This is a genomic window from Halomicrobium zhouii, from assembly GCF_900114435.1.
Taxonomy (GTDB): Archaea; Halobacteriota; Halobacteria; order Halobacteriales; family Haloarculaceae; genus Halomicrobium; species Halomicrobium zhouii.
Window position 1 is genome coordinate 1,020,176 of record NZ_FOZK01000002.1, and the last position, 53,788, is coordinate 1,073,963.

Below are 53,788 nucleotides of genomic sequence, written 5' to 3' on the forward strand. Positions count from 1 at the left end.
GCTGCGGTCTCGGCAATTGCTGTCGACGTGGCGTCGTCCCGATACTGCAGCGTCGCCCCTCGAACGCTGACGCCCGGGAGTTCGAACACGGTTTCGACCGTTTTCCCGGACTGGACCCAGCCGCCAGCGTCGAGTCTATCGCGCGGCACTGTCGGGAACGAGACCGACTCGCTCCCCGTCACGACCGGTCAGTGGTCGTCTTCGCGCCACTTGTGCTCGCACTCGGTACAGGTGAGAAACCGCGTCTCTGACTCGTCGGCCGACCGGATCTGTTTCATCTCCCAGAACGCCTGGTCGTTGTCGCACTGGGGACACTGCGCCGTCGTCGTCGGCCCCATGTCTTCGGCGTCGACCTCGGAGGTGTCGACGATCTCGCTCTCTTCTTGCCCCTGGGTCGTGACCATCGCGCTCTCGGACCCGGAGTCGCGGGCCTTCTCGTACCCACAGCTCCCGCAGACCCACGTGCCGTCTTCCGTCTTCATCATCGAGCCGCACTCGTCGCAGAATTCCATGTTGTCACTCGTATACGCCGCCGGTGTAATTTAAAGACAGGGATTCACCGCGACTGCTCGCGCCAGGACGAACACGCGTCCATGTCGTCGAGTTCGGCGCCGTGATACTCGCAGTATGGCTCCGGCTCGCCGTCGAGCGTGACGTACTCGAAGTGCCGGCAGTTCCCGCAGTACGAGTCGGGCTGGGTCTTCGGCGCCGTCGAGTCGCTCATCCGGTCAGTGGACCCGCCGGCCGTCGTCGACCGAGAGCCAGCGTCGGTCGTCGACTGGGTCCCCTGCGTCGTGCTCGTTCCAACTTCGTCGAGGCCGTCCGTCGCCGCCGAGCCACCGTCGCTGACTGCCGCCGACGGGCCGACGCCACCACCGGAGTGGCCCGACGAGCCGTTCGTCTGCGTCTCGACCGATCCGTCGGGCTCCGTGCCGAACAGGCCGATACCGCCGAGCCCGCCGGTCGACTGGGCCTCCTCGACGAGGCGGATAGTCCCCTCCTGGGTGACCTCCATCCGGGCCGTGCCGCCCGGGTCGTTCCGCGTCTTGAACGTCGCGAGCCCGACGAACAGGCACCAGAACGTCGTGACGACGCCGAAGAAGTAGACGGTCGTCGTCGCGAGCGCGAACAGCGGGGCCGACTCGACCCACTGGTACGGATAGACGTGCTGGAACAGCGCCACGCCGAGCAGCGCGACGCCGGTGCCGATGACCGCCGCGCCGCGTACCCGGCGCGATGCCGGGAGCAACGCGAACACGCCGAGCAGCACCGTCTGCAGTCCGATTCCGGCCAGGATGCCGCCGACTTCCCTGGCCCCGTACTCGCTCAGTGCCGCCGTCCCGATTCCCGTGGTGGCGACGCCGATGGCACCGACCAGCATCGCCGCGCCGGCGAGAAACAGCCCCGAGCCGAAGAGCTGCTGGCGCCGGCTGGCGACCCGGCCGACGCGTCCCTCGTAGACGTCGGTGAGGCTCGTCATGGGCGCGTCTTTCGGTTCGACACCCAAAACAATGCGTCAGACGACCGTCGGACGGGGAGGCGATCCAGTGGCGACGACGACTGGCCAGGGCTACGGTCGGCCAGTCATCGTGATAATCAGCTAATGGACCATCCAAGCGGGTGGGAATGAAAGGGCCGGGGCTTTCGAAGTGTTGTTGTTTCTTCCTCCGTTCGGAGCCAATTCCCCGTCACGTCGTACCGAAAGCACTAATCACGGCCGCTCGCAACCGCAGGGTATGAGCGAGGACGAGAGCGAGGACGAGGGACCGGCCGTCGAACTCGGTGACGGCGAACCGGTCGAGGGCGCGCCGCTGGCTCGCGTGAGCTCCCGGCTCACCTGGGGCATCAAACACAGCACCGTCGTCGAGCGCGAGGGCGAGACGCTCGTCCGGACGCCGGACGGCCCGCAGGAACTCGCGACGCTGCTGGAGGACGTCGACGTCCCCTACTTCCAGCACCGCCGCGAGTTCGAGAGCGCGGTGCGCGAGGTCATCGGCGACGGCCCGATTCCAACGGCGAACGAGTAGGACACGGAACCCGACCATCGACCGGCGACCGCCCCACCGACCAGCTTTTTCTCGCGCGGCACTGTATCGTCAGTCATGACGCTCCCGTTCGACCCGGAAGCCGTGCGGTCAGAGGACATCGGCGAGGAACGAGCGACGCTGGAGATGGACCACGAGGCCGCCGTCGAGCACGTCCGCGAGGTGTTCACGGACGCCGGCTTCGGCGTCCCCGTCGAGTTCTCGCCGTCTGACTTGCTAAACGAGAAGGTCGACGCGGACCGTGACCCGTACTACGTGCTCGGCGCGTGCAACCCGGCGATGGCGGACCGTGCGCTCGACGCCAGCGACAAACAGATCGGCGCGCTGTTCCCGTGCAACGTCGTCGTTTGGGAGGAAGAGCCGGGCGTCCAGACCGTCTACCACGTCAGTATCATGCGAATCGCCCGTCTGGTGGGGATGGCCCCCGACGACGAGGCGTGGGCGGACATCGTCGCAGAGACCGGCGAGATGGTCGACGAGGCCTTCGGCGCGCTATAGACAATCGTTCTGAAACAGGCGCGCTAGGCCAGCGCGTCCTCGATTGCGTCGAGGATCCGGGTCGCGACGTACACCGGGAGCGCGACGAGTCCGAACAGCACGATGACGAGTAACTCCATGGTAAACGGGAAGATGATAGCGGCCATACTCACCTGATCCCGATACCTGTTGGTAAAGATTACTCCAGTTCGTCGTCAGGTTTGGTCGTCGCCGTCCCGCGTTCTTCGCGGAGTTCCTCGACTTCCCGTTCGAGTTCCGCGATGCGTTCCTCGTCGCTGGTCGAGTCACCTCGCCACAGACGGAGAACACCCAGGGCAACGAGAACGACGACCACAGCCGGGGCCACGAGTACGATCAGTATGAGAAAAATGATCAGTATCTCTTGCGTGCCGGGTATTCCTACTTGGAGGGCGGTTTGGTACATTGGCGATGACTTCTCGGAATGACTCGGTAAATAGTTGCTTCTACAGACGGTTCCAGGCTGTCCCTGACTCGTTAGCGATCATCGCCGGACGCCCGGTCGCTCTTGGAGTCTGCCGCCCGTAGCTCCTCGACTTCGCGTTCGAGTTCCGCGATGCGTTCGTCAGTCTCCGAGTCGTTCCCGGTCAGGTACTTGATGACCAGCGCGATACCGACGACTGGTATCGCCAGCATCCCGAAGATCATGAGGATGATGAGGAGTTCCTGCGCGCCGGGGATTCCGAACTGGGCGATTGGAGGGTACACGGCTGCTAGTTCCCCATGGGGCCAAATAAAACGAGGTCCTCTCGTCGCTCACCTCAGTCTCGCGGCGACTCGGCCGACGACGCGTCTCCATCCAGTTCCGCAACCTCGTGTTCCAGCAGCGCGACGCGCTGGCGGAGTTCTCTCGTCCGGCGATCCACGATCCAGCCGATCAACTTGACGACGCCGCCGATGACGACGGCCCAGTAGAGGACGACGAAGACCAGCATGGCGACGTCGCCACCGGCGGGGAGACCAATCTGCATACCCTCGCCTGCCGCGGCACTCGTCAAAGCACTGTCGAATCAGAAGTCCGTGATCTGCGACTGCAACCCGGCGACCATGTCGGATTTGCGGCGGAGCGTGTTGAGCGACACCGGAAGCTGCTGGGCGACGGCGTTGACCGCGTCGCGGAACGTCTCGGCCTCGGCCGGCTGATCGGCGAGTCGGGGGTTGCTCGCGTCGCCGGCGTCCTGCTCGAAGGCGTTGCGGACCCCCTCGCGGACCTGCCAGACGCCGACGGGGGCCCAGTACTCGTCGGTCACCTCGCGGAGGACCAGACACTTCGCCTGCCGGTCGCGCTCCTGGAGGTGTTCGAGGACACCGAGTCGGGAGGCGTAGTATGCGCCGGCGGTCTCCTCGACGTAGCCGGTGCGGCCCTCGTACCCCTCGCTGGCGCTGGAGAGGTAGTAGGACTCGGCGACGGGGTTCCAGACGCTCTCGGGCGCCTTCATCTCGACGAGTTCGAACTCCCAGCGACCCGGCGTGAGGACGACCCAGTACCGGTTGCCCATGTACTCGTTGTACCAGACCTCGGTCGTGTCGATGGTGTCGCGGTTCAGGAGCCCGCCGCGGAGGTACTTGCCGACGGTGTCGTCGACGGCGGTGATGGACCAGCGCGTCGGGACGAGTTTGCGCTCGTGGTTCTGGCCCATCGCGCCCGCCGAGAGGATGGTGTTGACCTCGTAGACGTCGAAGCCGCGGTTGTACAGGTACGTCATCGCGCCCTCGGCGCGCCAGTCGTCGTCCTCCAGGGTCTTCTCGACGGAGCGGGGGACGTGGGGGTTCTCCGCGAGTTCGGCGCTGTTGGCCCGCGCCCGCGGACCGGTCGGCGTGGAGATATCGTCCAGACCGATGTCGAGGTTCGAGGCGTCGTCCAGGCCGACTTCGACGTCGACTGGTCGGTCGGCGATGGCCACTTCGCGCTGGGTGCCGACGAAGCCGTCCCAGACGTCGTCGACGTTGACCTTCGCCGAGCGCGTGGAGTTGAGCAGGCCGGTCCGGCGCTGGAGCACGTCGTCGATGCCCAGACCGCGCTGGTACCACTCGCCGCTCGTGGCGAAGTCGGCGGCGTCGGCGTCCGGCGCCATCGGGGAGAGCACGCCCGTGGAGATGTTCGGGTAGCCCGACCGGCCGACGAAAATCTCGGGCGCGGTCGAGCCGAACAGCGAGTCGCCCTGGACCGTCTCCTTGAACTGCTGTTCGACGTCGTCCAGGTAGTTGGTGATCTCGTAGGACTTCTCCTCGGCGAGGCGCCGTCGCTCGGCCGCTTCGTCCCGCTCGAACCCCGCGACGAACTCGTCGAGACGCATCTATCTCCCCTTGGACGCAGGGGGGTAAGAATCTGTCCCGGCGGGCTCGGAGTCTCACGCCGCAGCGGCGGTGGCGACTTTCCCGACACCCGATCCGCTGGCGCCGCACCTCTCGCTGAGGCTAACAGTTAGGGATGTCCAGTCCGTACGTTTACACCAGGCATGTCCCGCGTTCTCAAACTGGCGGCGGTTGTCGCCACGGTCGCCGCGCTCTGTACCATCTTCGCCCCGGCCCTCTGGCGCGTGAGCCACGGACAGGCACTGACCAACGTCCTGGTGGGCGAGTTCGCGACCCTCGCGATGGGATACACCGCGTACCGAATCGCCTACGGCAAGGACGCGTCCCGTTCGGTCGCGCTCGCCGCGGCCGTGTTCGGGGCGGTCCTCGCCGTCTCCCCCATCGTCTTCGGCCTCGTCCCCGTGTTCACGTCCGTCACCATGATCGGCGGCGGCCTCGTCGCCGTCGTGAGTCTCGTGGCGTTCGTGACGACGTTCACCGGCGACGACCGGTCTGTCCGCGGCGTCTCGCGTGGCCGGGACGCGAGCGAGGACCAGCCAAAAGCGGCGTGAACAGCTCGTCTCACGGCCCGCCAGCCTGCTCACGGGTCGTTCCTCCCCGTTCGCGGTTCGTTGGTACCTCGCTTCGCTCGGTACCAACCTGCTCGCGTGTCGCTCCCTTCGGTCGCTCCCGTTCGCGTATAGCTGGTGCCTCCCTGCGGTCGGCACCAGCCTGCTCACGGGTCGTTCCTCCCCGTTCGCGATTCGTTGGTACCTCGCTTCGCTCGGTACCAACCTAACTGTGAATCCCCATCGCTTCGATCTGTTCCTGGTACCGATTCCGGATCGTCACTTCCGTGACCTGGGCGACGTCGGCGACTTCGCGCTGGGTCTTCTTCTCGTTACAGAGCAGTGAGGCGGCGTAGATGGCCGCCGCGGCGTACCCAGTCGGTGATTTCCCGGAGAGCAGTCCCTGATCGGCCGTTGCCTGGATTATCTCCTTGGCCTTCGACTGGACCTCTTCGGTGAGGTCCAGTTCCGAACAGAACCGGGGGACGTACTGTTTGGGGTCCACCGGTTCCATCTCCAGGGAGAGTTCGTGTGAGACGTACCGATACGTCCGGCCGATCTCTTTGCGGTCGACGCGTGAGACGTCCGCGATCTCTTCGAGGCTTCGCGGGATCCCCTCCTGTCGGCAGGCGGCGTACAGACACGAGGTGGCGACGCCTTCGATCGACCGGCCGCGGATGAGGTCTTCCTTGAGCGCGCGCCGGTAGATGACGGAGGCCACTTCGCGGACCGAGCGCGGGACACCGAGCGCACTCGCCATCCGGTCGACTTCGGAGAGGGCGAACTGCAGGTTCCGCTCGCCCGCGTCCTTGGTCCGGATTCGCTCCTGCCACTTGCGCAGGCGATGCATCTGGCTGCGTTTCTTCGAGGAGATCGACCGACCGTAGGCGTCCTTGTCCTTCCAGTCGATGGTGGTCGTCAGCCCCTTGTCGTGCATCGTCTGCGTCGTCGGCGCTCCCACCCGCGACTTCTCCTGCCGCTCGGAGTGGTTGAACGCGCGCCACTCCGGCCCCGGGTCGACGTTGCCCTCTTCCACGACGAGCCCGCACCCCTCGCATATCACCTCTCCCCTGTCGGCGTCTTTGACCAGGTCCACGGACTCGCACTCCGGACACTGCTTGGCCCGTTCAGACTCGTCTCGTTCGTTCTCCTCCTGTAGCTGCCGCTCACGGTGACGGGTGGACCGTTTCATCGCAATTACACGTTAAGAGCAGTAGGATATTTAACACCTTGGGAAGGGCTACCGTCTCGGGCCGCAAGAAGCGGCCGGTGGCGACCGGTCGGCGACGATCACTGGCCGGATTCGCTGCCGGTGTCTTTGTGAAGAGGAACGCCTTTACTCTCAGGTCGGCCATCTTCAGGCGATGCCGACCATCGAGTGCGACGAGACCACCGCACGCGAACGGCTCGAAGCGGCGGGGGTCGACGTCGAACCGGGAAACACCGAATACGAACGCTGGCGAGCGATCCACGCCGGCGCGACAGCCGTGGCGTACGACGGGAAAGTCGTCGTCCAGGGCGGGTCCACCGCACAGCTCGAGGCGGTGCTCCGCGACGGCGGCGGGCGCGTCGAGGCGTACTTCGACGGGGCCTCGCGCGGCAACCCTGGCCCGGCGGCGGTGGGATGGGTACTCGTCACGAACGACGGCATCGTCGCCGAGGGCGGCGAGACCGTCGGCCGGATGACGAACAATCGCGCCGAGTTCGAGGCACTGATCACGGTGCTGGACGTCGCACGGGGCTACGGGTTCGACGAAATCGTCTTGCGAGGCGACTCGGAACTCGTGGTCAAACAGGTCCGCGGGGAGTGGAACGCCGACGACCCCGAACTGCGAGAGCGTCGCGTCACCGCCCACGAACTACTCCGCTCGTTCGACGACTGGTCCATCGAGCACGTCCCGCGCGAGGTCAACGACCGCGCGGACGAACTGGCGAACGAGGCGCTCGACGATGACTGAGCTTCCCGACGACGTCGTCGCGGAGGCCGAACGGCTGACGCGCCTCGCGCGACAGGCCGTCGATTCCGCCGAAAGCAATGCTTACCGTACGGAACGCGACGAACTGATCGGCGAGTACGACTACACGGTCCGGATCCGCGAAGACGACGACGCCGACGTCCTCGTCTGCTATCCCTCGGAGTGGATGGACGACGGGACCGTCCGGACGGACCGCATCGAGGACGTGGACCGCGGCGTCGAACGTCGACTCTCCGGCGCGGGCGACCCCGACGACTGGGAGGCGGTCGCGGAGACGAACGACGAACTCGTCGACGCGGTCGCGGCTGACCACGAGGACGTCCACGCTGCCAACGCCCGTGCGCTGGCCGACTTCGCGAGTAACCACTACGCGAAGCCGGTCACGGAGTTGACGCGGTCCGAACTCCGCGAATTTATCGAGGAGTACCTCCCGCGGAACGCCTGGCCGACGGACCGGCAGCTGGCGCGCGTGGAAGACTCTGTGGAGGTAGCGTTCGAAAAAACGGATGTCAGCTGTCCGCTGGAGTAAATTCTACTGCTGCTCGGCGTCGACGAGGTCGTGGAGCGCGTCCGCGCGCTCGTCGTCGGCCGCGAACTTCCCGAAGACCCACGCGAGCTGGTCGAGGACCGCTTCCTCGCCCTCCTCGGTGAGCGCGTACTGGTTCGTCCGCTTGTCGAGTTCGCTCTTCTCGACGAGGTCGAGTTCGACGAGGTCGTCGAGGTTCGGGTAGAGGCGCCCGTGGTTCACTTCGCTGTCGTAGTAGGTCTCGAGTTCTCGCTTGATAGCCAGACCGTACCGTGGCTCCTCGGAGAGGATGACCAGAATGTTCTGCTGGAAGGCCGTGAGTTCTCGTGCGATTCCCGGAGTGCCGTCGATGGCTTGTGCCTCTGACATGGTTAGCGAAATGTCAGCAAACTATTTAACGCTTGTTAACTCCAGTGAGCTGTCCCGAAAATCCACTTGACGGCGGGCCTATAGCCTCTATTCCCCAATCTTAGTTCAATTCAGAATAACAGTTGTTGTAATTGATTAGGAAACCAATAGCTGGCGGTACGAACCGATTACCCCGCGTCTCACGTGGTGATGAGAATGGATTACGAAAGTACTTTTTGGCCACCTCACGGACTGAGTCGTGATGACGAACCTGTGGCAAGACCTCGAAACCGGCCCGAACCCGCCCGAATCGATCTACGCCGTCGTCGAGTGCCTGAAGGGAGAGCGTAACAAGTACGAGTACGACAAGGACGTCCCCGGCGTCGTCCTCGACCGCGTGCTCCACTCGAACGTCCACTATCCCTCGGACTACGGCTTCATCCCGCAGTCGTACTACGACGACGAGGACCCCTTCGACGTGCTCGTCCTCGTCGAGGACCAGACGTTCCCCGGCTGCGTCATCGAGGCTCGCCCCATCGCGCTCATGAAGATGGACGACGACGGCGAGCAGGACGACAAGGTCATCGCGGTCCCCGAGGAGGACCCGCGCTACGACCACCTGCAGGACCTCGAGGACATTCCCCAGCAGCAACTCGACGAGATCGACGAGTTCTTCGCGACCTACAAGAACCTCGAGGAAGGCAAGGAAGTCGAGACCCAGGGCTGGGAGGACAAGGCTGCCGCGAAAGAGGCCATCGAACACGCGATGGATCTGTACGAACAGAACTTCGCGTAAGCTAACCGTCCGTTTCGCTTCTCCGAACGACGTCTCTCTATTTCGCGCCGTCGCCAGTGACGCCCGCCAGTGTCGTCGACGGCGAGGGGACCAATACCCGACGGTAATACCGGACGGCGCTGCCGATAAATTATGAGCATGGGTAATTACTTGTGGCGAGAGCGGCTAGGCGGAGACGTGATGGCAACGAAGCAACCGAGGGTCGCCGTGGACCACCCGACAGTCGTTCCGGAGAACTACGACGCCGCGGACGACGCCGACGAGGACACCGAAGGTGATGAGTCGGTGGCCGGTGAGCCCGTGACCGGTGAGTCGGTGGCCGGCCAGACGTCCCACCAGGAGTAGGTATTGCCGATACCGGCGACGTGCGTGAATTCGGGCCGCGAAAAGAAGTTTCTTGTTCCCGTCCGCTGAAAGGACGCGTATGGGCCTGTTCGACCGTCTCCGCGGCGACGAGGGACCCCGTGTTGCCTTCTTCGGCATCGACGGCGTCCCGTATAGCCTCGTCTCGGACCACCCCGACCAGTTCGAGAATCTCACTGCATTGGCCGAGGAAGGCAGCGCGGGGCCGATCGACAGCATCGTTCCCCCGGAATCCAGCGCCTGCTGGCCGTCGCTCACGACCGGCGTCAACCCCGGCGAAACCGGCGTCTACGGCTTCCAGGACCGGGAGGTCGGCTCCTACGACACCTACGTCCCGATGGGCCGGGACGTCCAGGCCACGCGCGTCTGGGACCGCGTCGCCGACGACGGGCGCGACGCCACCGTGCTGAACGTCCCCGTCACCTTCCCGCCCCAGCGCAACGTCCAGCGCATGGTGTCGGGCTTCCTCTCCCCGAGCGTCGGCGACGCCTCCTTCCCCGACGAACTCGGCGACTACCTCGACGGCATCGACTACCGCATCGACGTCAACGCCAAACTCGGCCACGACGAGGACAAGACCGACTTCATCGAGGACGCCCACGAGACCCTCGACAAGCGTTTCGAGGCGTTCAAACACTACGTCCAGGAGGACGACTGGGACCTCTTCTTCGGCGTCTTCATGACCACCGACCGGGTCAACCACTTCCTGTTCAAACACTACGAGGAGGACGGCAAGTACCAGGAGGAGTTCTTCGAGTTCTACCGCAAGGTCGACGACTACCTCGGCCAGCTGCGCGAGATGCTCCCCGAGGACGTCACCATGATGGTCGCCTCCGACCACGGCTTCACCAGCCTCGACCACGAGGTCCACTTCAACGAGTGGCTCCAGCAGGAGGGGTGGCTCTCCTACGAGGACGACGACCACGACAGCCTCGGCGACATCGCCGACGACACGCGCGCGTACTCGCTCATCCCTGGGCGCTTCTACATCAACCTCGAGGACCGCGAACCCCGCGGGTCGGTCCCCCAGGACGAGTACGAGGCCGTCCGCGACGAACTCCAGGCCGAACTCGAAGCCCTCGAAGGCCCGGACGGCGAGAAGGTCGCCGACCGCGTCGTCACGAAGGAGGAGGCCTTCCGCGGCGACCACGACGACATCGCCCCGGACCTCGTCGTCATCCCGAACCACGGCTACGACCTGAAAGCCGGGTTCAAGGGCAGCGACGAGGTGTTCGGCCTCGGTCCGCGCAACGGCATGCACAGCTTCGACAACGCCTCCCTGTTCGTCGACGACCCCGACGTCCGCGTGTCGGACGTCGACCTGTTCGACATCGCACCGACGATGCTGGACCTGATGGACGTCGACTACGAGCGGGGCGAGTTCGACGGTAGCAGTCTGGTCTGAGGGCGGTTCGCCCACCGGCTATTCTCAGTAGTCGCTCAGCACGTCAGTTCTACATTCCAGCAGCGCGTTCAGGTGGTCGGCGTCTTCCAGTATCGTCAGTTCCGCGTTCGGGAGCGCGTCTGCCAGCCGATGCGCACTGTCGAGGGGGACGTTCGCGTCGGCGTCGCCGTGCCAGATTCGAACCGGTGCGTCGACGTCGCCCGGCGAGACGTCCCACTCGCCGTGTAGCAACCGGCTCTCGGTGACGAGTCCCTCGCCGCGACCCGCGACCGCTGCGACGAAGTCGCGCCGTACCACTTCGGCGACCGGGCCAGGGACGTCGGCCCCGCCATTCGACGTGTACTGGGAGACGACGAGAGCGGGCGAGGTCCTGGCTGCGAGCCACGCCTGGGCGCGAACGGATCCCCGAAGGAGCCACGGTACCCTGTTCGCGAGGATCTCGAGAACGCGCACCGTCCGGGGGGTGCCCTCGACCAGCGACGGCGGGGGCGAGGCCGAGACGAGGTCCACGGCCTCGACTCGCTCGGGAGAGGTCGCCGCGAGTGCGAGCGCGTGTGGGCCACCGCCGGAGAAACCGACGACCTTCGCGGAGGCGACGCCGGCATCGTCGAGCACCGGGAGCACGAATCGTTCGGTATCCGCCAGCGTCCGGCCCGACCACCCGTCCGAGCGGCCGTAGCCCGGTCGATCGATGGCCAGGACGCGGACGTCGCTCTCGCGCGCGGCGGAGTGGAACAGTTCTCCGAGGACGCCGGATCCGGGGGTGCCGTGGAAGAAGACGACGGGCGCACCGCCTGGCGTTCCGTACTCGGCGTAAGCGATAGTCCGTCCCTCGTCGGTCCTGACGGTACTGCACTCGTCCTCGACTTCGACGACCCGACGCTGGTCGTCCGTTGCCGCCGTCTCGCTCATCGATCGGTAGTCGCGGGCCGAACCGCCTGGCAGTTCTCCCGGATGGATGCGGTTCTTTTTATAACATCGCCGGAAGAGACGATGGCATGGAGCGCGTCGCGTTCCGGGCGCGGTACCCCGACGACCTGCTACATCCGTTCCACCGTCGGCTCGCGGCGACGGACGACGTGTCACGCGCCGACCTCCTGGTCTGGGGACCGCTGTCGACCGTCTCCACGCTCACGTGGTTCGACGGACCGACCGAGGCCGTGGCAGCGGTGTTCGAGGCCGTCGACTCGGCGACCGGTACCGAACTCGTCCCCGGTGACGGCGGAACGTACGCGTTCGTCCACCAGACCGACTACGAGTTCCCGGACGTACTGCTGGATCTGGTGGCCGAATCGCCGGTGGTCTACGTGCCGCCGATAACGTTCTTCGACGACGGCCACGTCGCGTTCGAGGCCGTCGGCCAATCGGAGAACCTCGCTACGTTCCACGCCGAACTCGCCGGTCTCGCCGACGTGACCGTCGAACGGGTGGGGGAGTTCGACCGATGGGGATCGCCGGCGACGATCACAGAGCGCCAAACCGCGGCACTGGACGCAGCCGTCGCCGTCGGCTACTACGACGTTCCGCGGTCCGGTGGCGTCGGGGACGTGGCCGAGCGACTCGACTGTGCAACGAGCACTGCCGGTGAACTACTCAGAAAGGCGGAATCGAGCGTGATTCGCGAGTTCACAGAGAGTCGCTGACGGACCGACCCGAATCAGGAGACGTCAGCGACGGGCTTCCACCGGCCCCACATCTTACATCCGAGAGGCGTTCTTCGCGTCCTCTGCGTGGTCGAGCGCGAACTCCAGTTGTCGCCGGTGGACCTCCTCCAGCTCCTCGGCGTCGGCGTCCGCGAGCCGCGTCGTCACCGTGACGCCCGGAATCGACGTCTTCAGTTCGTTGTCCGCGCCGTCGAGGAACTCGCTGGGATCGAAGTCTGACTCCGACATAGCTGTCAAGAGGAGTCCGAGCCCGAAAACGGCTGGCCCGCGTGGCGTGAGGAGGTGCGGTTCTGCGGTACGTTACAAGCATACCGCGGCGCACCGCGCCGCGGTTTCACCGGATTCGAGCGAAGCGAGAATCCGGCCTTTTTTTCGCCGACGTTTTTTGTGGGGGGTTGAGCGCTCGCCGGAGGGGAGCGCGATTCCCCCCACGAAAAAAGGTCGTTGTGTTACATCAGGTCGTTCAGGTCGTCGTTCGTCATGCCTTCCATCGGGTCCCGGTCTTCGGCCATGCCCTCGCTTGCCTCACGGGCCCGATCCATGAACTCCTGGATTCGGGCCGAGCGTTCGACGCCACCGAGCAGGACGAGCGAGGCGATCTTCTCGCTGCCGATGGGGAAGTCCCCGCCCCGGACTTCGAGGCTGCCGGTCTCGTCTTCCATCCACTTGCGCGCGCGTTCGACGCCTTTGCGCGAGATGCGTTCGGGGTGGCCGGCGACGACGAGGAGGCCGGCGTCGGCCTCCGTCGCGTCCGGGAGGCTCATGCTGGTCATCAGCGCGTTGCGGGTGACGCTGGTGATGACGGAGATGTTCTCGCCGGCGTCCTCGCTGGCGGGGGCGGCGGCGTAGCCCACGGAGGCGATGCCGCCGTTCTTGAGCGTGTTGATGATCTCGGAGGAGTCGACGACGCTCTCGCCGACGCCCTCGACGGCCTCGCCGGCGGCGAACAGCAGGCCGACGCGCTGGGCGATGGCGTCGTTGATGCGGTCGAAGCCGGCTTCGAGGCTGTCGTCGGCGGCCTTCCAGGCGTCGTTGTCGATGAGGATCAGCGAGTCGGCCTCGCGGACGCACGTCTTCAGTGATCGGCCGGCGTTGGCCTGGTAGATGCCCCCCTCGTCGCGCCCGGGGAGGACGCCGAGCACGTAGACGGGGACGTCGTAGATGCGCTGGAGTTCGCGGGTGAGCATCGGTGCGCCACCGGAGCCGGTGCCGCCGCCGAGGCCGGCGACGACGACGACGGCCTCGGCCTGGGAGGTGATGCGCCCGTCGAGGTCGCCCATCACTTCGGTGGCGTTCTCCTGCATGATCTCGGCGCCGAGTTCGTTGTCGCCGCCGACGCCGTGGCCCTTGACCCGGTCCTGGCCGATGAGGGACGTGTCGATGTCGAGTTCACGGAGGTCCGCCTCGGCGGTGTTGACCGCGAGTGCGCCCTTCACTGCCTCGAATCCCATGTCGTAATCGAACTCCGCCAGGGCCTGGGTGACCTTCCCCCCGGCCTGTCCAACCCCTATCAGGACGACTTTCATACCACATGGCTCTACAGGGCGACTAATCAACGTTGCCCCGCTCCGGAGGTTCAAGTACCGGGACGGGACCAGACGGTCCATGTCCGACGACGAAGCGCTGCAGCGTCGATTGCGCGCGGTCGAGCGATCACTGACCGACGGCGACCACGACGTCGATTCCCTCCGAGCCGCAGGCGACCAGGCGAACCGGATCGACGAACTGGCGGCCCGACTCGACGAAGCGGAGGATAGAATCGCCGAACTCGAGGCCTCGACGCAGGCGCTTCGCGGCTACGTCGGCAACGTTCGCTCGGTCAACGAAGACGTCGAACAGCGCGCCGACGCTGCGCTGGCCGCCGTCGAGCGCCTCGAAGCGCGGTTCGACGACGCGGCGGAACCGGAGGCTGAATCTATCGAATTCCCCGATGTGCCCCGGTCGTCAGGTCCCCATCGAGACTCTCAACAGCTCCGTGCCAGTTCTCGGGACCGACGGCGAGCGGACGGCAGGACGGGGGCAAACGGCCCCGTCGGTAGCCACAGCGACGGTGGAAACGACGGCACCGACTCCGACGACGCCACCGATTCCGACGACGGCACCGACGGTGGCGACGGCCTGGTAGCGCGAATCCGGCGCACGCTCGGATGATACGGGTGGTACTGGCCGTCCTGCTCACGACCGCCCTGCTGGGCGCGAGCCTCCCGGCCATCGACGAGGCGCGGCTGGAACACACCGAAACGACGGTCGGGACGGAGCTACGCGGGCTCGAACGGGCGGCGACGGACCTGCTGGATACCGATGTTCCCACCGAGGACGGCGCCCGGCGCGTCGTCGAAATTCGGTTGCCTGCACGAAGCTGGAGCGACGCAGGCGTCGACGCTGTCACGATCGGCCAGTCCCGGACCAGTGGCGGTGGACGGCTCACCTGGACGGCAACGGGCGGCAGACAGCGAGTACGTCACCTTCCGGGGGTTCCGCTGCGGACGGGTGACGGTACGCCGCTGACGCTCGAAGGTACGGAGAGACACCGGCTCGTGCTCTCGCTGGACGGCAACCGGACCGCGCCCGTCGTCACGGTCCGGACCTTTACAAGCGATGACGGGACCAGCGGGGCACATGCGACGGTGGTTACCGACCGGCGACGAAGCGGCCGGCGAGTGCGCGTGTGAACCGACCGTGAGACGAGACCGGCTCGTCGTCGACGCCGGGAACTGCCCGGGACGGGGACGGCTGGTGTCTGAACCGAACTGCCGACGGACCGTCGTCGACGCGCTGCGGGACGTCGACGTCGACGCCGTCGTCACCCGTCACGACGGGCTCGAACGGGCGTACCTCGACGACGCGGCGGCCCTGCTTGTCGCCGCCGGTCGATTCGCCGATCGCGTCGCCTTCCACGACGACCGGCTGGCCGACCTGGCCACGTCGGACCCGCTGTCGGCGGCCCACGAGGCCACGGGACGGGCACCCCCGGTCGCCGACGTGGCGGCCGAATCCGGGCTGGCACTGGGCGCCCAGCGCGTCGACGGGTACGACGACGCCCTCAGGCCGTCCCTCGGCCTGAGTATCGGCCACGCACGCCTCCGGACCGCGCCGCCGCCGGACGCGAACTTCGAGGGCGTCAGGACCCTCTCGACGGACGCGAGAGTTCGACTGTACGAACGGCCCGGGAGCGACCTCGACGTCTATCACCTCGAACCAGTCGAACTGGACCTCGAGGAGACGGCCGTCGCGACGCTCGCCCGGGCACGGGAGTTCCTCGCGAGCGGGGCAGTCGGTGGCGAGCGGGCGCCACGACGAGCCGTCCGCCGCGTGGCGAACGAACGGGACCCGGTCGAACGACTCGGCGCGGTCCTCGAAAAGCACACGAGCGACCTCGGGGTCCTCGCAGACCTGTTCGCCGACGGGCGCGTCTCCGACGTCTTCGCGAACGCGCCCGTCACGGAGACGCCACTCACCGTCCGCGTCGACGGCGAACTCCGTCGGACGAACGTCCGGGTGACCCGGCGGGGCGCCGACGCGCTGGCCTCCCAGTTTCGCCTCCGGAGTGGTCGTGCGTTCTCGCGTGCGAACCCGACGCTCGACGCTACGGCGACGGTCGGGGACCGGCGCGTCCGCGTCGCCGCGACGACGGAGCCGGCCAGCGAGGGGCTCGCCTTCGCCTTTCGGGCGCACGACCGCGACGCGTGGACGCTCCAGCGACTCGTCGCCAACGAAACACTCCCACCGGCCGCTGCCGCGTTCCTCTCGCTGGCTGTCGAGCGGGCCGCCGCCACGCTCCTCGCCGGCACCCGCGGCGCCGGCAAGACGACGATGCTCGGCGCGCTCCTGTGGGAGCTCTCGCCGTCCGTTCGAACGCTCGTCGTCGAGGACACGCCGGAACTCCCGGTCGACGCGCTCCGGGAGGCGGGGCGCGACGTGCAGTCGTTGCGCGCAAACGGCGGCGACGGGCCGGGAATTACGCCAGCGGAGGCGTTGCGAACGGGACTTCGACTCGGCGAGGGTGCCCTCGTCGTCGGCGAGGTCCGGGGTGAAGAGGCTGCCGTGCTCTACGAGGCCATGCGCGTCGGCGCGAACGGGAGCGCCGTCCTCGGCACCATCCACGGCGACGGCGGCGAGCGCGTCAGAGAACGCGTCGTCTCCGACCTCGGCGTTCCGGAGTCGTCCTTCGCGACGACCGACCTCGTGGTAACGCTCGAACCGTACGACGACGGTGGCGACCGAGGCCGTCGCGTCGCCAGCATCGAGGCGGTCGTCGACGGCGACGCGGGCGTCCGGTTCGCGCCGCTGTTCGCACTGGAGGACGGCGAACTCCGACCGACTGGACGCATCGACAGGGGGAACAGTCGCCTCGTTCCGTTCCTGACCGAGTCCGGGGAGACGTACGCACAGTTCCTGGCGACGCTGGCCGAACGCGAGCGGTCACTTCGGGCGGAAGCGGGCGTCCCTGGCGAACCGACGTGGGCCGAACCGACGGACGCTGGGCCGTGTTGATCCGCGTCCTCGAATCGACCGCACGCCTCTGGCCAGGCCCGGTGAGCGTGGATGACGACCTCGACAGGGCGCTGGCGTTCGTCGGCGCCGACGTCGACGGTGACACGGTCCATCGCGCCGCGTACGCCGCAGCCGTCGCGCTCGCGGTGATCGGATTCGTCGTCACGACTGTCAGCCGGAGTACACCGATCGTCGCCGCGCCGTTCCTGGCGCTCGCGGCGGCCGTCGCAGTCGGTGGGCCGGTCCTACCGCTGGCGCTCGCGCGGGCGAAACGGACGCGTGCCCTGGGATCCGCTCCCTCGCTCGTCACTCGGGCGGCGCTGTCGATGGAACTGGCGCCGTCGCCCGAACGGGCGGCACAGTTCGCCGCGGCGACGAGCGAGGGGACGCTGGCCAGCAGTCTCGACGCCCACGTTCGGCGCTCGGCGGCCGGCCCCGAGACCGGATTCTCCGGGTTCGTCGCGGAGTGGAAGCCCTGGTTCCCGGAACTGGAGCGGGCGTGTACACTCGTCGAGAGCGCCGGGACCGTCCCCGCCGACCAGCGGTCCGCGACGCTCGAACTCGCCCGGGGCACAGTCCTGGACGCGACGCGGGATCGGATGGCCGACTTCGCGGGGTCGATCCGGGGCCCGGCGACGGCGGTCTACGCCTTCGGCGTCCTGCTGCCGCTGGCGCTCGTCTCCCTGCTTCCGGCGCTCCGAGCGGCCGGCCTCCCCGCACCACTCCGGATCGTCGCCCTCGTCTACGACCTCGTGCTTCCGCTCTGCCTGGTGGGGGCGAGTGCCTGGCTCCTCGCTCGCAGACCGGTGGCGTTTCCACCGACCACGGTCCAACGGTCTCATCCGGACGTCCCCGCCCGTCGCTGGCCGGGTCCGCTCGTCGGGTGCCTCGCAGCCATCCTCGCGTGGTGGACCGCGTCGCTGGTGTTTCCGCCGTGGGCGACACCGGTCGCCGTCACCGGTACAGGGGCCGGAGTCGCACTCGTCGTTCACTACCGGCCGATCGTCCAGGTACGCGAATCGGTCAGTGAAGTCGAAGACGGGCTGAGTGACGCACTGGTGTTGCTCGGTCGTCGCGTCGAACGCGGTGAGTCCGTCGAGTCGGCGGTGGCCGGCGTCGCCGACGACGTTCCGGGGTCGACGGGTGAACTTCTGGCAGCCGCGGCCCGTCGGCAGCGACTGCTCGGCGTCGGCGTGGAGGCGGCCTTTCTCGGGCCGAACGGCGCTCTCGAAGCGATTCCAAGTGACCGGGTGCGCAGTAGCGCGACCCTGCTCGCGCTGGCGGCAGCGGAGGGACCACCGGCTGGTGCGGCCGTCACCGCGATGGGCGAGCACCTCCAGGAACTCGCCGCCGTAGAGGCCGAGGCACGCCGCTCGGTCGAACAGGTGACGCGGACGCTCGCGAACACCGCCGCCGTCTTCGGTCCGCTCGTCGGGGGCGCGACGGTCGCACTCGCCGGGGCGATGGGGTCGGCCGGCCCGCTCGCCAGCGGAGGGACGGCCGATGGCCTCGGCCTGGTCGTCGGGGCGTACGTGCTCGTCCTCGCCGCGATTCTGACGGCGCTGTCGACCGGTCTCTCACGAGGTTTCGACCGCGCGCTCGTGGGCTACCGGGTGGGACTCGCGCTGCTGGCTGCCACGGCGACATACCTGGCCGCGTTCGTCGGCACCGGTCTCACCGTCTGAAGGTTTAAAACTGATGACGGGGCCAGGACGCCCATGTTCGACGTCCCGGTAGATTCGACGTACGTCTGGTTCGGCGTCGGTGCGGTCAGTCTCGCGGTGTTCGGCGTCGCGGTCGGACTGCCGAGCGCCGCGCCGCCGGACGCGAGGGCTGCGGCCAACGCTGTCGACGCCGTCGCCGTGGGCCCCTCTGGTGCCGTCGGGACGCACACGCTCCCGGCGGCCGACCGGTTCCGACTCGGACCGACGCAGATCGGACTCGAAAACGACGGCGGTCGCGCGCACGCGACGTTCGCCTATTCGGTGACGCCGGCCGTCGCAGACGATCGGCTGGAACGCGTGCTCGACGGGGACAGACCGCGTTCGACGTTCGACTCACCAGCGGCGTTCGCCGACGCGGCGTCAGCGGCCAGCGAAGGGAAGACCGACTGGCGACCGGCACCGGACCGATTGACCGTCCGACGCGTCACCTGGGGAAAGGGGAATGTCACGCTCGTCGGATAGGGGCCAGACGGAGCCCCTCGCGGCCCTCGTGGCGGTCGTCGCCGTCTGTCTTGGGCTGAGCCTCTACGTCGGCGTGCTCGACGCGGAGCTGGCCCCCTCGTCGGAGCGAAACGTCGCGGCGTCGGCCATCGAACGCGTCGAGGACGCGTTGGCCCCGTCCGCCGTTGCGCTTCCCGACCGGACCGACGATGCTCGGGCAAACGGGCCCGGCGGCTACCGGACGAACCTGACGCTGACCACGGAGGACCAGCGATGGCGTGCGGGCCCCCCAGCGCCCGCGAACGCGGACAGTGCGCGCAAACGACTCGGGGTCCGGGTCGGTCCATCGCGGGTCCGAACGGGGACGCTCCGAGTGAGGGTGTGGACATGAGAGCGATCAGTACGGTCGTCGACGCGACAGTCTTCCTCTTGCTCGTCGGCGGCGCTATCGCCACGTTAGTCGCCGGTACCGGAACGATGCAGGCGGAGAGCCACGAGCGTCTGGGGTCGGGGAACCCGGCCGCCGAAGACGCCAGGCTCCTGGCGACGACGACGGCGACGGTCGACTACTCGCTGGCGCCGGCGACGACAGCCGAAGCCGACGGGGTGACGTTCCACCGGACGGATGGGAGTGGCTTCCAACGGACTGCCCACGGCACGCTCGCGTCGTTGCTCGCGGACGCGGCCGTCGGAAACGTCGCCAGTGACGGCGAGCAACTCTCTCACGCCAGCGACGAGTTCGAGCGCCGACTCTCGTCGACGGTCCGGGACCGCCTCGGTCGGCGGGGCGTCCGGACCAGCGTCGAAGTGACCTGGGAACCGTACGACGACGCACACCTCGTCGGGACGACGCGCGTCGGTGACGAACCGCCACGAGACGTCGACGTACACGCCGCCACGCTGACGGTCGACAGTGGATTCCCGGCGAGTCGAGAACGGGCCGAGCGGGCGGCCGAGGAGGACGGATTCCGGGGCGTCGCGACGGTCGTCGCCGACGCCGTCGTCCGCGGGCTGTTCCCGCCGCGAGAGACCCAACTGGCGCTCCGGGGCTCGTATCCGGGCGACGCGCTGGCAGCCCAGCGGTATCGCCGGGCTGCGGCGCTATTCGGCGCCGAACCGCCGACGATCGAGGAGACGAACGTCTCCGTCTCGAACGACCGCCTTCGTGCGGCGCTGCAAGACCGACTCGTCGCGGATCTGGAGTCGCGATTCGGATCGCCCGGCGCGGCCGCGCGTGCGGTCGAGACCGATACCGTCGACGTCACCGTCAGGACGTGGTCGCCGTGAGCCGATCCGACCGCGGCCGGATCCCGTTCGCGCTCGTGGGCGTGCTGTTGCTGGTCACCAGTGCGACCATCGCCGCGACGAGCCAGCCACGCGCTCCGCCGGCCGAGCCGGCGGTCTCGAAGGCCCTCGACGGTGCAACCGCCGATACACAGACCGCACTCCGCGACGCAGTGAGGGAGGCGAGCGAGGACGCGGCCAGAGAACCGGTCGTCGAACGAGCGAACACCACCGCAGGTCGGGCGCTGAACGAGTCCGCGCCGTTCCGCGACGCGCTCCGGATCCGTGTCTATCTCGCCGCGCGCGAGCAGTTGCGGGACGTCGACCGGCGGCGCGGTGACGTTCGCGTCCGCGCGTCGGTATCGCCCGTGACGAACGTATCTGATCTCGAGACGGCGAAACACCGCGTCCACCTCGAACGCGCGGACGAGAACGGAACGACCCTGCGCGTGCGCGTCGAGAACGTCACCCTGACTGCGACCCGGAACGGGCGCGTGCTAACGGAGAAGCGCCTCTCGCCGACGTTCGTCGTCGGGACGCCCGTCCTGGGCATGCACGACCGGGTGAGTGCGTACCAGCGACAACTCGACGCCGGCGTGACGAAGCCAGGGCTCGACCAGCGCCTGACCGCACAGCTGTACGCGCTCACCTGGGCCCGGGGCTACGCCCAGTACGGCGGTGCGCCGATAGACAACGTCGTGACCAATCGCTACGTCGCGCTGGCGACGAACGCGGGCTTGCTCGACGTCCAGCGCGAGACGATCGGCACGAGCGACGGCGTGGGACGCCGGACGCTGGCGGTGGAGACGGGCAAGCTCGCGGGGAGCGAACTGCTCGGTGCGAGTGGGGCGGAGGCACCGCCGGTACAGGGGGTTCTCGATTCCCCCACGAAGCCGCCGCCGAACGACATTCAGGGGCTCGAACCGCCGGATGGAACCCGGCGGGACGACGAGATGCCCGTCGGCGTGAACGAGACGGCCGACGACGCGTTCCTCGACGTCGTCGCCCACGGAGACGTGAACGATTCACTCGCAACGGTCTACAGCGCGGACGTACGTCTCGTCAGCGACGTCGACCACGTCGGTGGCGACCGACCGGCAGCGCCGGAGTCTCCTGGGGCAAACTGGACGCTGGTCGACGAAGACCTGGCCGTCACCACCGACGTCGAGGCAGCTGACGTCCCGCCGCCAGCGTCGCCGGCGGGCTGGCACCGGCTCGAAAGCTACGGACGGGAGGTCGAGGTCGATCGGACGCGCGTTCGGACGTGGCGCCGCGGGAACGAGACGCGAACGACGGCGACTGAAGCCACCGAGACGCGGCGCGTCGCGGTCGCCGTGGTCGGCCGGCACGTGACGAGCGAGCGGGCGCCCGCCAACGGCGTCCCGACCGTACACGAGCGCGGCGAAGGACCGCTCGAGGGACCGAACATGGCCGACGTCCGGGACGAGGCCGTCGACAACCTGGTGAGGAGTCGGGGCGGCACGGACGCCGTCGTGGCCCGGGCCGCGACTGGGCCGCTCGACACGGATCCGGTTCGCGTCGAGGGGGACCGCCCGACCGCTCTCTACCGGTGGGTCTACCGGGACCTGATGGACCTCCGCGAGCGGGTTCGGGGCGTGGAGGTTCGCGTCGAACGCGGCACAGTTGGGTCCTTCGAGGTGAACCCGCCCGCGATGCTCGCCGACCGGATCCGCGACCAGCGGGTGGATCTCGTCGACGCGCCGGCCACCTACGACGGCGTCGCGACGAAGGCGCGAATCGCCGCCCGGGTGACCTACCTCGACCGCGTGCTGGAACGCCTCGACGAGCGGGCGGCCGAACGACGGAATCGCGGGAGTCGGCTCGGCGAGTCGCTGGAAGAGCGCGGTGGCGGGTCACTTTCGGAGCTCCAGAACGGGATGGACGTCCCGCGGGCGTCGTCGCCCGACCGGCGGCCCGAGTTCGACGGCCCGGCCGGCCCAGTTCGGATGCGGGTCGACAGTGCACCGTCGTACCTGACACGGGCAAAGATCGACCGCGAACGAGTCCCTGCGCTCGACGGGCCGGCCCACCCGCTGGTGACCCGAAACTTCAACGTCGTCACCGCGCCGTACGGCGACGTCGCGGACACGGTCGTCGGCGAGATGATCGGGTCAGGCGGGACCGTCCGCCTCGCGACGGCGGCCCGGACGCTCAGGGCGGCCAACGCGACCCTCGAACGGCGAGACGTGAGCGCGGTCCGGGAGCGACGCGACGCGCTTCGAACGGAGGTGTCGGACGGCAATCGGTACGTCCGACAGGGGATGCGCCTGACGCTGGCCGAACAGGGCGTCGGTGACGGCGATGCCGAACGACGCGAAATCGTCGCCGATGGGCTCGCCCGCTGGGATACGACGGCCGGCCGCGCCCTGGCGCTGTCGAACGGATCCGCCAGTCCCGCTGTCGCCGCCGCGGCCGCCGACCGGGAGTCACTGGACGAGACCAGGGAGGACCGTCTCCGGCTGGAACTGGAACGGCGGACCGAGACCGCTCTCCGGACGGACGCGGCGAAACCGGAGAGCGAGGCCGTCAACCGGAGCCGGACGGCGACCCGCGACGTCGCGACCGAACTCACGCGACGGATAGCGAAGAACGCCACCGAACGCGGCGTCCAGCGCGTCACGAACGAGTCCTTCGACAGGGTTCCGTCGGGGCTCCCGCTCGCACCGCCGATCACGGCCTGGTACGCGACGACCAACGTCTGGCACGTGACGGTCAGGGGGGAGTACGCCCGCTTTGGAATCCGGGCCGACCGCGGTAGACCCAGTGAGCCCGGGAGCGACATCACCTACGCTCGTGATGGAGGCACAGTCCGGCTGGACGTCGACGACGACGGTGATCCGGAGCGACTCGGTCGGGCCACGCGCGTCGACTTCGACGTCTCGACGACGATCGTGGTGGTCGTCCCGCCCGGGAAGAGCGGCGTCGGCGACCGGGACGGGAACGCCGACGAGCGATCCGACGGCTGGCCCGAGCCGGGGCCGGACTGAGATCCGGGAGGGCTGTCGGACGGTTTGCGGCGGAACAAACTGATTTGTACCCCCGACAGCTAGCGGCGAGCATGATACGAGGGGAGTTCCCGGACGCAGGCGAGCGGACGCCCGAAGAGCTACGGCGCGGGTACGAGGCCCTGCTCGCCGAGACGATAGAGAAGGTCGGCATCGAGACGGTCGCCGAGGAGACTGCGCTGGACAGCGAAACCGTCGAGTCGCTCGAGGCGGGGGACTCCCCCGAGGTCACACTCGAGGGGGCGGCGGCCGTGCTCGCGCTCGCCGAGGACCGGCCGCCGGCCGACGCCGTCGCGGCGGAGGCCCGTGACATCCTCCTCATGGGGATGACGACGGCGGTGCTCGACGTTGAGACGCTCGCCTCCGGGGTCGACGGCGCCCTCGAACCCAAGGAGATCCAGCAGAAGGTCGAGGGTCGGTTTCCGATGACGCTGGCGGAGTACGCCCTGCTTCACCAGTACATCGAGCAGCGGAAGGGCTGATCATGCGCGTCGCGATACTGGGCTGTGGCTACGTCGGGCTCGAACTGTGCCGCCAGCTCGCGGACCGAGGCCACGACGTCGTCGGCGTGCGACGTTCGGCGACGGGCGTCGAGGCCGTCGAGGACGCCGGTGGCGTGGGCGTCCAGGCCGACGTCACCGAACCTGACTCGCTGGAATCGGTGCCCGACGCCGACGCGCTCGTCTTCGCCGCGAGTTCGGGTGGCCGCGGGGCCGAGGCGGCCCGCGAAATCTACGTCGAGGGGCTGCGGACCACTATCGACCACTTCGGCGCGCGTGACGGCGCCCCGGACCGACTGGTGTACACGTCGAGTACGGGCGTCTACGGCGACCACGACGGCGACTGGGTCGACGAGGAGACGCCGCTCGATCCGACCACCGAGAAGACCCGCGTCCTCGCGGAGGCCGAACGGGTGGCACGAGAGGGGGCTGCGGAGTGGGGCATCGACGGAACTGTCGCCCGCTATGCCGGGCTCTACGGGCCCGACAGGTATCGCCTCGACCGGTATCTGGACGGGCCGGTTACGGAGGGGTACCTCAACATGGTCCACCGCGACGACGCCGCCGGGGCGGTCCGGTACCTGCTGACCGAGGACCTGGCGCGCGACGACGTCGTCCTCGTGGTGGACGACGAACCCGTCGAGAAGTGGGCCTTCGCCGACTGGCTGGCCGACGAGTGCGGCGTGGACCGTCCCCCGAAACGGACGAAGGCAGCGCGACTCGCGGACGGTGACCTCTCGGACGCGGCGCGCCGTCGCATCGAGACGAGCAAGCGGTGTTCGAACGAGCGACTCCGTGATCTGGGGTACGAGTACCGCTTCCCGACGTTTCGCGAGGGATACCGGGCGGCGATCGATGCCTACGTCGCTGGCGGATAACCGGATTCGACCGGGCGAACAGCTACGACGCGAACCAGTGTCGGTTCCGGCGCAGTCCCGTATCCATTCTGACCCGACGGACCTGAAACCGCACGAGGGGAAGTCGGTCGAGGGGAGATCGTTCCGTTCGACTGAGTGGGGAACCTTCATGGTCGTCGGGGTCAACTCTCTCGCGTATGTCGCCTAGGGCTGTGGGGTCCCTCCAGGACGTGATCGACGCACTCGCGCCGGTCATCCCCGAGTCACCGCTGGAAGTCGCGGCCATCTTCGTCGCGCTGGTACTCGTACTGGCGGGACTCCGCTGGCTCGTCGATTACCTGCGTTCGACGCCTGCCGAGCTCCTCCGCGAGACACTCGCCGGGCACGACCGGGTCTCCGTGCTGATGCATCCGAACCCGGATCCGGACGCGATGTCGTCGGCGCTGGCCGTCGGCGAACTCGCCGAGACCGTCGACACGGAGGCGACGCTCAACTATCCCGGCCAGATCCGTCATCAGGAGAACCGCGCGTTCGAGACCGTCCTCGACGTCGACTTCGAACAGATCGACAGCGCCGGCGAACTCGACGGCGACGCCGTCGTTCTGGTCGACCACAACGAGGCTCGCGGATTCCCCGGCGCCGAGGGTGTCGATCCGGTCGCCGTCATCGACCACCACCCTGGTGACGGCGAAGGCGCCGAGTTCACGGACGTCAGGGCCGACCACGGCGCCTGTGCCACCATCTTCGCCGAGTACTTCGAGACGCTCGGCTGGGAACCGGAGAAGCCCGGTGCCGACGAGAACGGCGACGACTCGGGCGAGGACGACGGGGACGGACTCCCCACCCAGCTGGCGACCGGGCTCCTCTACGGCATCCAGTCAGACACCAAACAGCTCACCAAGGGCTGTTCGCCCGCGGAGTTCCACGCCGCAGAGTACCTGTACGCGGGAATCGACGAGGACCGCCTCGACCGCATCGCCAACCCGCAGGTCGACGCCGAAGTGCTCGACGTGAAGGCCCGCGCCATCACCAGCCGGACGGTCCGCAACGCCTTCGCGGTCAGCGACGTCGGCGAGGTGTCGAACGTCGACGCCATCCCGCAGGCCGCCGACGAACTGATGAAACTCGAGGGCGTCACCGCCGTGGTCGTCCTCGGCGAGAAGGACGGGACGCTCCACCTCTCCGGGCGCTCCCGGGACGACCGCGTTCACATGGGGAAGGTCCTCGACAGCGTCGTCGACGACATCCCGATGGGGACCGCCGGCGGCCACGCCCGCATGGGCGGCGGTCAGCTCTCCATCGAGCACATGGAAGGCATCGGCCCGAGCGAGGGTGTCCTCCGGCAGGACTTCACCGAGCGACTCTTCGACGCCATGTCGGGCGACATCTAGACGCTCGTTCGGTCCGGCGTCGCTCCGAGTACCAGCAGTTTTCAGGTCGAGCGTCCAAGCCTCCGGTATGGCCACGCAGACGGCGACCTGGGCGTACCGCGACGACCACGACGGGTTCGCCCGCACCTTCTTCCGCCGGTACGCCGATTGCGTCGTCTCCAGCATCGGCGTCGGCACGTACCTCGGCGACCCGACCGACGAACAGGACGAGCGTTACCACGACGCCATCGTCGAGGCGCTGGAATCCGGTATCAACGTCGTCGACACGGCGATAAACTACCGGAACCAGCGCTCCGAACGCGTCGTCGGCGACGCCGTCCGGGACGCCGATATCGACCGGGAGGTGGCGCTCGTCGCGACGAAGGGCGGGTTCGTTCCCTTCGACGGCGATCGGCCGGCTGATCCCGGTCGGTACGTCCTGGAGGAGTACGTCGAGCCGGGTATCGTCGACCGCGAGGACCTGGCGCGCGGGCAACACGCAATCGCGCCGGGGTTCGTCGACGACCAGCTGGACCGGTCGCTGTCGAACCTCGAACTGGAGACGATCGACCTCTACTACGTCCACAACCCCGAGACGCAACTCGCCGAGCGGTCGGCCGAGGCGGTGTACGACCAGCTCGAAGCGACCTTCGAGCGACTGGAGGAACGCGTCTCCGAGGGTGATATCCGCCACTACGGCGTCGCGACGTGGGAGGCATTCCGGGTCCCCGAGGACCACGACAGCTACCTCTCCCTGCCGGAGGTCGTCCGGCGCGCTCGCTCGGCGGCCGATGCGGCCGGCGCCGACGCGACCCACTTCCGGGCGATTCAGCTCCCCTTCAACGTGCAGATGGCCGACGCGTTCACCGTCGAAGCCCACCAGGGACCGGACGGCCCGCAGTCGGCCCTCGAGTTCGCCCACGAGGCGGGCATCGACGTGTTCACCAGCGCGTCGATGCTGCAGGGACGACTCGCCGACGGACTTCCCCAGGACGTCGCGGCGAAGCTCTCGGGCGAGACGAGCGCCCAGCGGGCGATCAACTTCGCCCGGAGCGCACCGGGGGTCACCTCGTCGCTCGTCGGGATGGGGTCGCCAGAACACGTCGCCGAGAACGTCGCGGCGGGGACCTACGAGCCCCTGGGCGCCGGTGCGTTCGACTCGGTGTTCGAGTGAGGACGTGAAGAGCGGGAGGGGAAAATCCGGGGCGGACCGTTCGGCAGCACAGTCGGTTCGATGGGACGGAAGGAGGGCGTCGACGGGCCAGTCAGCCGACTTCCTTCCACTCCGTGCCGCACTCGGGACAGACGCGGACCTTGCCAACCTGGTCCGGGTCGTTCTCCGTTGCGAGCGCCTCCTCGCAGTCGGCGCAGGCCAGGCGCTCGTAGGTGTCCTTCTCGATATCCCCTGCCCGGAGCCCCTTGCGCACAGATTTCATAGCCAAGCTTGCGAGACCATCGCATAAAAAGGTCGCGGCGATCTGGTCGGTCAGGAAGCACGTCGTCGGACTGCCGTCTGCCGGGCCGCGAGCCCGTCCGCGCACCGTGGTCGGAACGGGAGGTTTTTGCCCGCGCTCGCGCAACCCGCGGCCGATGGAGTACGTCCAGGAGCGGATCGCGACGCTCCACGACTTCGACGGGACCGTGCCGGCCGCCCCCACCGACCGGGCCGCCGTCGTCGTCCCCCTCACGGAGCGGGACCACGCCAGCCTCGCCGCCGAACGCGTCTTCTCGCGGCTCGAACGGGTCGACCCCGCGCGCGTGTACGTCGCCCTGCGGGCCGCGCCGGGCCAGCTCCGCGACGTCGTCCGGTGGGTCGACAGCTTCGACCTCGAGGGGGAGGTGCTGTGGTGCAACGCGCCGGCGGTCGAGTCCCGCCTCGACGAGCGCGGACTGGGCGGGGACGCGGGGAAGGGGCGAGACCCAGGAAAGGGACGGGACGTCTGGCTGGCGCTGGGCGTCGCCGCGCGCCACGACTACGTCGTCGTCCACGACGCGGACGCGACGACGTACTCCGTGGCCCACGTGCCGAAACTCCTCTTCCCGCTGGCCAACGGCTTCCAGTTCTCCAAGGGGTACTACGCCCGCGTGGAGAACGGGCGACTCTACGGCCGCCTCTTCCGGCTGTTCGTCCGGCCGCTGCTCCGGGCGCTCGACGCGGAGACCGACCACCTGCTCGTCGACTACCTGCTGGCGTTTCGCTACGCGCTGGCCGGCGAGTTCGCCGCGACGAGCGAGGTGGTCCGCTCGCTCCGCGTCCAGCCCGGCTGGGGCCTGGAGATCGGGACGCTCGGTGACGCCTTCGACGCGGCGGGCTTCGAGGGTTCTGCGCAGGTCGACCTCGGGACCCACGAGCACGACCACCGCGCCGTCGGCGGGCCGGAGGGGCTGGGCGACATGTGCGCCGAGGTCGGCGCGGCGCTGTTCCGCGCCCTCGCCGAGCGCGGCGTCGACCTGGACTACGACGCGCTGTCGGCCGCATACCGCGACGTCGCCCGGGCGACTATCGACCAGTACGCCGCCGACGCGGCGTTCAACGGCCTGGCGTACGATCCGTCTGGCGAGCGCGACCAGGTCGACCAGTACGCCGCCGCGGTCCGGGCGCCGGGCGAGGACCGACGCCTGCCCGCCTGGAACGACTGCGAACTCGACCCGGAGACCGTTCGCGAGTTGTCGAATGGAGCCATCGACGAGGCGACGGCCGACTAGCCGGTGGCGGTCGACTGGCACTATTCACTGTTGCACTATTCACTGTTGGTAACAGGTTCGCGAGCCGAACGGCCCGGAGGAACGCTGTGGGAGGAATTCACGGGAGAAATTGCAGCACGCGAACGGTTTTCACGGGACGCCGACTCACGCAACCTTCATAATCTCCCCGCGACCATATGCTGGTAATGAAACAAGACCACTACACGTGTGCGAACTGCGGCCAGCAGCTGAGCTACCAGACCACCAAGCACAACGGCTGCGCCAACTGCGGCTTCCTGCCCCTCCACGGCGCCGACTGACGCGCCCGACACCCGCAGTTTCGAACAGTGCGTCACTCCTCCGGTGCTCACACCGGATCCCGTTTTTCGCGATGCTGGGTCGCTTCGAACACCCCGTCGTCCCGCGAGCCAGACAGAATCCTCAAGTCCCTCGCCACGAGCCCACTATCCATGGAGGTCACGGCGGACGAACTCGCGGGGGTCGTCGACGTCTTCGGCACGTTGACGCGGTCCGAGCTATCTGAGGCGCTGTCGGAACTGGCGTTCAAGCGCGCCGACGAACTGGAGCGTCCGGACGACGCCATCGACGACGCCGTCGCCTCGTACCACCTCGTCGGGTACGACCACCCCGAGAGCGGTGACGGCGGCGACGCCGAGCGACTGCTCGTCCCGGGTCCGACGGCGTTCCCGGAGATTCCCGAGGGCGGTGCGGACCTGCCCCACATCATGGACGTCCCCGAGCGCGACGTCGACCGCGAGGCCCTGACCGCCGCCGTCGCCGACCGCTTCCGGGAGGAGAGCGTCGTCGCGATTCGTAGCGACAATCCCGAGTTTATCGACCGCCTGCTCGACGTGAGCTACGAACTGGAGGTGTGGGGTGACGTGGACGTCTCCGGTGCTCGTGATCAGCTGGTCGAGGCGCAAGAGGAGTAGCCTGCAGGTGAATTTCCGGGGCACTAACGGTAGCTACCGTTCTGACCCCCTGGCGGAATGAAAGGGCGAGGGCCGCTCGTCGGCTCCCGGGCGACGGAAGCACGCGAACGGAGTGAGCGCGCACAGCGAGCCCCGGAGTCACGAGCGACCCGAGGGCTTTCTTCGTCTTGCTGTTATTGCTGGCAACCAATCCGTAGACAGAAGATCCTCCCCCAGAGAGTCCCCGAGCGAATTAAGGCCGTGCCCACCCACGCACTTCGCATGGACTTCGACCGGGTCGCCGACTTCGACGCGGAGGCGGTCACCGGCGAGGACCGCGAGGCCGCGGTCGTGGTCCCGGTGATCGAACGCGAACCCGGCGAGTACTACGTGCTGTTCACGAAGCGGGCCGACCACCTGTCGGACCACCCCGGCCAGATGAGCTTCCCCGGCGGCGGCCACGAACCGGAGGACGACGACCTGCTCCGGACCGCGCTCCGGGAGGCGAACGAGGAGGTCGGCCTCGACCCCCAGGCCGCCCACGTCGTCGGCCGGCTGGACGACATCCGCACTGTCTCCAACTACTCCGTCCGCCCGTTCGTGGTCCGCATTCCTGACCGGGAGTACGTGCCGACTGACGTGGACGAAGTCGCCGAAGTGGTCGTCCTTCCCGTCCGGGAACTGATCGACCACGGGAACTACGAGTCCGAGCGCCGGGACCACCCCTACTACGGCGACATCCGCCTGCACTTCTTCTACGTCGACGGCTACACCGTCTGGGGCGCGACGGCCCGGATGCTCGTGCAGTTTCTGGAGCTCGCGACGGACTGGGAGATGCCCCCGGAGCCCGATCGTGTGGCAGGTCCTGACGACGACCTGCCCGAGAGCGTCCGTGATCAGGTCCGCTAGGAGATTTTGTTACTGGGGAGTGGAGCAGTGAGTCCGCGGTGAGGGGCGACGACTGAGAGACGACCACCGACGGAGAGACGACCGACGAAAGAGAGACGACTAACAAGAAAGGGAAGCCCTCGGCCCGCTCGTACTGCCGCGACTCGTTGCGGTCCTCGCCTGGCGGCTGCGGTCCTTACTTCGTCGGGGCGGCGACGAGCGGAAGGCCGGCTGCGCCGGCCTTCTCTAACTTCGCGGCTCCGCCGCGAAGCGCGCCTCGCCCTTCCAGTCCGCCAGGAACTACATCGCTCGTGCGGCCTCCGCGTTCGCTCCGGCACGCGCTAACGAATACCTCCACCACTCCTCCCCGGTCGCTCGCCGTCCGGCGAGCGACACGCTTCCTACCGCCTCGCAACCGCCACCGTTTCCCTGGCGTTCACGGTACTCCGACAGGACTTTGGGCGGCGGAGCGGTACGGGAGCGCAACCAATCGGGCGGATTCGCCCGGACAAACCATGCTCACAGGGACGACGCTGACGGCGGCGGGGATCGACGCGGTCGCGCTGAAACCCAGCGAGGTCGACGTCTCGCGAGCGTCGGCGCTGGACGTCGACGTCGTGACGGTCGACTACGAGGGCGTCGAGCACCTGCCGGACCCGGACGTTCTCGATGCGCTCGCCGGCGACCGCGAGGTTCGGCTCACGACGCCGGTGCGGGCCGACGGGTTCGACCCGCTGGGCGACGACTCGCGGCTGGCGGCGCTTCCCGAATCCGTCGGCTCGGTCCTCGTCGCAGGCCACCCCGCGTACCTCTCCGAGGCCGAGGCGTCGCGACCCGTTGCGCCGCGACTCCGTGAGGCAGCGGCGCGGACGGCCGACCCCTGGGTCGGCACCGAGGGCGTCGAGCGCATCGCGATGGCCGTCGGGGGCACGCAGTTCGAACTGCTCGGGCCGTCGGCCGAGCGCGACATCGAGGCCGTCCGGAGCGCCGGCTTCGAGGACCAGATCGCGGTCTACGCGCCCACGGTGCTCACCGACGACGAGGACGCCATCCTCGACGCCGTCGGGGAGTACGCCGCTCGCCGGAAGCCCGTTCGCGACGCGCTGCCGAACGACGCGGCGACTGGCGCGAACGCCAGCGGACGGGCGCGCGAGGTGCTGAGCCAGGCCGTCCGCGACTACGCGCTGGTCGGCGACGTGGAGACGGTCGCAGCGCGCGTCTCCCGGCTCGAAGCGGCGGGCGCCGACACCGTGGTCGCGTACCCCGCTCGCGGGCTCGACCCGGTGCTCTCCTGATGGGGGTGATCGAGTGACCCGCGTCGCCGTCGTCGGCGGGGGCGCAGTCGGACTCGCCGCCGCACGTCACCTCGCAGATGCGGGCGCCGACGTCGTCCTCTACGAGCGCGGGGGCATCGCCAGCGGGAGCACCGGCCGCGCGGCGGGCATCTGCTACGACGCCTTCGCCGAGGACCTGGATGCGGCAATCGGCGCCGAGTCCCTCCGTCGCTTCCGCGAACTCGGCGTGCTCACGGAGTGTCCGTACGTCTGGCTCGCGCGCGAGGGCGACGACGCGAACGCCGACGCCATCCGCGAGCAGGTGCCACGGATGCAGGCCCACGGACGGAACGTCGAACTGGTTGACCCGGAGGCGCTGGCCGACCGCTATCCGCAACTGCGGACCGACGACGTGGCCGTCGCCGCCATCGCCCACGAGGCGGGCCACGTCGACCCCGGAGCGTACGCCGCGCTCGTCGCCGACGAACTCGATTCTGCTGCCGCCGTCGACGTCCGAACGGACGCACCCGTCGCTCTCGACGACCCGACGACCGTCGACTCGCCCACCGGAGCCGAGTCGTTCGACGCCGTCCTCGTCGCGGCCGGACCGGAGACGAAGCCGATCGTCGCCGACGTCGGCGTCTCGCTGGCGCTGAAGGCCTACCGGGCGCAGGCACTCGTCACCGAGTCGCTCCACGCGACGCTCCCGATGACCTACGACGCGACCCAGCACGTCTACTGGCGACCGCGGGACGGCGGGCTGTTCGTCGGCGACGGCGCCCACCCGGTGGACCCGGGCGACTGGGACCGCCAGGCCGACGACTCGTTCCTGGAGAGCGCGCTGGAGCGCCTTCGCGCGGCGACGACGCTCGCCCCCCGGGTCGACCGGTCGTGGGCCGGGCTCTGTACCGCGACGCCGGACCGAGACCCGCTGCTGGGCGAAGTCGCCGACGGCCTCTTCGTCGCCTCGGGATGGCACGGCCACGGGTTCATGCGGTCGCCAGCGATGGGCGAGCGCGTCGCCGCGCAGATGCTCGGCGACGGCGACGGTTCGGTGGCCCACTACGATCCGGACCGGTTCGACGGCGACGAGGAGTTCGCCGTGGTAGAAGGGATGACGCTCGACGAAGACTGAGCGGACTCTGCTCCCGGAGACTTACTCTTCCAGGTCGGTCTCTTCCTGCCGCGGGTCGTCGCGGGCCTCGGACTGTTCGGTCACGTCGTCGTCCGCGTCCTCGCCCCGGTCGTCGGCTTCCGCGTCTGTCTCGTCCTGGCGGCCGCCGTCCGCGGCGGCGTCTTCGTCGGAGTCCCCGTCTTCGTGCTCGTCGTCGCCGACGTCGGTACCGGCGTCCTCTCGTTCGTCGGCCTCCTCGACCGTGTCGTCTATCTCGTCGTCCAGGTCATCGTCGGCGCTGCCGGGTTCGCTCTTGCCTTTGGGGATGCGAACCTGGAGCGTCCCGTCGTCGCGGAGCGTCGCGGTCGCCGAGTCAGTGTCCACCGTCGCGCCCTCGGGGAGCGTGGCGCTGCCGGCGAGCGAGAGGCCGCGGCCGGGATACACCATCTCGAAGCCGTCGTGGAACTCCCGGAAGCGGTCGATGCGGACCTCGACGCGGTCCTCGACGTAGCGGACCTGGACGTCCGTCGCAGTGACGCCGGGGGCGTCGAAGACGACGAGGTAAGCGGCCTCGCTCTCCAGCACGTCGGCGGGGAGCGGGCGGTTCTCCTGGAAGCGGCCCGCCGCCCGGCCGAGGTTCTCGAAGATGGTGTCGCCGATGGATCGGGTGAGCTGTCGCATCACAGCTCGACCTCCCGGAGTTCCTCGGTCGTGTCGCAGTAGGGACACTCGAAGTCGGACACGCCGACGTCGTCGGGCATGTCGTAGGTGTAGTGGAGTTCGAACATGTCGAGCGTACAGTCCTCGTTCTCGCAGACGACCTCGAGCGTGGCTGGCATACCGACACGTAGGCCCGGCCGAGACAAACAGCTTTCGGGAGCGGGGGTCGCGAGGACGGACCAGACACGGTTTTACGCCTCCGGCGACTACCCGCGTCCATGACTGTCGACCCCGCCGACCTCTCGGTCACCGTCGTCGACGGCTACGTCGACGAGCCGGCCCACTTCGGGGTCCCGCCGTACGTCTCGACGTACCCGCGCTACACCGCCGGCGCCCTCGTCGACGCCGGCGTGCCCGAATCCCAGATCACCTACCACACTATCGACGGCCTGCGCGACGACGGCTCCCGCTGGCAGGACGTCGAAGAGGCCGACCTGCTGATCTACGTCGGGGGGATGACCGTCCCCGGCAAGTACGTCGGCGGGACGCCCGCCGAACCCGACGAGGTGCGCCGGATGGCCTGGACCGCCGACGGCGTCTCGATGATGGGCGGCCCGGTCCGCTTCGGCGTGGGCGAGGCCAACGAGGGGGCGAGCGAGACCGCCCGCGACGACCTCGACTTCGACTTCCTGGCGATGGCCGACGTCGAGGCGGCGGCCTACGACCTCGTTGCCAACGGACTGGAAGGGTTCGAGGACCGCTACCGCGGCGTCCCCGAGGAGACCCGCTGGGCGCGGAAGGGCGCCTTCGTCGTGGAGCAGCACCCCAACCACCCCGACTACCTCATCGCGGAACTGGAGACGTCCCGGGGCTGTGCCTACCGCTGCTCGTTCTGCACCGAACCGATGTACGGCGACCCGGACTTCCGCCCGCCCGAGAGCGTCGTCGACGAGGTGGACGCGCTGTCGGACCGCGGCGTGAAGCACTTCCGCATCGGCCGCCAGGCGGACATCCTCGCCTACGGCGGCGACGGCGAGGCGCCGAACCCCGAGGCCCTGCGGGAGCTGTACGGCGGCATCCGCGAGGTGGCCCCCGACCTCGAGACGCTGCACCTCGACAACATGAACCCCATCACGGTCGTGAAGTGGCCCGAGAAAGCGCGGGAGGGGATTCGGATCATCGCCGAGCACAACACGCCCGGCGACACCGCGGCGTTCGGGCTCGAATCGGCCGACCCGCTCGTCCAGGAGGAGAACAACCTCAACGTCACGGCCGAGCAGTGTTTCGAAGCGGTCAGGATCGTCAACGAAGAGGCCGGCTGGCGGCCCGGAGAAGAGCCCGGAAGCGGTCCGAGCTTCGGCGACGACGCTCCACGCCGCCTCCCCAAACTCCTCCCCGGCATCAACCTGCTCCACGGGCTCAAGGGCGAGCGCCGGGAGACCTTCGAGCACAACAGGGAGTTCCTCCAGCGCGTGCTCGACGAGGGGTACATGCTCCGGCGGATCAACATCCGGCAGGTGATGGCCTTCGAGGGCACCGACATGGCCGAGACGGGCGCGGACATCGCCAACGACCACAAGCAGCTGTTCAAGCAGTACAAGAAGGAGGTCCGCGAGACCATCGACAACCCGATGCTCAAGCGCGTCGCGCCGCCCGGGACTATCCTCCCCGACGTCCACCTGGAGTACCACCAGGACGGGAAGACCTTCGGCCGACAGCTCGGGACCTACCCCCTGCTCGTCGCGATTCCGGGCGAGCGCGAACTCGGTCAGGTGCTCGACGTCGCCATCACGGACCACGGCTACCGCTCCGTGGGCGGCGTCCCCCACCCGCTGGACCTCAACTCGGCGTCGATGGACGAACTGACGGCGATTCCGGGCATCGGCAAGAGCACGGCCGGCGACGTCGTGGTGAACCGGCCCTACGACTCCGTCAGCGAGTTCGACGCGACCGTCGAACAGTTCGTGACGGTGGGGTCACCGGAAGGCGCCGACTAGTACCCGTAGCGTTTGTGGGCCTCGTCTATCGGGAGAATTTCGACCACGCGGACCTCGTTCGCCCCTTCCGCCACGAGATAGAACGCGGTGTGTGTCCGACCGACGTGGAGGCGAAACAGTTTCTCTCCATCGACGACGAGTTTCTCCTTGTCACCTTTCCCCTCGCCAGGGTACGGGCTCTCTGCTAGTTTCCGGAGGTTCTCCTCGCAGATACGCTCGCTCTTCTCGTCAAGTGACGAGAGGTACGACACCGCGTCGTCGGAGAGGAGGACCTCATAACTCATCGAGCGACGTCAACTCCTCGGCGTCCGTTTCGCGCACGTCCTCCGCGCGCCGGGCGAGATCACGGCGCGCGTACGTCTGGATCAGCTCTTCGAGCAGTTCGTCGTACGTCTGTCCGGCGTCTTTGAGGTCGTGTAGCTCTCGCCACCGTTCCTCCGTGACCGGAATTCGCTTATCGGCACTCATTGTCGTCACCTCCTCGGGAGTGGTCTGTCATCGGGTTTGAATGTCCGGGCTCCATGGTTAATCCTTACAACGCGTGCAGTATTAACATTCCGTCGCACCGAACCGCTGTCCGCGAGAACGCGACGCGTCAGCGAACAGAAGGTACTTTTCGACCCCGCTCCACGTACGGGTATGAGCAACGTCGAGGTGAGCGTCGTCCTCCCCGCGTACAACGAGGAGGCCACCATCGAGGAGACCGTCGAGGTCACCCTCTCGACGCTCGCCTCGTTCCTGCCGGCGGGCACGTTCGAGGTCATCGTGGCCGAGGACGGCTGCGACGACCGGACGCCGGAGATCGCGACGCGGCTGGCGGGTGAGGACGACCGGGTTCGCCACATCCACTCCGACGAGCGGCTCGGGCGCGGCGGCGCGCTGGAGTACGCCTTCCACCGCGCCGAGGGCGAGACGCTGGCGTACTTCGACACCGACCTGGCGACGGACATGCGCCACCTGGAAGAGCTGATCGAGGCGGTTCGGTCGGGCGAGTACGACCTCGCGACCGGGTCGCGCTGGATGCCCCAGAAGAAGGCCGATCGGCCGGCCAAGCGCGGCGTTCCGAGCCTCGGCTTCAACACGCTCGTCCGCTTCTTCCTCCGGTCTGACTTGCGGGACCACCAGTGCGGGTTCAAGGCCTTCTCCCGCGAGGCCTTCGAGGTCCTCGACGACGACGTGCAGGACGAACACTGGTTCTGGGACACCGAGATGCTCGTCCGCGCCCAGCGGACGGGCTTCCGCGTCAAAGAGTTCCCCGTCGACTGGGAGCCCAAGGGCGACACCAAGGTCGACCTCGTCCGGGACGTGTTCGGGATGGGCAGCCAGATTCTCCGGACCTGGTGGCAACTCTCCGTGAGTCCGCGCATCAGCCGAAAAGTGAGCATGACGGCGGGGTCGCTGCTCGTGATAGCGGCGCTGGTGCTGGCGGTCACCGTCGTCTTCGACCCCTCGGCCGTCCTCGATGCTATCGGCGGTGCAGACGTCGGCATCGTCGCAGCATCCGGCGTGGTCTACCTCCTCTCGTGGCCGCTACGCGGACTCCGGTATCGCGACATCCTCGACCGTCTCGGCCACGACGGCGACACCTGGTTCCTCACCGGCGCTATCTTCATCAGCCAGACGGGGAACCTCGTGTTCCCGGCCCGCCTCGGCGACGGCGTGCGGGCCTACGTCGTCAAGGCCCGCCGCGGGATTCCCTATCCGACCGGCTTCGCGTCGCTGGCCGTCGAGCGCGTCTTCGACCTGCTCGCCATCACGGTGCTCGCGGGGAGCGTCCTGGTCGGCCTCGTCCTGACCGGCGGGACCGAACAGATCGCCGAGGCCATCGCCGCGGACGTCCCGCCAGTCCAGGTCGGTGACGACACGCTCGACCCGGCTGCGGCCGCGCGGACCGCGCTCCAGGTCGCCGCTGCCGTCGGTGTCGCGGCCATCGCCGGCGTCGCCGTCATCGTCGTCAACGCCCGCCGCGAGACCAACCTCGTCCACCGGGCCGTCACCGCGATCAGCAACGACTCCTACGCGGCCTACGTCTCGGGCGTCATCGAGCAGTTCGTCGGGGACATCGAGACTGTGGTCGGTGACCGCGGGGCTTTTCTCAGGGTGGGCCTGGGCAGTCTCGTCATCTGGGTCGTCGACGTGTTGACGGCGCTGGCCATCTTCGCGGCGTTTCACGGCCCCGACTCCGGGTGGGAGATCACCGCGTCGCTGGTCGCGGCCGCCTTCTTCGCGGTCAGCGTCGGCAACCTCGCGAAGATCCTCCCGCTGTCGCCCGGCGGCATCGGGCTCTACGAGGGCGCGTTCACGCTCATCGTCGTCGGCCTGACCGGGGTCTCGGCCCCGGTCGCGCTCGCCATCTCCATCGTCGACCACGCCGTCAAGAACGCCGTCACCATCGTCGGTGGCCTGGCGTCGATGACCTGGCTCAACGTCTCGCTGACGACGGCCGTCGAGGAGAGTCGGAGCGCCGGCGAGGTCGAGGCAGAACCCACGGCACAGGACTGACCGGACGGTTCGGCCCCGATCGGAGGCCCGGAGCCTCACGATCGGTGACGTCAGATTTTCCGTCGCGAATCGGGAGTTACCACGAGTCCAGCCGAACCGCGGGCCGGCGTCACGACCGGGAACGTACCAGATGCTACTTGAATGGGTACGGTAACGAGTCACAAACCCGGTCGTCGGCCCGTGTGCGTGGCCTTCGCACTACCGTACCAAAATCTTTAAATGCTTTTCGAACTCATTGTATTGGTACCAACCGGGCGCCCGGGTATATCGGCCGTCGTACGTCGGTATATTTTCAGGAACCTTCCTGCCCGGAGCGTCTGCCCCGTACAATGAGCGACGAGAACACCAGAACGCGAACGAGAGAACGCACGGACGAGACGGAGGAACAGCACACGTCGGCGGCCTGCCCGGAGTGTTCGGGCCACCTGATCGCCGACGAGGAACACGGCGAGACGGTGTGTGACGACTGCGGCCTGGTCGTCGACGAGGGCGAGATCGACCGCGGCCCCGAGTGGCGCGCCTTCGACTCCAGCGAGAAGGACAGCAAGTCGCGCGTCGGCGCGCCGACGACGAACATGATGCACGACAAGGGCCTGTCGACCAACATCGACTGGCGCGACAAGGACGCCTACGGCAACTCCCTGGGCGCCAAGCAGCGCCAGAAGATGCAGCGCCTGCGCAAGTGGAACGAGCGGTTCCGGACCCGCGACTCCAAGGAGCGCAACCTCAAGCAGGCGCTGGGCGAGATCGACCGGATGGCCAGCGCACTCGGCCTGCCCGAGAACGTTCGCGAGACCGCGTCGGTCATCTATCGCCGTGCGCTCGACGAGAACCTCCTTCCCGGCCGGTCGATCGAGGGCGTCTCGACGGCCTCCGTCTACGCCGCCGCGCGCCAGGCCGGCGTCCCGCGCTCGCTCGACGAGATAACCGATGTCTCCCGCGTCGAGAAATCGGAGATCGCACGGACCTACCGCTACGTCGTCCGCGAACTCGGCCTGGAGGTCGCCCCGGCCGACCCCGAGAGCTACGTCCCGCGCTTCGCCTCTTCGCTCGACATGTCCGACGAGGCCGAACACCGCGCCCGCCAGCTGCTCCAGAACGCCAAGGAACAGGGCGTCCACTCCGGCAAGTCGCCCGTCGGTCTCGCCGCAGCGGCCGTCTACGCCGCCGCCTTGCTCACCAACGAGAAGACGACGCAGGCGGCCGTCAGCGAAGTCGCCGACATCTCGGAAGTGACCATCCGCAACCGGTACCACGAGCTCCTCGAGGCCGAACAGGGGCTCCCTGCGGCCTGATCCGAGTTTCGACCATACCCGATTCCTCGCCGGTTTCTCACCGAAAGAATCACACCTGATAACTGCGTAGTCACGCTTAATCCGGTCCGCATCGCTTTCTGTAGCATGGATCCAGACCCCAGCCCCGATGGGGGTGTCGAGATGACGTCGCCGTCGATGGACACGCTCGACGACGACGAACTCGGCGCCGCTATCGACGAGCTGCTGGCAGCGTCCGAGAACGTCTCCCAGAGCTCCCAGTCTATCAGTGACCTGGCCAACGACCAGTCGGAGAACATGCGCGAGGTCGCCGGTGAGGTGTCGAACCTCTCGGCGACGGTCGAGGAAGTCGCCTCCAGTGCGAACCAAGTGAAAGCCGTCAGCGACCAGGCACGACACCTCGCCGACGACGGGCGTGAGGCCGCCGACGACGCCATCGACGCGATGGAGTCGGTCGACGACGCCAACACCGACGTCTCCCAGGACGTCCGCCAACTGCGCGACCGCATCGACGAGATCGACGAGATCGTCGAGGTTATCAACGACATCGCGGACCAGACGAACATGCTGGCGCTCAACGCCTCGATCGAGGCGGCCCGCGCCGGCGAGGCCGGCCAGGGGTTCGCCGTCGTCGCCGACGAGGTGAAGTCACTCGCCGAGGAGTCCCAGCAGAACGCCGCCGAGATCGAACAGCTGGTCTCGAACATCAAGTCCGACACCGACGACACCGTCGACAGCATCGAGCACGCCAACGACCAGGTCGAGGAAGGCATCGACCAGGTCGAGGACGCGGTCGGCATCCTCAAGGAGATCGACGAGGCGGTCCGCGAGGCCGCCCAGGGTGCCGAAGAGGTCGCCTCCGCGACCGACGAGCAGGCGGCCTCCACCGAGGAGGTCGCGAGCATGATCGACATGACGGCCGAAAGCGCGGAGGAAGTGGCCGAAGAGATCGAACAGATCGCCGCCGCCAACGAGCAACAGGCGGCCAAGGTCAACGAGCTACAGAGCCTTATTCGGAGCCGGTAACACCGGCTCTCGCCGGGCCGTCGTTACTCGATCTCGCCGTCCATCAGTCGACCATCGACGAGACGAACAGCCGAAGGTTCGTCCCGAAGTTCGCGACGAGTGCCCGCGGGAGCCGACGTCGCGCGCCGTCCAGTGCGTCGTCCAGCGCTTCGTCGGCCGCCTCGAACACGCCTCGTCCGTGGCCGAAGAGGATGCGCTCCGGCTCGATCTCCGCGAACACCTCCCGCGGCGGGAAGAGCCGGCTCCCGAGCATCACGCCCACGCGCTCGTCACCGACCGGGTAGCCCGAGCCAGACGAGAGCAGGTCCGGGACGATCAGCGTCCCGTCGGCCGGCCGGTACGCGACGACCGCCTTGTACAGCGAGAGCGGCTCGACGGCGGTCGTCTCGAACCCCGCCGACCCCAGTACTTCGTCGGTCCGCTCGACCGGCACGTCGATCCGTTCTTCGACCCGGTCCATCCAACGCGGGACGTGGACGGCGACGTCGTGACGGTTCGCGAACGCGTCGGCGTCCCTCGCGTGGTAGTTCGAGAGGACCGCCACGCCAGTGACGTCGCCGTACTCGGCGAGCAGGTCGTCGATCCCCTCAGCGTCGACCGGGTCGACGAGCCAGAGCCCGTCGTCCGCAGCGATGGCGTGACTCACGCGTTCCCCGGTCTCGTCGGGATGGGCGAGCCAGCCGACGCCGCCCGACCAGCGGTCGACGACCTCGAACCCCGTCGAGAGCGAGTGGTCGTACGCAGGCATCGGTCGGTGGACTCGAACGCCGACGAGTAAACCCCGTCGATGGGGGCAACCGGAGCACGGTGGCCGGGCCGACGCCGATGGGCCTCACGGATACCCCGTTCCCAGCCGGGGGAGAGCGGCGCTCGCTGAAAGCAAATTGATAAATCCCGGACGGGTGAAACCGTCGGCATGGACTTCGACTCGTTCGTTCTCTCGGCGGCGACGGGCGACATCTACGACGAGCCGGCCGCTCGCGCCCACGCCGACGTCCTGGAGTACAGAATGGATCTGGCGACGGATCCGATCGACAGACTCGCCGAGTACGACGGCGAGCTTCCGTTACTGGTGACCAACCGCGTGGAGTGGGAGGGCGGCGACGCCCCCGACACCGAGGCCCGGCTGGACGCCCTGGAGACCGCCACCGAACTCGACGCCGTCGAGGCTGTCGACGTCGAACTCGGGGCGCTCGTGGGCGAAGGAAAGTACAACGCCGACCGCGTCGTCGAGGCAGCCAGGGGACGCGACACCACCGTCATCGTCTCGGCCCACGACTTCGAACGGACACCAGACCGCGAGAAGATCGAGGAGTGGCTCACCCGGGCCTGCAAACACGGCGACGTCGGGAAGGTGGCCACCACGGCGAACGAACCCGCCGACGTCCTGGCCTTGCTCTCCGCCACTGAGGCCAAGACCAGCCGCGGCCACGCCGTCGCGACGATGGCGATGGGCGAGGCCGGCCGCCACTCCCGCGCCGTCGCGCCGCTGTACGGCTCCAAGATCGGCTACGCGCCCGTCCGCCCCGAGAACGCCACGGCGCCCGGCCAGTACGACCTGGAGACGCTCCGAGAACTGATCGACCAGCTCAAGAGCAGGGAATAATACGAGGTCGAGCGGTTGCTGGGCCGTTGCGGCGTTGGTTGGAACAGCATCCGGCGGCGAAGCCGCCGGTTCACCGAACTCGCCGGAGGCGAGTTCGGCCTTTTTCATCGACGTTTTTGCGCAAGCGGTGCGCGGAGCGCACCCGCAGCGGAAAAAGGTCGGTGCGGAAGATTAACGTACGTCGGAACGCGATTGAGCCACTACGGTGGCTGAAACCAAGCGAAGGCGGCCCTGGCTGGCCGCTGCACTGGCGTTACTCTCTCCCGGTCTCGGACACGTCTATCTCCGCGAGTGGCTTCGGGCCGTCGTCTGGTTTGGACTGATGTTCGCGGCGACGGAACTTCTGGTACCCGTCCCCCCCATGCCGGCAGAGGTGACGGTGACGTCTGTCCTCGAAGCCTCGCAGATGGCGGCCGAACAGGTCGACGCTCCCAGCCGGCTCGCGCTCTTTGCGATAACCGCGCTCTCGATGGCCGACGCCTACTGGATCGCGACCCGGGGGAACCGGCAGGCGGCGACCGACGAGGGCGTCTCCTGTCCCCACTGCGGCCGCGAGGTCGACGAGGACCTGGAGTTCTGTCACTGGTGTACGACGCGCCTCGAACCCCTTGAGTGACCGACAGAGCGACGTCCCGACCGACGGCCTTCGACTGACTGTTCGCCTGTAGTCGACTGCTGACCTCTAATTATCGTTCAGGATATCACGCGACGGTGATCGTTCCCACTGTTCTCCACGGAAAATTCGCTCGCCGTCCGACGATCCAGCATCGACCCACGACAGCCCGGTGCGGTCCGAGTATCGATCCTGAGTATGGGGCACAACGGCTATTTCGGTTCTCGGCAAAGAGCCAGGCGTGCTCCAGTTCCCAGTCGACGCTCCGGGATATCTTCTCCACCTCATCGGGCTGGTGGTGGCCGCCGGTGTCTCGATTGCGGTGGCACGCTGGGTCTCCAGACAGTCCGACGAGGGCGCCGCGCGGACGATGGTCCTGCTGCTCTGGATCCACGCGACGATGGCTGCGCTCGTCGCCGTCCAGCTGCTCGTCTCGTCGGCGGCCGTCGAGGAACTGCTCGTGGGGACCTGGCACGGGCTGTTTCCCGCGAGTGCGCCCGTCTGGCTCGCCTTCGCGATATACTACACCGGTCGAGACCACTGGATGACGGCGCGGGTCCGGCTCGTTCTCTGGCTGGGCGGCGTCGTCCCGTTCGTCCTCTCGGTGACCGACCCGGCCCACGGACTGATGTTCACCGACTGGACGGTGCAGACCGAACCGTTCACGTTCCGCTACGCGGCAGTCACGCCGCTCAACGAATCCTTCCTGGTGCTGGCCACGCTGGGCATACTCACCGGATTCGCACTCCTCATCCGGTTGTCAGTGTTCTCTCGCCGGTCGTCGCGCTGGCAGTCGGCGGCCCTGCTGGCGGGCTTACCCGTCATCCTCCTGCTCGCCATGCTCGCGTACACGCCGCTCGCTCCGGTCCGGCACTTTCCGTACGGCATCTTCGGCTCGGGCATCTTCGGCGTCCTCGTCGCGGGATCACTCTACCGGACCCGTCTGTTCGCGGTCGCGCCGCTTGCCAGGGATTCCCTCTTCGACTCCGTCGACGACGCGGTGATCGTCGTGAACACGGACAGGCGCCTCGTCGACTACAACGTTCGCGCACTCGCCCTCTTTCCCTCGCTCGACGGCGCGATCGGGCGCCAGCTCGACGACGTCTGTCCGGTCCTGGTCGGGTCCACCGACTGGACGCCGGACGTCGGTGACCGGGGCGACACCGAAGACGCTTCGCCGTTCGTCGGTACCGTCCGTCGATCCGTCGACGGCGAGGCGCGCAGTTTCAACGTCACGACCTCCGAGATCTCCAGAGGCGGACGTCGGTACGGATACGGTCTCATCGTCAGCGACGTCACGACCCTGGTCGAGTACTCCACGGAACTCGAACGGAAGACCGAACGGCTCGAACAGTTCGCGTCCGTGCTCTCCCACGACCTCCGGAATCCGCTTTCCGTCGCGATGGGCCGGCTCGAACTCGAACGGGAGGACGGCGACAGCGAACACCTCCGAAAATCGCGGGAGGCGCTGGACCGCATCGATACGACCATCGACGACCTGCTGAGGCTCGCCCGGAACGGCGACGCAGTGTCGGACCCGGCTCCCGTCTCGCTCCGGGGCGTCGCCGCCGACGCCTGGGAGACCTCGGACACCGGCGACGCGACCCTGTCGATCGAGGTCGGCGACCAGTATCGAGTGCTCGCCGACCGTTCTCGACTCAGAACCCTGCTGGAGAACCTCTTTCGCAACGCAGCCGACCACGGCGGCGACCACGTTACCGTCGGTCGCCTCAGTGCGGGGGCGGACGCCGACCCGCGATCGGGCTTCTTCGTCGCGGACGACGGCCCCGGCATCCCGGAAGACGATCGCGATGCCGTCTTCGAGTACGGGTACTCCACGGTCGACGAGGGCACCGGATTCGGGCTCGCCATCGTCCAGTCCATCGCCGACGCCCACGACTGGTCGCTCGCTATCACCGAGAGCAGTGAGAGCGGCGCCAGGTTCGAGGTGACCGGCGTCACGACGTCAGAAGCTGTCGCCGGTTCGTCGACCGAACCCACCGTCTGAGCCAGTAGGAACACCGACTGAGGCGTGTCGTCAGGAAGCGGGACGGCACCGATCGCGTTCGGACGAGTATCGATGACCCAGGCGATTGGCGTTCGCTCGCCATCCTTCACTGGGGGGAAAACCGCTGTGCAGCTCTCGGACGGGGAACCGCTACTTCTCGATGATCGACTCTTCGACGGCCTCGCCGAAGTGCCGTGCGGCATCCTCGAGGTAGACGAGGATTTCATCGCCGGCTTCGAGGTCGGTGACGGCCTTGCGCCCGTCACGTGTCCGGATCTTGATGGTCTCGGCGTTCTGGAGGAGCGTCTCGATGCGGTCCCCGCCCTCTGTCTCTGCCTGGACGCGGAACATCGGGCGCTTCTCTATCTTGGCGCGACCGACGATAGCCTCGCGGGTGTTGCCGTTCGCGTCGACGACCTGGACCTCGTCGCCACTCTGGAGCTCGGAGAGGTACTTCGTGCCGCCGTCGGGCGTGCGGACGTAGGCGTGAACCGCGCCGGCGTTGACGCGGAAGGGGCGGGAGGCGACGTAGGGGGACTCGGCGGTCTCGGCGTGGACGAAGAAGAGCCCGCGGGCCATCGAGCCGACGAGCATTCCCTCGTCGTGTTCCATGAGGTTGCCGGTGTCGATACAGACGCGGTCGGCCGAGCCGGTCTGCTCGACGTCGGTGACCTCGGCCCACTGCATGTCCAGGGTCTCACGGCCCATCTCGTCGCGGACCTCGACGGTGCGGCGGATCTCGTCTGGGTCGTCAGAGTCGAGCAAGACGCCGTCGGCGCCGATTTCGAGCGTCTCGTAGGCGGTGCGGGCGTCCTCGGCCGTCTGGACGCCGGTGATGAGTTCGGTCTCCTCGCCGACGCGGGCGATGAGGTTCTCCAGGGGGATGATCTGCCAGTCGTCGCCGATGACGATGGTGAACGCTGACTCGTCGGCGACGGCCTCGGCGAACTCCTCGTACTCCTTGCCGCGGATCCGGACGTAACCGCCCTGTGGGGTGGCGCTGTCCTGGCGGAGCGCCGAGAGATCCGCCGAACCGGAGAAGTCGTTGGGGAGGTCGACGGTCCCGTCGCCCTCGCCGTCCTTGCCGACGATGGTGGCGTCGGCATCGACGTCGGCGGCCTCGGCGTCCATCACGTGGACGTCGCCGCTGGAGAAGGCGGCCACGTTGACTTCGCCCAGATCCCGCACGCGGTCGACGTCGACCTCGTCGACGAGGACCCAGTCGACGCCGGCCTCCAGGCCGGCGGTGATGCGTCGCTTCCTGGCCTCCCAGTCGCCGACGGAGCTGTCGGCCTTGAGCCACACGGATCGTGTCATAGCACCACGTCTGCAGCGGCGGGGCTTGAACGTGGCGGATCCCAGGGATCAACAGACGTGCCAGCCGCCGTCGACGTGGAGGAGTTCGCCGGTGGTGTAGCCGGCGGCGTCGCTGGCGAGATAGCAGATGGCCGGCGCGACATCGGCCGGGGTGCCGGCCCGTCCCATCGGGACGTCCTTCAGGAACCCGTCGGAGTCGACGGACTCCTGTGCCTCCTCGGTCCACCCCTCGAGGAACTCCGTCGCGATCTGTCCGGGCGCGACGGCGTTGACCCGGACGCCCGTCTCGGCCAGGTCGAGGGCGGCGCCGCGGGTGAGCATCCGGACCGCGCCCTTGGTCGCGTCGTAGCCAACCTGGCCGTACTGGGCGTACGTCGAGCTGATGGAGGCGGTGTTGACGACACACCCAGGCTCGTCCCGGTCGAGCATGTCGTTGGCGGCGACCTGCGTCCCGAGCATGACGCCCCTGGCGTTGACGCGCAACATCGCGTCGAAGTCGTCCACGTCGAGGTCCCTGATCCCGCCGCCGGCGAACAGCGCGGCGTTGTTGACCATCACGTCGACGCCGCCGAGCTCGCGTGCGGCCGCGACGACGCTCTCGACGTCGTCAGAGTCCGAGACGTCGGTCTCCACGTACTCCGCAGTCCCACCGCGCTCGCGGATCAGTTCGTGAGTCGCTACTTCGGCGTCCAGATCCTTCGGCTCCTCGCGGATGTCGGCGACGACGACGGTGGCACCCGCATCGCCGAAAGCGATAGCCGTCGCACGCCCGATGCCGGAACTCCCACCGGTCACGATCACCGTCTCGCCGTCGAAGTCGAACGCCGCGTCTCCCATAGCCGAGAACAGGACTCTCGGTACCAAAACGGTGGTGCCCGGCACTGACGCCGCGACTTTACCTCGAAACACGTCTCGAATCGGGGCCAGTCACTTTCAGATATCGTGCGTAATAATTACGGTGCTGGTCCTACTGACTAGCGATAGATGCCAGATAGCACGGTGTTCGCCGTGGCAAGTGCCAAGGGAGGCGTCGGTAAAACGACGACCAGTATCAATCTTGGAACCGCACTTGCCGCCCGGGACCTCGACGTCGTCGTCGTGGAACTGGATCTCGCGATGGCGAACGTCGTGGACTTCCTCTCGCTCGACTTCGACGACGGGGCCGACCCGTCGATGCACGACGTCCTCGCTGGCGACGTCCCAGTGACGGCGGCCCTCTACGACGCCCCCGGCGGCGCGACAGTCGCACCCAGCGGCACCGCGCTCGACGCACTCGACGCCATCGACATGAGCCACCTTCCGGACGCCATCGAGACGCTCCGGGACCGCTTCGACGTCGTCGTCCTCGACACCGGCGCCGGCGTCAACAGCGCGACGACGACGGCCGTCTCGGTGGCCGACGAGACCATCCTCGTCTCCACGCCGCGGGTCGCCTCCGTCAGGGACACGGAGAAGACCCGCACCATCGTCGAGAAGCGCGGCGGCGACGTCGCCGGCCTCGTCCTCACGCAGGACGGGACCGGATCCTCGCCCGGGTCCGACCGCCTCGCCGGGTTCCTGGAGGTTCCCCTGCTCTGTACGGTCCCCCAGGACGCGTCTATCCACGAGTCACAGGACGCCGGCGTGCCCGTTGTCGAACGGCTCCCCGACTGTGACGCGGCCCGAGCGTACACCGAGGGCGCCGCAGCGCTCGCCGAGTCGCGACTCGAACCCGACGCCCCCGAGGAGTCGGCTGCCGCGGAATCCGAAACGGTCGTCGGCGGAGCCCCCGAGAGAGACGACTCCGGCGCCCACGCTCCGCCGGCCACGTCATCCACGGATTCCGGGTCTGCCGGTTCAGACTCCGAGGTCGAGCCGACCGGATCTGCCTCCCGTGCGGAGTCGACCGACGAACCCGACCAACCGACCGACGAACCCGACCAACCGACCGACGAACTGGAGACCGCACCGCCGTCGAAGGAGACGCTGGAAGCCGACGGGTGGACGTTCCCCGGCGCCGGCGACACCGAGACCACCGACGAACCCGACCGCCCGGAGATCGACGTCGTGAGTCGCGAACGGGCGAACCGGGCCGTCCGCCCGCTCACCTCCGACGGCGGCGACGCGTCGTACCTCGACGTGGACTCTGACGACCAGTCGACAGAGGACGCTAACTCTGCCCAGAAAGACGTCAGGACCTCGGACGATGCACCAGCGTCGGACGAATCAGACGGGGAGAACCCGGAAGCCGCGGACGACGCCGACGAGAACCCGGACGACGAATCCCCCGACTCGCTGGCCGGCCGGGTCACGGCGCTCCTTCGCCGTTCCGGGTAGCTATTCGCGAGGTCCTTCGTAGCGACCAACGTTCTTTCGCGACGTCAAAACAGCAAGCAGCAGAACGTCTCAGGCTTCGACGGTGAGTCCGACCTCTCGCAGCGCGTCGGCGGCCTCCGCGTCGTCGTGGACGACCTTGGAGACGGCCTGCGTGATCGCGCGCGGGTCCTCGTGCTGGAAGATAGAGCGGCCCATCGAGACGCCGGCGCCGCCGGCGTCCATCGCGCCGCGGACCATGTCGAGGGTCTCCTCGTCGGTGCCGCGCGAACCGCCGGCGATGACGACCGGGAGCGACGTCGACTCGACGACGCGCTCGAAGGTCTCCGGTGAGCCACTGTAGGCGGTCTTGACGACGTCGGCGCCGAGTTCCTCGCCCAGGCGCACGGCGTGGCCCAGGTCCTCGGCGAACAGTTCCGGGTCGTCGTCGCGGACGTCGTGGCCGCGCGCGTACGTCATCGCGAGGACGGGGAGGCCGTAGCGCTGGGCGGCGCTGGTGACCTCCGAGAGGCCCGTGATCTGGTCGGGTTCGTGGTCGGAGCCGACGTTGATGTGGAACGAGACGGCGTCGGCGCCGGCGCGGATGGCGTCCTCGACGGTGCCGGTCGGACGCTTGTCGGCCTCGTCGGGGCCGATGGTCGTCGAGCCGTTGAGGTGGACGATGTAGCCCGCGCCGCCGAGGTTGGGGTGGACCCGATCCGCGACGCCGCGCTGGGTGAGGACGGCGTCGGCGCCCCCGTCGGTGATGTCCGAGACTGTCGATTCGAGGTCCACGAGACCGTCCACTGCGCCCATCGTGACGCCGTGGTCCATCGGGACGACGAGGTACTTCCCGCCTGTCCCGATCCGGTCGAGTCGTGCAGATTTGCCAGCGGTCATGTTGTGATAGAGTGTGGCAAGTACGATTATTTGTGTTCCGGTTGCGGCCGTTCCCGTCCGCCGCGGAGCGCACCGTCTTTCAGTTCCCGCGCCTTCGCTTCGAGGCGGTCGGCGACGTCCGCGACGGCGTCGCCGTTCTCGTGGCCCTCGGCGATGATGTCGACCAGCGCGCTGCCGACGATGACGCCGTCGGCGCCCGCCGAGACGATCCGCTCGGCGTGGTCGCCGGTCTTGATGCCGAAGCCGACGGCCTTCGGGACGTCCCACTGGGACAGTCGGGCCAGCGACTGTTCGGTGTGGTCCGAGACGTCGTCGCGCGCGCCCGTCACGCCCAGGCGAGCCTGGACGTAGACGTAGCCCGAGACGTGCTCCATCATTCGTTCGAGGCGCTCGCCCTCGGTCGTCGGCGCGACGATGAACACCAGGTCGAGGCCGAACTCGTCGCAGGCCGCCCGGAGCGGTCCCGCCTCTTCGGCGGGGAGGTCGGGCACGACGAAGCCCTGGATACCGACCTCGGCTGCTTTCTCGACGAAGGGCCGGGGCCCTTCACCAGATCCGTACTGGTAGATCAGGTTGTAGTAGGTCATACAGACCAGCGGCACGTCGACGTCCAGGTCTTCGACGAACTCGAAGAATCGCTCGGGCGTCATGCCCGCTTCCAGCGACCGGACGACGGCCTCCTGGATGGTCGGCCCCTCGGCGATGGGCTCCGAGAACGGCAGGCCGAGTTCGACGACGTCGGCGCCGCCGCGGGCCAGCGCTTCGACGTACTCGATGGACGAGTCGTAGTCCGGGTCGCCCGCCGCGAGGTACGGGACGAAGGCGGGTTCGTCGGCGAAGACCTGCTCCAGGCTCATCGGCTCTCACCTCCGGTGAGAACGATGAGGTCGAAGCGCGTTCCGCGTGCTTCGGAACTCATAGGCCACCTCCGACTTCGCGGAAGACGGAGAGGTCGGGCGCCGAGTCGAGGTCACGCTTCGACGTCTCCTCGATGACGGTCTCCAGGTCCTTGTCGCCGCGGCCGGAGACGTTGACGACGACGGAGTCGCCGAGCTCGTCGTGGTGCTCGTGGAGGAACCCGAGCGCGTGACTCGACTCCAGCGCGGGGATGATCCCCTCCTCCTGCGAGAGGCGGTGGAAGGCGTCGAGCGCCGCGTCGTCGTCCACGTTGACGGCCTGGACTCGCTTCTCGTCGACGAGGTGGGCGAGTTCCGGGCCGACGCCTGCGTAGTCCAGGCCCGCCGAGACGCTGTGGGACTCCATGATCTGGCCGTGAGAGTCCTGGAGGAGCTTGGTGCGCGCGCCGTGGAGGACGCCCTCGTCGCCCGTCGACAGCGACGCGGAGTTGGGGGCGACGCCCTTCTCCTCGTCCACCGAGAGCGAGGAGCCGCCGGCCTCGACGGCGTAGAGGTCGACCCCTTCGTCGTCGACGAAGTTCGCGAACGCGCCCATCGTGTTCGACCCGCCGCCGGCGCAGGCGAGCACCGAGTCGGGCAGGGAACCGATCTTTTCCTGCGCCTGCTCCCTGGCTTCCTCGCTGATGACGGCCTGGAAGTCCCGGACCATCGCGGGGAAGGGAGCCGGGCCGACGACGCTCCCGATGACGTAGTGGGTCGTCTCGACGGTGGTCGCCCAGTCCCGCATCGTCTCCGAGATGGCCTCCTTGAGCGTGCCCCGTCCCGTCGTCACCGGATTGACCTCGGCACCGTTGATCCGCATCCGGAAGACGTTGGGTCGCTGGCGGGCGATGTCGGTCTCGCCCATGTATATCTCGCAGGGCATCCCGAGGTGGGCACACGCCATCGCCGTCGCGGTGCCGTGCTGGCCCGCGCCCGTCTCGGCGATGATGCGCTCCTTGCCCATGTACTTCGCCAGCAGGACCTGCCCGAGGGCGTTGTTGAGCTTGTGGGCGCCGCCGTGGACCAGGTCCTCGCGCTTGAGGTAGACGTCGGTGTCGTAGCGCTCGGAGAGCTGTTCGGCGTACTGCAGCGGCGTGGGGCGCCCGCCGAAGTCCGCCAGCCGCTCGCGGAACTCGTCCACGAAACCGTCCTCGTTGTCGAGCACGTACCGCTCGTACGCGTCGGTCAGTTCTTCGATGGCGGGCATCAGCGCCTCTGGGACGTACTGGCCGCCGTAGTCGCCGAAGGTGGATTCGCTACTCATGTTGTCTCCGTCGTCGTCAGTTCGCGCGTGTTCTCGGTCACGTCGCCACCGTCGGACTCGCTCCGCTCGTCCGACGAGCCTCCGGTCACTTTGCTCCCGGAGACACCCATGATCGCCGACCCGACGAGCAGGGCATCGGCGCCGGCCGCGCGCATCCGCGCGACGTCGTCGGGCGTCGCTATGCCGCTCTCCGCTATCAGGGTGACGTTCTCCGGAACCGAAGGTGCAACGTCCTCGAACGTCCCCAGGTCGACTTCAAGTTCGCCGAGGTCCCGGTTGTTGACGCCGATTATCTCCGCGCCCGCGTCGATGGCTTCCTCGACTTCCGCAGCGGTGTGGGTCTCGACGAGCACCTGGAAACCACGCTCACGCGCCGCCTCGAGGAGGTCAGCCAGGTCGTCTGTGTTCTCCTCGTGGAGGAACCGAACGATCAGCAGGACAACGTCAGATTCGACGACGTCCAGTTGCTCCTCGTGCAGCACGAAGTCCTTTCGCAGCACTGGAACGTCGACGGCGGCGCGCACGCGCTCGAGCGTCTCCGGCGACCCGCCGAAGTGGTCCGGCTCGGTCAGCACCGACAGCGCGGCCGCGCCGCCTGCGACCATCTGCTCGGCGAGTTCGACCGGGTCGTCGGTCCGCTCGCCGTCGGTCGTCGGACTCGTCGGTTTCACTTCGGCGACGACCGGCACTCTGCCGTCCGCCTCGGCGGCCTCGAACGCCCCCGGGAGCGACTGCGCGTCGACGGAGACCCGGCCCTCGGCGCCGCCCCGCTCGCGCGCGGCGTCGAGTATCGACCGGACCGCCGGTGCTATCTCACCCTCACTGGAGTTCATTACCGAACACTAACGTACAGATATGTACATAAGGGTTGCGACACCGCGCCGGACGAACTGCGCTAGTGAAGCCCTCTGGGAACACGCAAATCTTGAAGGTCCACGGTCCCGACCCGATACTATGGAAGACGCGGGGATCTACGCGCGCGAGTCGGCGTATCTCGACCGGTTCGTCCAGATCGGAGCGGCGGGCGAGAAGGTCATCAGCTGTTCGTTTCCCGTCACGCCCGACGAGGAGGCCACGGACGGCCACCCGGTGCTCGAGCGGATCGACGCCTACCTCCAGGGCGCCGAGGACAGCTTCGCCGACGCCCAGATCGGACTCACAGTGCCGACGGACTACCGCAACGTGCTCGAAGCGGTCCGCGAGATACCGTACGGCGAACAGGGGAGCGTCCAGCAGGTCGCCCAGATGGCCGCCGGCCTCGACCCGAACGAGGACGAGGACCTGATCACCGTCCGCGAGGCGCTGGCGGACAATCCGATCCCGCTGCTCATCCCCGACCACCGCGTCCGCGACGGGCCGAGCGGCGCGCCGCCGGAAGTCGAACAGAAACTGCGGTCCCTCGAAGACCTCTGAGTACCGTGCGGACTGTCGTTTTCTATCGGGGTCGCGACTGACTGCGCTGGTAGAGGTACAGTACGAACGCGGCGAGCAGCGCGACCGTCCCGAGCAGCGAGATAGCGCCGTTGACGGGAACGATTTCGAGCGTCGCCAGTCCCTCGTAGCCGATAGTGACGCCGGCGACGAGGAACGCTACACCGGTCACGACGGCGAGGATGTTCGTCTCGCGCCGGTCTCTCGCTCGCTGGATCACGTAGACGGACGCCGGGATAACCAGCGCGGCGAGCAGCAGGTCGGCGGCCGCGGTGGCGAGGACGCTTCCCGTGACGTACTGGATGAGGAACAGCGCGAGGTAGACGACGAGGGCGGCCAGGATGATCCGTCGCTGGGTCGGCGTTTCGATGTCGAAGGGGTCGGCCATTGCCAGGTGGTGGGGACGGTCCGTGTTAAACGTGTTCGGAACCGCGGCCGACGCCGAGGCCCTCGTGGACGACCAGTTCCAGCGCGTTGACGAGGTAGTGGGCCACCACGACGACCAGCAGGCTCTCGGTGAGGACGAACCCCGCCGCGAGCGCGAAGCCGAGCGTGCCCGTCACGACGACGCCGACGCGCCCCTGTGCACCGTGGGCGACACCGAAGGCGAGCGACGAGACGACGGCGGGCAGCCACGGCGAGATACCGAAGCCGGCCGCCACGGCGCCGACGGCGGCCGCCCGGAAGATGAACTCCTCGACGAACGCGATGGTCGGGAGCACGACGCCGAGCAGCAGCACCCACCCGCCGAGCGAGTCGGGCGCCAGCATCGCCCGGAGGGACTCGTCGTAGCCCGCGCCGGTGGCGTCGGCCACCCGACCGGCCGTCTCGTTCCCCAGCCAGAGGACGACGCCGAACGCGACGCCGACGGCGATGCCGAGCGCGCCGGACGACAGCGGTGCCCCGC

62 protein-coding genes (2 of these 62 cut by a window edge) are annotated in these 53,788 nt (G+C 68.1%); 35 read left to right on the forward strand and 27 right to left on the reverse strand.

Features of this window, described 5'->3' with window-relative positions; all coding sequences use genetic code 11:
• The 3 genes in view from BM337_RS12210 to BM337_RS12220 are tightly spaced (at most 44 nt apart) and all read right to left on the reverse strand, a layout consistent with a single transcriptional unit that may run on beyond the window.
• On the reverse strand, positions 1 to 149 hold the beginning of the coding sequence (locus BM337_RS12210) for a DUF6517 family protein (protein WP_143117719.1). It extends 436 nt beyond the left edge of the window; 149 of the gene's 585 nt are visible here — the first part of the coding sequence; its start codon is at positions 147 to 149; its stop codon lies off the left edge, out of view.
• A gap of 39 nt (positions 150 to 188) precedes the next feature.
• Entirely contained in the window at positions 189 to 512 is a 324-nt protein-coding gene (locus BM337_RS12215; RefSeq protein WP_089816872.1) for a transcription factor S, read from the reverse strand.
• 44 nt (positions 513 to 556) lie between these two features.
• Positions 557 to 1,480, reverse strand: a complete 924-nt coding sequence (locus tag BM337_RS12220) for a cell division protein CdpA domain-containing protein (protein WP_089816873.1) — start codon at positions 1,478 to 1,480, stop codon at positions 557 to 559.
• Positions 1,481 to 1,736: 256 nt separating this feature from the next.
• Between BM337_RS12220 and BM337_RS12225 the strand changes: the two genes are divergently transcribed.
• Both BM337_RS12225 and BM337_RS12230 read left to right on the forward strand, forming a co-directional pair.
• Complete coding sequence (locus tag BM337_RS12225; RefSeq protein WP_089816874.1) at positions 1,737 to 2,027, forward strand: DUF5789 family protein; 291 nt, start codon at positions 1,737 to 1,739, stop codon at positions 2,025 to 2,027.
• A gap of 75 nt (positions 2,028 to 2,102) precedes the next feature.
• Entirely contained in the window at positions 2,103 to 2,543 is a 441-nt protein-coding gene (locus BM337_RS12230) for a DUF302 domain-containing protein (protein WP_089816875.1), read from the forward strand.
• 23 nt (positions 2,544 to 2,566) lie between these two features.
• Here BM337_RS12230 and BM337_RS21760 read toward each other — a convergent pair whose 3' ends face one another.
• From BM337_RS21760 to nreA, 5 genes are all read right to left on the reverse strand, one after another.
• Positions 2,567 to 2,689, reverse strand: a complete 123-nt coding sequence (locus tag BM337_RS21760; RefSeq protein WP_281244901.1) for a hypothetical protein — start codon at positions 2,687 to 2,689, stop codon at positions 2,567 to 2,569.
• 32 nt (positions 2,690 to 2,721) lie between these two features.
• Positions 2,722 to 2,967, reverse strand: coding sequence for a hypothetical protein (locus BM337_RS12235; RefSeq protein WP_089816876.1), 246 nt, complete (start codon positions 2,965 to 2,967; stop codon positions 2,722 to 2,724).
• A gap of 71 nt (positions 2,968 to 3,038) precedes the next feature.
• A complete protein-coding gene (locus BM337_RS12240) occupies positions 3,039 to 3,269 on the reverse strand; it encodes a hypothetical protein (RefSeq protein WP_089816877.1) in 231 nt (76 codons plus the stop codon).
• 53 nt (positions 3,270 to 3,322) lie between these two features.
• Entirely contained in the window at positions 3,323 to 3,532 is a 210-nt protein-coding gene (locus tag BM337_RS12245; RefSeq protein WP_089816878.1) for a hypothetical protein, read from the reverse strand.
• Positions 3,533 to 3,571: 39 nt separating this feature from the next.
• On the reverse strand, positions 3,572 to 4,858 hold the full coding sequence (gene nreA, locus BM337_RS12250; protein ID WP_089816879.1) for a DNA repair protein NreA: 1,287 nt from the start codon (positions 4,856 to 4,858) through the stop codon (positions 3,572 to 3,574).
• A 162-nt stretch (positions 4,859 to 5,020) separates the two neighbouring features.
• On the opposite strand from nreA, the gene BM337_RS12255 reads away from it, so the two are divergent.
• Positions 5,021 to 5,428 (forward strand): hypothetical protein, encoded by a 408-nt coding sequence (locus BM337_RS12255; protein WP_089816880.1) that lies wholly within the window; start codon positions 5,021 to 5,023, stop codon positions 5,426 to 5,428.
• Between the two features lie 223 nt (positions 5,429 to 5,651).
• Here the strand turns inward: BM337_RS12255 and BM337_RS12260 are convergent, their stop codons facing one another.
• On the reverse strand, positions 5,652 to 6,617 hold the full coding sequence (locus BM337_RS12260) for a transcription initiation factor IIB (RefSeq protein WP_089816881.1): 966 nt from the start codon (positions 6,615 to 6,617) through the stop codon (positions 5,652 to 5,654).
• Positions 6,618 to 6,789: 172 nt separating this feature from the next.
• Between BM337_RS12260 and rnhA the strand changes: the two genes are divergently transcribed.
• Positions 6,790 to 7,383, forward strand: a complete 594-nt coding sequence (gene rnhA, locus BM337_RS12265) for a ribonuclease HI (protein ID WP_089816882.1) — start codon at positions 6,790 to 6,792, stop codon at positions 7,381 to 7,383.
• A complete protein-coding gene (locus tag BM337_RS12270) occupies positions 7,376 to 7,930 on the forward strand; it encodes a DUF7108 domain-containing protein (RefSeq protein ID WP_089816883.1) in 555 nt (184 codons plus the stop codon). Before rnhA ends, BM337_RS12270 begins: the two co-directional genes overlap by 8 nt.
• A gap of 3 nt (positions 7,931 to 7,933) precedes the next feature.
• Here the strand turns inward: BM337_RS12270 and BM337_RS12275 are convergent, their stop codons facing one another.
• Positions 7,934 to 8,296 (reverse strand): PadR family transcriptional regulator, encoded by a 363-nt coding sequence (locus BM337_RS12275; protein ID WP_089816884.1) that lies wholly within the window; start codon positions 8,294 to 8,296, stop codon positions 7,934 to 7,936.
• 241 nt (positions 8,297 to 8,537) lie between these two features.
• On the opposite strand from BM337_RS12275, the gene BM337_RS12280 reads away from it, so the two are divergent.
• The 3 genes from BM337_RS12280 (at position 8,538) to BM337_RS12285 (ending at position 10,839) form a co-directional block, all read left to right on the forward strand.
• The gene (locus BM337_RS12280) at positions 8,538 to 9,071 is read left to right on the forward strand and encodes an inorganic diphosphatase (protein WP_089816885.1); all 534 of its coding nucleotides are present in this window, start codon (positions 8,538 to 8,540) and stop codon (positions 9,069 to 9,071) included.
• 180 nt (positions 9,072 to 9,251) lie between these two features.
• On the forward strand, positions 9,252 to 9,416 hold the full coding sequence (locus BM337_RS20690) for a hypothetical protein (RefSeq protein ID WP_245778658.1): 165 nt from the start codon (positions 9,252 to 9,254) through the stop codon (positions 9,414 to 9,416).
• Positions 9,417 to 9,495: 79 nt separating this feature from the next.
• Positions 9,496 to 10,839: an alkaline phosphatase family protein gene (locus BM337_RS12285; protein WP_089816886.1), complete on the forward strand. Its 1,344-nt coding sequence runs from the start codon at positions 9,496 to 9,498 to the stop codon at positions 10,837 to 10,839.
• 24 nt (positions 10,840 to 10,863) lie between these two features.
• Here the strand turns inward: BM337_RS12285 and BM337_RS12290 are convergent, their stop codons facing one another.
• Positions 10,864 to 11,751: an alpha/beta fold hydrolase gene (locus BM337_RS12290; RefSeq protein WP_089816887.1), complete on the reverse strand. Its 888-nt coding sequence runs from the start codon at positions 11,749 to 11,751 to the stop codon at positions 10,864 to 10,866.
• 86 nt (positions 11,752 to 11,837) lie between these two features.
• On the opposite strand from BM337_RS12290, the gene BM337_RS12295 reads away from it, so the two are divergent.
• Positions 11,838 to 12,482, forward strand: coding sequence for a helix-turn-helix domain-containing protein (locus tag BM337_RS12295; protein WP_089816888.1), 645 nt, complete (start codon positions 11,838 to 11,840; stop codon positions 12,480 to 12,482).
• A gap of 54 nt (positions 12,483 to 12,536) precedes the next feature.
• On the opposite strand, the gene BM337_RS12300 is transcribed toward BM337_RS12295, so the two are convergent.
• Both BM337_RS12300 and BM337_RS12305 read right to left on the reverse strand, forming a co-directional pair.
• Positions 12,537 to 12,731 (reverse strand): hypothetical protein, encoded by a 195-nt coding sequence (locus BM337_RS12300; RefSeq protein ID WP_089816889.1) that lies wholly within the window; start codon positions 12,729 to 12,731, stop codon positions 12,537 to 12,539.
• 221 nt (positions 12,732 to 12,952) lie between these two features.
• Positions 12,953 to 14,029 (reverse strand): tubulin/FtsZ family protein, encoded by a 1,077-nt coding sequence (locus BM337_RS12305; RefSeq protein ID WP_089816890.1) that lies wholly within the window; start codon positions 14,027 to 14,029, stop codon positions 12,953 to 12,955.
• A gap of 79 nt (positions 14,030 to 14,108) precedes the next feature.
• On the opposite strand from BM337_RS12305, the gene BM337_RS12310 reads away from it, so the two are divergent.
• From BM337_RS12310 to BM337_RS12365, 12 genes are all read left to right on the forward strand, one after another.
• Entirely contained in the window at positions 14,109 to 14,654 is a 546-nt protein-coding gene (locus tag BM337_RS12310; protein WP_089816891.1) for a DUF7310 family coiled-coil domain-containing protein, read from the forward strand.
• Positions 14,651 to 15,175 carry a DUF7311 family protein gene (locus BM337_RS12315; protein WP_177227458.1) on the forward strand — a complete coding sequence of 175 codons (525 nt, stop codon included), beginning with the start codon at positions 14,651 to 14,653 and terminating at the stop codon, positions 15,173 to 15,175. The genes BM337_RS12310 and BM337_RS12315 overlap by 4 nt, the downstream gene beginning before the upstream one ends.
• A complete protein-coding gene (locus BM337_RS12320; protein ID WP_089816892.1) occupies positions 15,123 to 16,997 on the forward strand; it encodes an ATPase, T2SS/T4P/T4SS family in 1,875 nt (624 codons plus the stop codon). Before BM337_RS12315 ends, BM337_RS12320 begins: the two co-directional genes overlap by 53 nt.
• Positions 16,991 to 18,682, forward strand: coding sequence for a hypothetical protein (locus BM337_RS12325; protein ID WP_089817194.1), 1,692 nt, complete (start codon positions 16,991 to 16,993; stop codon positions 18,680 to 18,682). Before BM337_RS12320 ends, BM337_RS12325 begins: the two co-directional genes overlap by 7 nt.
• Before the next feature lie 33 nt (positions 18,683 to 18,715).
• The gene (locus tag BM337_RS12330; protein ID WP_089816893.1) at positions 18,716 to 19,183 is read left to right on the forward strand and encodes a DUF7283 family protein; all 468 of its coding nucleotides are present in this window, start codon (positions 18,716 to 18,718) and stop codon (positions 19,181 to 19,183) included.
• The gene (locus BM337_RS12335) at positions 19,164 to 19,553 is read left to right on the forward strand and encodes a DUF7285 family protein (RefSeq protein WP_089816894.1); all 390 of its coding nucleotides are present in this window, start codon (positions 19,164 to 19,166) and stop codon (positions 19,551 to 19,553) included. Before BM337_RS12330 ends, BM337_RS12335 begins: the two co-directional genes overlap by 20 nt.
• Positions 19,550 to 20,449: a DUF7284 family protein gene (locus BM337_RS12340; protein WP_089816895.1), complete on the forward strand. Its 900-nt coding sequence runs from the start codon at positions 19,550 to 19,552 to the stop codon at positions 20,447 to 20,449. Before BM337_RS12335 ends, BM337_RS12340 begins: the two co-directional genes overlap by 4 nt.
• On the forward strand, positions 20,446 to 23,454 hold the full coding sequence (locus BM337_RS12345; protein WP_143117721.1) for a DUF7286 family protein: 3,009 nt from the start codon (positions 20,446 to 20,448) through the stop codon (positions 23,452 to 23,454). The genes BM337_RS12340 and BM337_RS12345 overlap by 4 nt, the downstream gene beginning before the upstream one ends.
• 71 nt (positions 23,455 to 23,525) lie before the next feature.
• Complete coding sequence (locus tag BM337_RS12350; RefSeq protein ID WP_089816897.1) at positions 23,526 to 23,954, forward strand: DUF5791 family protein; 429 nt, start codon at positions 23,526 to 23,528, stop codon at positions 23,952 to 23,954.
• 2 nt (positions 23,955 to 23,956) lie between these two features.
• Positions 23,957 to 24,850 (forward strand): NAD-dependent epimerase/dehydratase family protein, encoded by an 894-nt coding sequence (locus BM337_RS12355; RefSeq protein WP_089816898.1) that lies wholly within the window; start codon positions 23,957 to 23,959, stop codon positions 24,848 to 24,850.
• 176 nt (positions 24,851 to 25,026) lie between these two features.
• Positions 25,027 to 26,220, forward strand: coding sequence for a DHH family phosphoesterase (locus BM337_RS12360; protein ID WP_089816899.1), 1,194 nt, complete (start codon positions 25,027 to 25,029; stop codon positions 26,218 to 26,220).
• 67 nt (positions 26,221 to 26,287) lie between these two features.
• The gene (locus tag BM337_RS12365; RefSeq protein WP_089816900.1) at positions 26,288 to 27,373 is read left to right on the forward strand and encodes an aldo/keto reductase; all 1,086 of its coding nucleotides are present in this window, start codon (positions 26,288 to 26,290) and stop codon (positions 27,371 to 27,373) included.
• A 91-nt stretch (positions 27,374 to 27,464) separates the two neighbouring features.
• On the opposite strand, the gene BM337_RS21185 is transcribed toward BM337_RS12365, so the two are convergent.
• Positions 27,465 to 27,635: an HVO_0758 family zinc finger protein gene (locus tag BM337_RS21185; protein ID WP_177227460.1), complete on the reverse strand. Its 171-nt coding sequence runs from the start codon at positions 27,633 to 27,635 to the stop codon at positions 27,465 to 27,467.
• Positions 27,636 to 27,789: 154 nt separating this feature from the next.
• On the opposite strand from BM337_RS21185, the gene BM337_RS12370 reads away from it, so the two are divergent.
• The 5 genes from BM337_RS12370 (at position 27,790) to BM337_RS12390 (ending at position 33,113) form a co-directional block, all read left to right on the forward strand.
• Complete coding sequence (locus tag BM337_RS12370) at positions 27,790 to 28,905, forward strand: glycosyltransferase family protein (protein ID WP_089816901.1); 1,116 nt, start codon at positions 27,790 to 27,792, stop codon at positions 28,903 to 28,905.
• 449 nt (positions 28,906 to 29,354) lie between these two features.
• Positions 29,355 to 29,837 (forward strand): DUF7109 family protein, encoded by a 483-nt coding sequence (locus BM337_RS12375; protein WP_089816902.1) that lies wholly within the window; start codon positions 29,355 to 29,357, stop codon positions 29,835 to 29,837.
• Between the two features lie 261 nt (positions 29,838 to 30,098).
• A complete protein-coding gene (locus BM337_RS12380) occupies positions 30,099 to 30,725 on the forward strand; it encodes an NUDIX hydrolase (RefSeq protein ID WP_089816903.1) in 627 nt (208 codons plus the stop codon).
• Between the two features lie 494 nt (positions 30,726 to 31,219).
• Complete coding sequence (locus BM337_RS12385; RefSeq protein ID WP_089816904.1) at positions 31,220 to 31,999, forward strand: DUF7388 family protein; 780 nt, start codon at positions 31,220 to 31,222, stop codon at positions 31,997 to 31,999.
• A 13-nt stretch (positions 32,000 to 32,012) separates the two neighbouring features.
• Positions 32,013 to 33,113: an NAD(P)/FAD-dependent oxidoreductase gene (locus BM337_RS12390; RefSeq protein WP_089816905.1), complete on the forward strand. Its 1,101-nt coding sequence runs from the start codon at positions 32,013 to 32,015 to the stop codon at positions 33,111 to 33,113.
• 21 nt (positions 33,114 to 33,134) lie between these two features.
• On the opposite strand, the gene BM337_RS12395 is transcribed toward BM337_RS12390, so the two are convergent.
• Positions 33,135 to 33,773, reverse strand: a complete 639-nt coding sequence (locus BM337_RS12395; RefSeq protein ID WP_089816906.1) for an Hsp20/alpha crystallin family protein — start codon at positions 33,771 to 33,773, stop codon at positions 33,135 to 33,137.
• The gene (locus BM337_RS21190) at positions 33,773 to 33,931 is read right to left on the reverse strand and encodes a DUF7559 family protein (RefSeq protein ID WP_177227466.1); all 159 of its coding nucleotides are present in this window, start codon (positions 33,929 to 33,931) and stop codon (positions 33,773 to 33,775) included. Before BM337_RS21190 ends, BM337_RS12395 begins: the two co-directional genes overlap by 1 nt.
• A 99-nt stretch (positions 33,932 to 34,030) precedes the next feature.
• On the opposite strand from BM337_RS21190, the gene BM337_RS12400 reads away from it, so the two are divergent.
• Positions 34,031 to 35,749, forward strand: a complete 1,719-nt coding sequence (locus BM337_RS12400; protein WP_089816907.1) for a radical SAM protein — start codon at positions 34,031 to 34,033, stop codon at positions 35,747 to 35,749.
• On the opposite strand, the gene BM337_RS12405 is transcribed toward BM337_RS12400, so the two are convergent.
• The gene (locus BM337_RS12405) at positions 35,746 to 36,033 is read right to left on the reverse strand and encodes a type II toxin-antitoxin system RelE family toxin (RefSeq protein WP_089816908.1); all 288 of its coding nucleotides are present in this window, start codon (positions 36,031 to 36,033) and stop codon (positions 35,746 to 35,748) included. The two genes, BM337_RS12400 and BM337_RS12405, sit on opposite strands and share 4 nt — an antisense overlap.
• On the reverse strand, positions 36,023 to 36,217 hold the full coding sequence (locus tag BM337_RS12410; RefSeq protein ID WP_089816909.1) for a hypothetical protein: 195 nt from the start codon (positions 36,215 to 36,217) through the stop codon (positions 36,023 to 36,025). Before BM337_RS12410 ends, BM337_RS12405 begins: the two co-directional genes overlap by 11 nt.
• Positions 36,218 to 36,388: 171 nt before the next feature.
• Between BM337_RS12410 and BM337_RS12415 the strand changes: the two genes are divergently transcribed.
• The 3 genes from BM337_RS12415 to BM337_RS12425 all read left to right on the forward strand — a co-directional run bounded on the left by BM337_RS12415 (position 36,389) and on the right by BM337_RS12425 (position 40,551).
• Positions 36,389 to 38,251, forward strand: a complete 1,863-nt coding sequence (locus BM337_RS12415) for a flippase-like domain-containing protein (protein ID WP_089816910.1) — start codon at positions 36,389 to 36,391, stop codon at positions 38,249 to 38,251.
• A gap of 329 nt (positions 38,252 to 38,580) precedes the next feature.
• Positions 38,581 to 39,546, forward strand: a complete 966-nt coding sequence (locus BM337_RS12420) for a transcription initiation factor IIB (protein WP_089816911.1) — start codon at positions 38,581 to 38,583, stop codon at positions 39,544 to 39,546.
• A 105-nt stretch (positions 39,547 to 39,651) separates the two neighbouring features.
• On the forward strand, positions 39,652 to 40,551 hold the full coding sequence (locus BM337_RS12425; protein WP_089816912.1) for a methyl-accepting chemotaxis protein: 900 nt from the start codon (positions 39,652 to 39,654) through the stop codon (positions 40,549 to 40,551).
• 43 nt (positions 40,552 to 40,594) lie between these two features.
• Here BM337_RS12425 and BM337_RS12430 read toward each other — a convergent pair whose 3' ends face one another.
• Positions 40,595 to 41,299: a hypothetical protein gene (locus tag BM337_RS12430; RefSeq protein ID WP_089816913.1), complete on the reverse strand. Its 705-nt coding sequence runs from the start codon at positions 41,297 to 41,299 to the stop codon at positions 40,595 to 40,597.
• A gap of 168 nt (positions 41,300 to 41,467) precedes the next feature.
• Between BM337_RS12430 and BM337_RS12435 the strand changes: the two genes are divergently transcribed.
• From BM337_RS12435 to BM337_RS12445, 3 genes are all read left to right on the forward strand, one after another.
• Positions 41,468 to 42,157, forward strand: coding sequence for a type I 3-dehydroquinate dehydratase (locus tag BM337_RS12435; RefSeq protein ID WP_089816914.1), 690 nt, complete (start codon positions 41,468 to 41,470; stop codon positions 42,155 to 42,157).
• 205 nt (positions 42,158 to 42,362) lie between these two features.
• Positions 42,363 to 42,773 (forward strand): zinc ribbon domain-containing protein, encoded by a 411-nt coding sequence (locus BM337_RS12440; protein ID WP_089816915.1) that lies wholly within the window; start codon positions 42,363 to 42,365, stop codon positions 42,771 to 42,773.
• A 238-nt stretch (positions 42,774 to 43,011) separates the two neighbouring features.
• Positions 43,012 to 44,778, forward strand: coding sequence for a histidine kinase N-terminal 7TM domain-containing protein (locus BM337_RS12445; RefSeq protein WP_089816916.1), 1,767 nt, complete (start codon positions 43,012 to 43,014; stop codon positions 44,776 to 44,778).
• Between the two features lie 150 nt (positions 44,779 to 44,928).
• Here BM337_RS12445 and BM337_RS12450 read toward each other — a convergent pair whose 3' ends face one another.
• Together BM337_RS12450 and BM337_RS12455 are read right to left on the reverse strand one after the other, a co-directional pair.
• Positions 44,929 to 46,095 carry a 3-dehydroquinate synthase II gene (locus BM337_RS12450; protein WP_089816917.1) on the reverse strand — a complete coding sequence of 389 codons (1,167 nt, stop codon included), beginning with the start codon at positions 46,093 to 46,095 and terminating at the stop codon, positions 44,929 to 44,931.
• Positions 46,096 to 46,143: 48 nt separating this feature from the next.
• Entirely contained in the window at positions 46,144 to 46,932 is a 789-nt protein-coding gene (locus BM337_RS12455; RefSeq protein WP_089816918.1) for an SDR family NAD(P)-dependent oxidoreductase, read from the reverse strand.
• A 147-nt stretch (positions 46,933 to 47,079) separates the two neighbouring features.
• Between BM337_RS12455 and BM337_RS12460 the strand changes: the two genes are divergently transcribed.
• On the forward strand, positions 47,080 to 48,411 hold the full coding sequence (locus BM337_RS12460; protein WP_089816919.1) for a P-loop NTPase: 1,332 nt from the start codon (positions 47,080 to 47,082) through the stop codon (positions 48,409 to 48,411).
• 69 nt (positions 48,412 to 48,480) lie between these two features.
• Here BM337_RS12460 and BM337_RS12465 read toward each other — a convergent pair whose 3' ends face one another.
• Genes BM337_RS12465 through trpC form a run of 4 tightly spaced genes read right to left on the reverse strand, consistent with a single transcriptional unit; the run spans position 48,481 to position 52,283 of the window.
• Positions 48,481 to 49,287, reverse strand: coding sequence for a 2-amino-3,7-dideoxy-D-threo-hept-6-ulosonate synthase (locus tag BM337_RS12465; RefSeq protein ID WP_089816920.1), 807 nt, complete (start codon positions 49,285 to 49,287; stop codon positions 48,481 to 48,483).
• A 26-nt stretch (positions 49,288 to 49,313) separates the two neighbouring features.
• Entirely contained in the window at positions 49,314 to 50,144 is an 831-nt protein-coding gene (gene trpA, locus BM337_RS12470) for a tryptophan synthase subunit alpha (protein WP_089816921.1), read from the reverse strand.
• Positions 50,145 to 50,202: 58 nt separating this feature from the next.
• Positions 50,203 to 51,450 carry a tryptophan synthase subunit beta gene (trpB, locus tag BM337_RS12475; protein ID WP_089816922.1) on the reverse strand — a complete coding sequence of 416 codons (1,248 nt, stop codon included), beginning with the start codon at positions 51,448 to 51,450 and terminating at the stop codon, positions 50,203 to 50,205.
• The gene (gene trpC, locus BM337_RS12480; RefSeq protein WP_089816923.1) at positions 51,447 to 52,283 is read right to left on the reverse strand and encodes an indole-3-glycerol phosphate synthase; all 837 of its coding nucleotides are present in this window, start codon (positions 52,281 to 52,283) and stop codon (positions 51,447 to 51,449) included. The genes trpB and trpC overlap by 4 nt, the downstream gene beginning before the upstream one ends.
• 121 nt (positions 52,284 to 52,404) lie before the next feature.
• Here trpC and BM337_RS12485 point away from each other — a divergent pair, with 121 nt between their 5' ends.
• Positions 52,405 to 52,863: an MGMT family protein gene (locus BM337_RS12485; RefSeq protein WP_089816924.1), complete on the forward strand. Its 459-nt coding sequence runs from the start codon at positions 52,405 to 52,407 to the stop codon at positions 52,861 to 52,863.
• A gap of 22 nt (positions 52,864 to 52,885) precedes the next feature.
• Here the strand turns inward: BM337_RS12485 and BM337_RS12490 are convergent, their stop codons facing one another.
• A complete protein-coding gene (locus BM337_RS12490) occupies positions 52,886 to 53,269 on the reverse strand; it encodes a hypothetical protein (RefSeq protein ID WP_089816925.1) in 384 nt (127 codons plus the stop codon).
• 25 nt (positions 53,270 to 53,294) lie between these two features.
• A protein-coding gene (locus tag BM337_RS12495) for a CPBP family intramembrane glutamic endopeptidase (RefSeq protein WP_089816926.1) crosses the window boundary here: on the reverse strand, positions 53,295 to 53,788 show its 3' portion. The gene runs 355 nt beyond the window's last position; only the last 494 of its 849 coding nucleotides appear in the window; its start codon lies off the right edge, out of view; its stop codon occupies positions 53,295 to 53,297.

Coding starts and splice junctions, on each gene's coding strand:
- BM337_RS12215 (WP_089816872.1), bottom strand. CDS start 512: ATGGAATTCTGCGACGAGTGCGGCTCGATGATGAAGACGGAAGACGGC.
- BM337_RS12220 (WP_089816873.1), bottom strand. CDS start 1,480: ATGACGAGCCTCACCGACGTCTACGAGGGACGCGTCGGCCGGGTCGCC.
- BM337_RS12225 (WP_089816874.1), top strand. CDS start 1,737: ATGAGCGAGGACGAGAGCGAGGACGAGGGACCGGCCGTCGAACTCGGT.
- BM337_RS12230 (WP_089816875.1), top strand. CDS start 2,103: ATGACGCTCCCGTTCGACCCGGAAGCCGTGCGGTCAGAGGACATCGGC.
- BM337_RS21760 (WP_281244901.1), bottom strand. CDS start 2,689: ATGGCCGCTATCATCTTCCCGTTTACCATGGAGTTACTCGTCATCGTG.
- BM337_RS12235 (WP_089816876.1), bottom strand. CDS start 2,967: ATGTACCAAACCGCCCTCCAAGTAGGAATACCCGGCACGCAAGAGATA.
- BM337_RS12245 (WP_089816878.1), bottom strand. CDS start 3,532: ATGCAGATTGGTCTCCCCGCCGGTGGCGACGTCGCCATGCTGGTCTTC.
- nreA (WP_089816879.1), bottom strand. CDS start 4,858: ATGCGTCTCGACGAGTTCGTCGCGGGGTTCGAGCGGGACGAAGCGGCC.
- BM337_RS12255 (WP_089816880.1), top strand. CDS start 5,021: ATGTCCCGCGTTCTCAAACTGGCGGCGGTTGTCGCCACGGTCGCCGCG.
- BM337_RS12260 (WP_089816881.1), bottom strand. CDS start 6,617: ATGAAACGGTCCACCCGTCACCGTGAGCGGCAGCTACAGGAGGAGAAC.
- rnhA (WP_089816882.1), top strand. CDS start 6,790: ATGCCGACCATCGAGTGCGACGAGACCACCGCACGCGAACGGCTCGAA.
- BM337_RS12270 (WP_089816883.1), top strand. CDS start 7,376: ATGACTGAGCTTCCCGACGACGTCGTCGCGGAGGCCGAACGGCTGACG.
- BM337_RS12275 (WP_089816884.1), bottom strand. CDS start 8,296: ATGTCAGAGGCACAAGCCATCGACGGCACTCCGGGAATCGCACGAGAA.
- BM337_RS12280 (WP_089816885.1), top strand. CDS start 8,538: ATGACGAACCTGTGGCAAGACCTCGAAACCGGCCCGAACCCGCCCGAA.
- BM337_RS20690 (WP_245778658.1), top strand. CDS start 9,252: ATGGCAACGAAGCAACCGAGGGTCGCCGTGGACCACCCGACAGTCGTT.
- BM337_RS12285 (WP_089816886.1), top strand. CDS start 9,496: ATGGGCCTGTTCGACCGTCTCCGCGGCGACGAGGGACCCCGTGTTGCC.
- BM337_RS12290 (WP_089816887.1), bottom strand. CDS start 11,751: ATGAGCGAGACGGCGGCAACGGACGACCAGCGTCGGGTCGTCGAAGTC.
- BM337_RS12295 (WP_089816888.1), top strand. CDS start 11,838: ATGGAGCGCGTCGCGTTCCGGGCGCGGTACCCCGACGACCTGCTACAT.
- BM337_RS12300 (WP_089816889.1), bottom strand. CDS start 12,731: ATGTCGGAGTCAGACTTCGATCCCAGCGAGTTCCTCGACGGCGCGGAC.
- BM337_RS12305 (WP_089816890.1), bottom strand. CDS start 14,029: ATGAAAGTCGTCCTGATAGGGGTTGGACAGGCCGGGGGGAAGGTCACC.
- BM337_RS12310 (WP_089816891.1), top strand. CDS start 14,109: ATGTCCGACGACGAAGCGCTGCAGCGTCGATTGCGCGCGGTCGAGCGA.
- BM337_RS12315 (WP_177227458.1), top strand. CDS start 14,651: ATGATACGGGTGGTACTGGCCGTCCTGCTCACGACCGCCCTGCTGGGC.
- BM337_RS12320 (WP_089816892.1), top strand. CDS start 15,123: ATGCGACGGTGGTTACCGACCGGCGACGAAGCGGCCGGCGAGTGCGCG.
- BM337_RS12330 (WP_089816893.1), top strand. CDS start 18,716: ATGTTCGACGTCCCGGTAGATTCGACGTACGTCTGGTTCGGCGTCGGT.
- BM337_RS12335 (WP_089816894.1), top strand. CDS start 19,164: ATGTCACGCTCGTCGGATAGGGGCCAGACGGAGCCCCTCGCGGCCCTC.
- BM337_RS12340 (WP_089816895.1), top strand. CDS start 19,550: ATGAGAGCGATCAGTACGGTCGTCGACGCGACAGTCTTCCTCTTGCTC.
- BM337_RS12350 (WP_089816897.1), top strand. CDS start 23,526: ATGATACGAGGGGAGTTCCCGGACGCAGGCGAGCGGACGCCCGAAGAG.
- BM337_RS12355 (WP_089816898.1), top strand. CDS start 23,957: ATGCGCGTCGCGATACTGGGCTGTGGCTACGTCGGGCTCGAACTGTGC.
- BM337_RS12360 (WP_089816899.1), top strand. CDS start 25,027: ATGTCGCCTAGGGCTGTGGGGTCCCTCCAGGACGTGATCGACGCACTC.
- BM337_RS12365 (WP_089816900.1), top strand. CDS start 26,288: ATGGCCACGCAGACGGCGACCTGGGCGTACCGCGACGACCACGACGGG.
- BM337_RS21185 (WP_177227460.1), bottom strand. CDS start 27,635: ATGAAATCTGTGCGCAAGGGGCTCCGGGCAGGGGATATCGAGAAGGAC.
- BM337_RS12370 (WP_089816901.1), top strand. CDS start 27,790: ATGGAGTACGTCCAGGAGCGGATCGCGACGCTCCACGACTTCGACGGG.
- BM337_RS12375 (WP_089816902.1), top strand. CDS start 29,355: ATGGAGGTCACGGCGGACGAACTCGCGGGGGTCGTCGACGTCTTCGGC.
- BM337_RS12380 (WP_089816903.1), top strand. CDS start 30,099: ATGGACTTCGACCGGGTCGCCGACTTCGACGCGGAGGCGGTCACCGGC.
- BM337_RS12385 (WP_089816904.1), top strand. CDS start 31,220: ATGCTCACAGGGACGACGCTGACGGCGGCGGGGATCGACGCGGTCGCG.
- BM337_RS12395 (WP_089816906.1), bottom strand. CDS start 33,773: ATGCGACAGCTCACCCGATCCATCGGCGACACCATCTTCGAGAACCTC.
- BM337_RS21190 (WP_177227466.1), bottom strand. CDS start 33,931: ATGCCAGCCACGCTCGAGGTCGTCTGCGAGAACGAGGACTGTACGCTC.
- BM337_RS12400 (WP_089816907.1), top strand. CDS start 34,031: ATGACTGTCGACCCCGCCGACCTCTCGGTCACCGTCGTCGACGGCTAC.
- BM337_RS12405 (WP_089816908.1), bottom strand. CDS start 36,033: ATGAGTTATGAGGTCCTCCTCTCCGACGACGCGGTGTCGTACCTCTCG.
- BM337_RS12410 (WP_089816909.1), bottom strand. CDS start 36,217: ATGAGTGCCGATAAGCGAATTCCGGTCACGGAGGAACGGTGGCGAGAG.
- BM337_RS12415 (WP_089816910.1), top strand. CDS start 36,389: ATGAGCAACGTCGAGGTGAGCGTCGTCCTCCCCGCGTACAACGAGGAG.
- BM337_RS12420 (WP_089816911.1), top strand. CDS start 38,581: ATGAGCGACGAGAACACCAGAACGCGAACGAGAGAACGCACGGACGAG.
- BM337_RS12425 (WP_089816912.1), top strand. CDS start 39,652: ATGGATCCAGACCCCAGCCCCGATGGGGGTGTCGAGATGACGTCGCCG.
- BM337_RS12430 (WP_089816913.1), bottom strand. CDS start 41,299: ATGCCTGCGTACGACCACTCGCTCTCGACGGGGTTCGAGGTCGTCGAC.
- BM337_RS12435 (WP_089816914.1), top strand. CDS start 41,468: ATGGACTTCGACTCGTTCGTTCTCTCGGCGGCGACGGGCGACATCTAC.
- BM337_RS12450 (WP_089816917.1), bottom strand. CDS start 46,095: ATGACACGATCCGTGTGGCTCAAGGCCGACAGCTCCGTCGGCGACTGG.
- BM337_RS12455 (WP_089816918.1), bottom strand. CDS start 46,932: ATGGGAGACGCGGCGTTCGACTTCGACGGCGAGACGGTGATCGTGACC.
- BM337_RS12460 (WP_089816919.1), top strand. CDS start 47,080: ATGCCAGATAGCACGGTGTTCGCCGTGGCAAGTGCCAAGGGAGGCGTC.
- BM337_RS12465 (WP_089816920.1), bottom strand. CDS start 49,287: ATGACCGCTGGCAAATCTGCACGACTCGACCGGATCGGGACAGGCGGG.
- trpA (WP_089816921.1), bottom strand. CDS start 50,144: ATGAGCCTGGAGCAGGTCTTCGCCGACGAACCCGCCTTCGTCCCGTAC.
- trpB (WP_089816922.1), bottom strand. CDS start 51,450: ATGAGTAGCGAATCCACCTTCGGCGACTACGGCGGCCAGTACGTCCCA.
- trpC (WP_089816923.1), bottom strand. CDS start 52,283: ATGAACTCCAGTGAGGGTGAGATAGCACCGGCGGTCCGGTCGATACTC.
- BM337_RS12485 (WP_089816924.1), top strand. CDS start 52,405: ATGGAAGACGCGGGGATCTACGCGCGCGAGTCGGCGTATCTCGACCGG.
- BM337_RS12490 (WP_089816925.1), bottom strand. CDS start 53,269: ATGGCCGACCCCTTCGACATCGAAACGCCGACCCAGCGACGGATCATC.